The 56,426-nt window shown below is 69.5% G+C and carries 54 protein-coding genes, 1 tRNA gene and 3 pseudogenes; 35 read left to right on the top strand and 23 right to left on the bottom strand.

Annotation, left to right across the window (positions count from 1 at the left end; all coding sequences use genetic code 11):
- Positions 1-43: 43 nt before the first annotated feature.
- On the bottom strand, positions 44-499 hold the full coding sequence (locus KVT45_RS07300) for a hypothetical protein (RefSeq protein ID WP_217545657.1): 456 nt from the start codon (positions 497-499) through the stop codon (positions 44-46).
- 243 nt (positions 500-742) lie between these two features.
- Between KVT45_RS07300 and KVT45_RS07295 the strand changes: the two genes are divergently transcribed.
- On the top strand, positions 743-1,726 hold the full coding sequence (locus KVT45_RS07295) for a helix-turn-helix transcriptional regulator (RefSeq protein ID WP_217545656.1): 984 nt from the start codon (positions 743-745) through the stop codon (positions 1,724-1,726).
- Positions 1,727-1,733: 7 nt separating this feature from the next.
- Here KVT45_RS07295 and KVT45_RS07290 read toward each other — a convergent pair whose 3' ends face one another.
- From KVT45_RS07290 to KVT45_RS07280, 3 genes and pseudogenes are all read right to left on the bottom strand, one after another.
- Positions 1,734-3,431 carry a thiamine pyrophosphate-binding protein gene (locus KVT45_RS07290; protein WP_217545655.1) on the bottom strand — a complete coding sequence of 566 codons (1,698 nt, stop codon included), beginning with the start codon at positions 3,429-3,431 and terminating at the stop codon, positions 1,734-1,736.
- Positions 3,428-4,396, bottom strand: a complete 969-nt coding sequence (gene speB / locus KVT45_RS07285; protein ID WP_217545654.1) for an agmatinase — start codon at positions 4,394-4,396, stop codon at positions 3,428-3,430. The genes KVT45_RS07290 and speB overlap by 4 nt, the downstream gene beginning before the upstream one ends.
- A gap of 67 nt (positions 4,397-4,463) precedes the next feature.
- Positions 4,464-5,938: pseudogene (locus KVT45_RS07280) on the bottom strand (sodium:solute symporter).
- Positions 5,939-6,062: 124 nt separating this feature from the next.
- On the opposite strand from KVT45_RS07280, the gene KVT45_RS07275 reads away from it, so the two are divergent.
- Both KVT45_RS07275 and KVT45_RS07270 read left to right on the top strand, forming a co-directional pair.
- Entirely contained in the window at positions 6,063-7,592 is a 1,530-nt protein-coding gene (locus KVT45_RS07275; protein WP_217545653.1) for a PucR family transcriptional regulator, read from the top strand.
- Positions 7,593-7,657: 65 nt separating this feature from the next.
- Positions 7,658-8,446, top strand: coding sequence for a phosphatase (locus KVT45_RS07270; protein ID WP_089105210.1), 789 nt, complete (start codon positions 7,658-7,660; stop codon positions 8,444-8,446).
- A gap of 90 nt (positions 8,447-8,536) precedes the next feature.
- On the opposite strand, the gene KVT45_RS07265 is transcribed toward KVT45_RS07270, so the two are convergent.
- The 5 genes from KVT45_RS07265 to KVT45_RS07245 all read right to left on the bottom strand — a co-directional run bounded on the left by KVT45_RS07265 (position 8,537) and on the right by KVT45_RS07245 (position 13,039).
- Positions 8,537-8,860, bottom strand: coding sequence for a hypothetical protein (locus KVT45_RS07265; RefSeq protein ID WP_217545652.1), 324 nt, complete (start codon positions 8,858-8,860; stop codon positions 8,537-8,539).
- Between the two features lie 123 nt (positions 8,861-8,983).
- Entirely contained in the window at positions 8,984-9,991 is a 1,008-nt protein-coding gene (locus KVT45_RS07260) for a cation diffusion facilitator family transporter (protein ID WP_217545651.1), read from the bottom strand.
- Positions 9,992-10,000: 9 nt separating this feature from the next.
- Complete coding sequence (locus tag KVT45_RS07255) at positions 10,001-10,867, bottom strand: acyl-CoA thioesterase II (protein WP_217545650.1); 867 nt, start codon at positions 10,865-10,867, stop codon at positions 10,001-10,003.
- Between the two features lie 35 nt (positions 10,868-10,902).
- The gene (locus KVT45_RS07250; protein ID WP_217545795.1) at positions 10,903-12,060 is read right to left on the bottom strand and encodes an acyl-CoA dehydrogenase family protein; all 1,158 of its coding nucleotides are present in this window, start codon (positions 12,058-12,060) and stop codon (positions 10,903-10,905) included.
- A gap of 379 nt (positions 12,061-12,439) precedes the next feature.
- On the bottom strand, positions 12,440-13,039 hold the full coding sequence (locus KVT45_RS07245) for a TetR/AcrR family transcriptional regulator (RefSeq protein WP_217545649.1): 600 nt from the start codon (positions 13,037-13,039) through the stop codon (positions 12,440-12,442).
- Between the two features lie 86 nt (positions 13,040-13,125).
- On the opposite strand from KVT45_RS07245, the gene KVT45_RS07240 reads away from it, so the two are divergent.
- The 4 genes from KVT45_RS07240 to KVT45_RS07225 are packed head-to-tail and all read left to right on the top strand — an operon-like array spanning position 13,126 to position 18,786.
- The gene (locus KVT45_RS07240) at positions 13,126-14,742 is read left to right on the top strand and encodes a carboxyl transferase domain-containing protein (RefSeq protein WP_217545648.1); all 1,617 of its coding nucleotides are present in this window, start codon (positions 13,126-13,128) and stop codon (positions 14,740-14,742) included.
- An 11-nt stretch (positions 14,743-14,753) separates the two neighbouring features.
- Positions 14,754-16,676 (top strand): acetyl/propionyl/methylcrotonyl-CoA carboxylase subunit alpha, encoded by a 1,923-nt coding sequence (locus KVT45_RS07235; protein ID WP_217545647.1) that lies wholly within the window; start codon positions 14,754-14,756, stop codon positions 16,674-16,676.
- A complete protein-coding gene (locus KVT45_RS07230; protein ID WP_217545646.1) occupies positions 16,673-17,620 on the top strand; it encodes a hydroxymethylglutaryl-CoA lyase in 948 nt (315 codons plus the stop codon). The genes KVT45_RS07235 and KVT45_RS07230 overlap by 4 nt, the downstream gene beginning before the upstream one ends.
- A 5-nt stretch (positions 17,621-17,625) precedes the next feature.
- Positions 17,626-18,786, top strand: coding sequence for an acyl-CoA dehydrogenase family protein (locus KVT45_RS07225; protein WP_217545645.1), 1,161 nt, complete (start codon positions 17,626-17,628; stop codon positions 18,784-18,786).
- 75 nt (positions 18,787-18,861) lie between these two features.
- On the opposite strand, the gene KVT45_RS07220 is transcribed toward KVT45_RS07225, so the two are convergent.
- Positions 18,862-20,445: an MFS transporter gene (locus KVT45_RS07220; protein WP_217545644.1), complete on the bottom strand. Its 1,584-nt coding sequence runs from the start codon at positions 20,443-20,445 to the stop codon at positions 18,862-18,864.
- 137 nt (positions 20,446-20,582) lie between these two features.
- Between KVT45_RS07220 and KVT45_RS07215 the strand changes: the two genes are divergently transcribed.
- The 3 genes from KVT45_RS07215 (at position 20,583) to KVT45_RS07205 (ending at position 22,322) form a co-directional block, all read left to right on the top strand.
- A complete protein-coding gene (locus KVT45_RS07215; RefSeq protein ID WP_254646395.1) occupies positions 20,583-21,089 on the top strand; it encodes a helix-turn-helix domain-containing protein in 507 nt (168 codons plus the stop codon).
- A 97-nt stretch (positions 21,090-21,186) separates the two neighbouring features.
- A complete protein-coding gene (locus KVT45_RS07210; RefSeq protein ID WP_217545643.1) occupies positions 21,187-21,717 on the top strand; it encodes a PaaI family thioesterase in 531 nt (176 codons plus the stop codon).
- Between the two features lie 260 nt (positions 21,718-21,977).
- On the top strand, positions 21,978-22,322 hold the full coding sequence (locus KVT45_RS07205; protein WP_254646394.1) for a hypothetical protein: 345 nt from the start codon (positions 21,978-21,980) through the stop codon (positions 22,320-22,322).
- Here the strand turns inward: KVT45_RS07205 and KVT45_RS07200 are convergent.
- Positions 22,319-22,621 (bottom strand): hypothetical protein, encoded by a 303-nt coding sequence (locus KVT45_RS07200; protein ID WP_217545642.1) that lies wholly within the window; start codon positions 22,619-22,621, stop codon positions 22,319-22,321. The genes KVT45_RS07205 and KVT45_RS07200 overlap by 4 nt on opposite strands.
- Before the next feature lie 361 nt (positions 22,622-22,982).
- On the opposite strand from KVT45_RS07200, the gene KVT45_RS07195 reads away from it, so the two are divergent.
- Positions 22,983-23,741 carry a hypothetical protein gene (locus KVT45_RS07195; protein WP_217545641.1) on the top strand — a complete coding sequence of 253 codons (759 nt, stop codon included), beginning with the start codon at positions 22,983-22,985 and terminating at the stop codon, positions 23,739-23,741.
- A gap of 170 nt (positions 23,742-23,911) precedes the next feature.
- On the opposite strand, the gene KVT45_RS07190 is transcribed toward KVT45_RS07195, so the two are convergent.
- The 4 genes and pseudogenes from KVT45_RS07190 to KVT45_RS07175 all read right to left on the bottom strand — a co-directional run bounded on the left by KVT45_RS07190 (position 23,912) and on the right by KVT45_RS07175 (position 27,086).
- On the bottom strand, positions 23,912-24,643 hold the full coding sequence (locus KVT45_RS07190; protein WP_217545640.1) for a type II toxin-antitoxin system death-on-curing family toxin: 732 nt from the start codon (positions 24,641-24,643) through the stop codon (positions 23,912-23,914).
- 708 nt (positions 24,644-25,351) lie between these two features.
- Positions 25,352-26,203, bottom strand: a complete 852-nt coding sequence (locus KVT45_RS07185; protein ID WP_308310669.1) for a hypothetical protein — start codon at positions 26,201-26,203, stop codon at positions 25,352-25,354.
- A 76-nt stretch (positions 26,204-26,279) separates the two neighbouring features.
- On the bottom strand, positions 26,280-26,660 hold the full coding sequence (locus tag KVT45_RS07180) for a hypothetical protein (RefSeq protein ID WP_217545793.1): 381 nt from the start codon (positions 26,658-26,660) through the stop codon (positions 26,280-26,282).
- Positions 26,660-27,086, bottom strand: a pseudogene (locus KVT45_RS07175) (ATP-binding protein). Before KVT45_RS07175 ends, KVT45_RS07180 begins: the two are co-directional and overlap by 1 nt.
- Positions 27,087-27,331: 245 nt before the next feature.
- On the opposite strand from KVT45_RS07175, the gene KVT45_RS07170 reads away from it, so the two are divergent.
- Positions 27,332-28,288: an LD-carboxypeptidase gene (locus KVT45_RS07170; protein WP_217545638.1), complete on the top strand. Its 957-nt coding sequence runs from the start codon at positions 27,332-27,334 to the stop codon at positions 28,286-28,288.
- A gap of 25 nt (positions 28,289-28,313) precedes the next feature.
- Here KVT45_RS07170 and KVT45_RS07165 read toward each other — a convergent pair.
- A pseudogene (locus KVT45_RS07165) lies at positions 28,314-29,188 on the bottom strand (IS5 family transposase).
- A 44-nt stretch (positions 29,189-29,232) separates the two neighbouring features.
- Entirely contained in the window at positions 29,233-29,640 is a 408-nt protein-coding gene (locus KVT45_RS07160) for an NUDIX hydrolase (protein ID WP_217545792.1), read from the bottom strand.
- A gap of 109 nt (positions 29,641-29,749) precedes the next feature.
- Here KVT45_RS07160 and KVT45_RS07155 point away from each other — a divergent pair, with 109 nt between their 5' ends.
- Positions 29,750-30,556, top strand: a complete 807-nt coding sequence (locus KVT45_RS07155; RefSeq protein ID WP_217545637.1) for a GntR family transcriptional regulator — start codon at positions 29,750-29,752, stop codon at positions 30,554-30,556.
- Between the two features lie 25 nt (positions 30,557-30,581).
- On the opposite strand, the gene KVT45_RS07150 is transcribed toward KVT45_RS07155, so the two are convergent.
- Positions 30,582-30,947: a hypothetical protein gene (locus tag KVT45_RS07150; protein ID WP_254646392.1), complete on the bottom strand. Its 366-nt coding sequence runs from the start codon at positions 30,945-30,947 to the stop codon at positions 30,582-30,584.
- A 281-nt stretch (positions 30,948-31,228) separates the two neighbouring features.
- On the opposite strand from KVT45_RS07150, the gene KVT45_RS07145 reads away from it, so the two are divergent.
- The 8 genes from KVT45_RS07145 (at position 31,229) to KVT45_RS07110 (ending at position 39,200) form a co-directional block, all read left to right on the top strand.
- Positions 31,229-31,669, top strand: a complete 441-nt coding sequence (locus tag KVT45_RS07145) for a VOC family protein (RefSeq protein WP_217545636.1) — start codon at positions 31,229-31,231, stop codon at positions 31,667-31,669.
- Positions 31,670-31,803: 134 nt separating this feature from the next.
- The gene (locus KVT45_RS07140; protein ID WP_217545635.1) at positions 31,804-31,998 is read left to right on the top strand and encodes a hypothetical protein; all 195 of its coding nucleotides are present in this window, start codon (positions 31,804-31,806) and stop codon (positions 31,996-31,998) included.
- Between the two features lie 109 nt (positions 31,999-32,107).
- The gene (locus tag KVT45_RS07135; protein ID WP_217545634.1) at positions 32,108-33,154 is read left to right on the top strand and encodes an ABC transporter substrate-binding protein; all 1,047 of its coding nucleotides are present in this window, start codon (positions 32,108-32,110) and stop codon (positions 33,152-33,154) included.
- A 46-nt stretch (positions 33,155-33,200) separates the two neighbouring features.
- Positions 33,201-34,037 carry a siderophore-interacting protein gene (locus KVT45_RS07130; RefSeq protein WP_217545633.1) on the top strand — a complete coding sequence of 279 codons (837 nt, stop codon included), beginning with the start codon at positions 33,201-33,203 and terminating at the stop codon, positions 34,035-34,037.
- Positions 34,038-34,182: 145 nt separating this feature from the next.
- The gene (desA, locus tag KVT45_RS07125) at positions 34,183-35,625 is read left to right on the top strand and encodes a lysine decarboxylase DesA (RefSeq protein WP_217545632.1); all 1,443 of its coding nucleotides are present in this window, start codon (positions 34,183-34,185) and stop codon (positions 35,623-35,625) included.
- On the top strand, positions 35,609-36,892 hold the full coding sequence (locus tag KVT45_RS07120; RefSeq protein ID WP_217545631.1) for a lysine N(6)-hydroxylase/L-ornithine N(5)-oxygenase family protein: 1,284 nt from the start codon (positions 35,609-35,611) through the stop codon (positions 36,890-36,892). The genes desA and KVT45_RS07120 overlap by 17 nt, the downstream gene beginning before the upstream one ends.
- The gene (locus KVT45_RS07115; protein WP_217545630.1) at positions 36,889-37,434 is read left to right on the top strand and encodes a GNAT family N-acetyltransferase; all 546 of its coding nucleotides are present in this window, start codon (positions 36,889-36,891) and stop codon (positions 37,432-37,434) included. The genes KVT45_RS07120 and KVT45_RS07115 overlap by 4 nt, the downstream gene beginning before the upstream one ends.
- Complete coding sequence (locus tag KVT45_RS07110; RefSeq protein ID WP_217545629.1) at positions 37,431-39,200, top strand: IucA/IucC family siderophore biosynthesis protein; 1,770 nt, start codon at positions 37,431-37,433, stop codon at positions 39,198-39,200. The genes KVT45_RS07115 and KVT45_RS07110 overlap by 4 nt, the downstream gene beginning before the upstream one ends.
- A 70-nt stretch (positions 39,201-39,270) precedes the next feature.
- Here KVT45_RS07110 and KVT45_RS07105 read toward each other — a convergent pair whose 3' ends face one another.
- A complete protein-coding gene (locus tag KVT45_RS07105) occupies positions 39,271-40,842 on the bottom strand; it encodes a beta-N-acetylhexosaminidase (RefSeq protein WP_254646454.1) in 1,572 nt (523 codons plus the stop codon).
- A 140-nt stretch (positions 40,843-40,982) separates the two neighbouring features.
- Between KVT45_RS07105 and KVT45_RS07100 the strand changes: the two genes are divergently transcribed.
- Positions 40,983-41,843 carry a DUF4429 domain-containing protein gene (locus KVT45_RS07100; RefSeq protein WP_217545627.1) on the top strand — a complete coding sequence of 287 codons (861 nt, stop codon included), beginning with the start codon at positions 40,983-40,985 and terminating at the stop codon, positions 41,841-41,843.
- A gap of 86 nt (positions 41,844-41,929) precedes the next feature.
- Here the strand turns inward: KVT45_RS07100 and KVT45_RS07095 are convergent, their stop codons facing one another.
- Entirely contained in the window at positions 41,930-43,492 is a 1,563-nt protein-coding gene (locus tag KVT45_RS07095) for a metallophosphoesterase family protein (RefSeq protein WP_217545626.1), read from the bottom strand.
- 165 nt (positions 43,493-43,657) lie between these two features.
- On the opposite strand from KVT45_RS07095, the gene KVT45_RS07090 reads away from it, so the two are divergent.
- Together KVT45_RS07090 and glmS are read left to right on the top strand one after the other, a co-directional pair.
- Positions 43,658-43,915 carry a hypothetical protein gene (locus tag KVT45_RS07090; protein WP_089105178.1) on the top strand — a complete coding sequence of 86 codons (258 nt, stop codon included), beginning with the start codon at positions 43,658-43,660 and terminating at the stop codon, positions 43,913-43,915.
- 20 nt (positions 43,916-43,935) lie between these two features.
- Entirely contained in the window at positions 43,936-45,753 is a 1,818-nt protein-coding gene (gene glmS, locus KVT45_RS07085) for a glutamine--fructose-6-phosphate transaminase (isomerizing) (protein WP_217545625.1), read from the top strand.
- 125 nt (positions 45,754-45,878) lie between these two features.
- Here glmS and KVT45_RS07080 read toward each other — a convergent pair whose 3' ends face one another.
- Positions 45,879-46,445, bottom strand: a complete 567-nt coding sequence (locus KVT45_RS07080) for a GPR1/FUN34/YaaH family transporter (RefSeq protein ID WP_217545624.1) — start codon at positions 46,443-46,445, stop codon at positions 45,879-45,881.
- A gap of 154 nt (positions 46,446-46,599) precedes the next feature.
- Complete coding sequence (locus KVT45_RS07075; protein ID WP_217545623.1) at positions 46,600-47,127, bottom strand: universal stress protein; 528 nt, start codon at positions 47,125-47,127, stop codon at positions 46,600-46,602.
- Between the two features lie 352 nt (positions 47,128-47,479).
- Between KVT45_RS07075 and KVT45_RS07070 the strand changes: the two genes are divergently transcribed.
- The 5 genes from KVT45_RS07070 to KVT45_RS07050 all read left to right on the top strand — a co-directional run bounded on the left by KVT45_RS07070 (position 47,480) and on the right by KVT45_RS07050 (position 52,059).
- Complete coding sequence (locus KVT45_RS07070; protein ID WP_217545622.1) at positions 47,480-47,755, top strand: hypothetical protein; 276 nt, start codon at positions 47,480-47,482, stop codon at positions 47,753-47,755.
- 377 nt (positions 47,756-48,132) lie between these two features.
- Positions 48,133-49,305 (top strand): helix-turn-helix domain-containing protein, encoded by a 1,173-nt coding sequence (locus KVT45_RS07065; RefSeq protein WP_217545621.1) that lies wholly within the window; start codon positions 48,133-48,135, stop codon positions 49,303-49,305.
- A gap of 579 nt (positions 49,306-49,884) precedes the next feature.
- Entirely contained in the window at positions 49,885-50,487 is a 603-nt protein-coding gene (orn, locus tag KVT45_RS07060; protein ID WP_217545620.1) for an oligoribonuclease, read from the top strand.
- Between the two features lie 125 nt (positions 50,488-50,612).
- Positions 50,613-50,685, top strand: a tRNA-His gene (locus KVT45_RS07055).
- 120 nt (positions 50,686-50,805) lie between these two features.
- Positions 50,806-52,059 (top strand): site-specific integrase, encoded by a 1,254-nt coding sequence (locus tag KVT45_RS07050; protein ID WP_217545619.1) that lies wholly within the window; start codon positions 50,806-50,808, stop codon positions 52,057-52,059.
- Positions 52,060-52,827: 768 nt separating this feature from the next.
- Here the strand turns inward: KVT45_RS07050 and KVT45_RS07045 are convergent.
- Positions 52,828-53,241 (bottom strand): hypothetical protein, encoded by a 414-nt coding sequence (locus KVT45_RS07045; protein ID WP_217545618.1) that lies wholly within the window; start codon positions 53,239-53,241, stop codon positions 52,828-52,830.
- Between the two features lie 259 nt (positions 53,242-53,500).
- Between KVT45_RS07045 and KVT45_RS07040 the strand changes: the two genes are divergently transcribed.
- The 6 genes from KVT45_RS07040 (at position 53,501) to KVT45_RS07015 (ending at position 56,273) form a co-directional block, all read left to right on the top strand.
- Entirely contained in the window at positions 53,501-53,797 is a 297-nt protein-coding gene (locus KVT45_RS07040) for an XRE family transcriptional regulator (RefSeq protein WP_217545617.1), read from the top strand.
- Positions 53,794-54,075 carry a helix-turn-helix domain-containing protein gene (locus KVT45_RS07035; RefSeq protein ID WP_217545616.1) on the top strand — a complete coding sequence of 94 codons (282 nt, stop codon included), beginning with the start codon at positions 53,794-53,796 and terminating at the stop codon, positions 54,073-54,075. Before KVT45_RS07040 ends, KVT45_RS07035 begins: the two co-directional genes overlap by 4 nt.
- A gap of 86 nt (positions 54,076-54,161) precedes the next feature.
- Entirely contained in the window at positions 54,162-54,812 is a 651-nt protein-coding gene (locus KVT45_RS07030; protein WP_217545615.1) for a hypothetical protein, read from the top strand.
- Positions 54,809-55,402 (top strand): hypothetical protein, encoded by a 594-nt coding sequence (locus tag KVT45_RS07025; protein WP_217545614.1) that lies wholly within the window; start codon positions 54,809-54,811, stop codon positions 55,400-55,402. Before KVT45_RS07030 ends, KVT45_RS07025 begins: the two co-directional genes overlap by 4 nt.
- Positions 55,399-55,665 (top strand): hypothetical protein, encoded by a 267-nt coding sequence (locus KVT45_RS07020; protein ID WP_217545613.1) that lies wholly within the window; start codon positions 55,399-55,401, stop codon positions 55,663-55,665. Before KVT45_RS07025 ends, KVT45_RS07020 begins: the two co-directional genes overlap by 4 nt.
- Positions 55,665-56,273: a hypothetical protein gene (locus KVT45_RS07015; protein ID WP_217545612.1), complete on the top strand. Its 609-nt coding sequence runs from the start codon at positions 55,665-55,667 to the stop codon at positions 56,271-56,273. The genes KVT45_RS07020 and KVT45_RS07015 overlap by 1 nt, the downstream gene beginning before the upstream one ends.
- Positions 56,274-56,426: the final 153 nt, after the last annotated feature.

Below are 56,426 nucleotides of genomic sequence, written 5' to 3'. Positions count from 1 at the left end.
GCGGATCCGGCGGCACCCCGCCGGATCCACCACAGGGCGCGGGTCAGTCGTCCCAGCAGCCGCCCGGGTTCGAGGTCGTCAGCGAGAGAGAGCTGGCCGACCCCCCGACGATGGCATCCGCGTCCCCGCCGGGCGCGACGCAGAAGACCATGCCGCCGCCGTAGTTGATGTCCAGGTAGTACCGGGAGTAGTAGCTGCCGGTGCTTGAGTTGCTGGCGTACCCGACGTTGTCGTTGACGGTCGCACCGGAGCCGGCGGTGCCGTACGTCGTGCTGTTGAAGGTGTCGTTCGTGAAGTTGCTGTCGCTGTTGAAGTACGAGTGCCTGGCGCTGCTGAAGGTGGACCAGAACACGCAGTGGTAGCCAGAGGAACAGTGGGTGCCGGCCGATGCCGGGGAGGCCGTGACGACTCCGCCGACGGTGAGCGCGGCGGCCAGGCCGGCGGTCGCCGCCAACGCCCTGCGTGACCGGGCCCACCTGGGCCTTAGTGTCATAGACATGACATTCCTTCCTGTCGGTCTCGGGCTGACCCGCACCACACTGGCAGCGGTCCGCCCGATTTCCCATGCTTTGCGGCCACGGCCGAAAAGCCCAGGTCAGCGACATAAATCCGGCACATCATGTGATCCATGTACGCACGAGCACATGTCCGAATAACATCTGTGACGGGTGTTGTCAGCCGTGTCCGGCGGCGGCCATGATGACTCGCGCGGCCACAACGGGGGCCGGACGGGGGGGCCGTCATGCTGCGCATCCATTTCACCGAGGCCGATCTGGCCCGCACCCGGCTGGCGTCCGAGCCTGATCCGCTCTGGGAGATCACCCTGAGCCTGCACCGGTTCCAGACCCAGCAGGGGCGCAGCGCGCACGCGGAGTGGTACCGAACGACCCGCGCGCGACTGGCGGACCGGGGACTTGAGGGGGCCTTGCGGCACGTCCTGCTGCCGCTCTTCCCGAGAACCGCGTACTTCCCGGACTTCCTGACCCCGGCGGAGAGCACCCAGGGCCTCACGGCCGGGCTCGCGGCGATGGTGGACACCCCCGTCGACCGGGTACGCCGCGAGATCGTGCGCTTCTCAGCGGTCGGGGCACCGCCTTGGGCACCGCGGCTCCTGGAGCGCGAGTCACGTCAGGACCTGGCGGAGGCCATGCGGCGGTACTACGACGTCGCTGTGGCGCCCTTCCGGGAGCGCGTGCTGGCCAGGGTGGAGGCGGACCGGTCGGTCCGGGGGCGGACGCTCCTGGCCGACGGGACGGACGGGCTGCTCGACGGGCTGGGACCGCACCTGCGTTGGGAGGCGCCGGTGCTCCATGTGCGCTATCCGGTGGACCGCGACCTCAGGCTGGACGGGCGGGGACTGACCCTGGTGCCGTCGTACTTCTGCTGGGGCTGTCCGATCGCGCTGGCCGACTCGACGCTGCCACCCGTGCTGGTCTATCCCCTGCTGCGCGAGGCGCGGCCGCCCGCCGTCGACCGGCCGCTCGGCGCGCTGCTGGGCCGGACCCGGGCCCGGGTGCTGCGCGGCATCGCGCCGGGCGCGACCACCGGCGAACTGGCCCGGCTGGCCGGGGTGTCGGCGCCCACGGTGAGCCAGCACATCGCGGCCCTGCGGGACGCGGGGCTCATCAGCAGCCTCCGGTACGGCACCAGCGTCCTGCACACGCTCACCCCGCTCGGGGCGGCCCTGCTGCAGGGCACGAAGCGGCCGGCGGCCCCGGTTCCCTGAGCCGCGGTCAGCCCAGGTGCGTCGGCGCGAACATCCGCAGCAGGGCCGGGAGCACGACCACCGAGGGGCCCGGCGCGGCGAGGGCCTTCGCCAGGTCGGTCTCCAGGGTGTCTGGGGACGTCCGTACGGCCGGGACCCCGAAGGACTCGGCGAGCGCCACGTAGTCGGGGCGGGCCAGTTCCGTCGCCGTGGCCTCGCCGAAGGCGCCGGTCATGTACTCGCGCAGGATGCCGTAGCCGCCGTCGTCGACGATCAGCCAGGTGACCGGGAGGTCGTGCTGCCGTGCCGTCGCCAGTTCGGCGACGGAGTAGAGGGCGCCGCCGTCGCCCGACACCGCGAGCACCGGGCGGGTCGGGTCGGCGGCCGCCGCGCCCAGCGCCGCCGGGAAGCCGTAGCCGAGGCCGCCCGCGCCCTGGGCGGAGTGCATCAGGTTCGGGGCGTGGGCGTCGAACGCCGACCAGGCCCAGTACGCCAGGATCGTCATGTCCCAGAAGGACGGGGAGCCGGCGGGCAGGGCGCGCCGGACCGACGCCAGCACCTCCTGTTCCAGGGTGAGTTCCTGGGCGGCGATGCGGCCGGCGACCTGGTCGAGCACGGCCCGGACTCGGTCGGCCGCCCGGTCGGCCGCCCGGTCGTCCTCGCGCGGGGTCACCGTCTCCAGGAGCGCCTGGAGCGCGAGGCGGGCGTCCGCGTGGATGCCGAGGGCGGGGTGGTTGGACTCCAGTTTGCCGAGGTCGGCCTCGATCTGGACGACCCGGCCGCGCGGCTTGAACGTGTGGTAGTTCGAGGAGAGTTCGCCGAGGCCCGAGCCGACCACCAGCAGGACGTCCGCGTCCTCCAGGAAGTCCGTGGTGTGGCGGTCCTCCAGCCAGGACTGGAGGGAGAGGGGGTGGTGCCAGGGGAACGCGCCCTTGCCGCCGAAGGTGGTGACGACCGGGGCGTTCAGCTTCTCGGCCAGCTGCCGCAGCTTGCCGGAGGCGTCCGCCCGTACCACCCCGCCGCCCGCGATGACCGCCGGGCGGGCGGCGCGCGAGAGCAGATCGGCCGCCACCGCGGTCAGTTCGGGGCGCGGGGCGAGTTCGTCCGGGGTCGCGTCCACCGCCGTCACCACGGGCAGCGCGGTCTCCGCGAGGAGTACGTCCTGCGGGATCTCCACCCACACCGGGCCGTGCGGGGCGGTCAGCGCCGACTTCCAGGCAGCGGCGAGCGCGGACGGGATCTGCGACTGGGTGCGGACGGTGTGGACCGACTTCACCACGCCCCGGAAGGAGGCCGCCTGGTCCGGGAGTTCGTGCAGATAGCCGTGGCGGCCGCCGCCGAGGCCGGCGGTCGGGATCTGGCTGCTGATGGCCAGGACGGGGGCGGAGGCGGAGGCCGCCTCGTGCAGCGCGGCCAGCGAGGTCAGCGCGCCGGGGCCGGTGGAGAGGAGCAGCGGGGCCGCCTCGCCGGTGATCCTGCCGTAGGCGTCCGCCGCGAAGCCCGCGTTGTTCTCCACCCGCAGGCCGACATAGCGCAGCGAGGAGCGGCGCAGGGCGTCGAACATGCCGAGGGCGTGCTGGCCGGGCAGCCCGAAGACGGTGGTCGCGCCGAGCCCGGCCAGGGTCTCCACGACCAGGTCCCCGCCGTTGCGGCCGGCGGGCGGGTTCAGGGCTGCGGCCGTCTGCGCCTGAGTCGGGCGGAGCACCAGGTCGTGGTCGTGGGTCACTTCGAACGAGCCTCGGCAATCTGTCGGGTCATGATCGTGGTCAGTTCGTACGCCGTGTGCGAGGCCGCCACCGAGGTGATCTCGGCGTGGTCGTACGCGGGGGCCACCTCGACGACGTCCGCCGAGACGAGGTTGCATGCGGAGAGACCGCGCAGGATCTCCAGCAGTTCCCTGGACGTCATACCACCGGCCTCGGGCGTGCCGGTGCCCGGGGCGTGCGCGGGGTCCAGGCAGTCGATGTCGATCGATATGTAGAGGGGCCGGTCGCCGATGCGCTGACGCAGTTGGTCGGCCACCTCGTCGGCGCCGCGGCGGTAGATGTCCGCCGAGGTCACGATGCCGAAGCCCATCTTCTCGTCGTCGGTCAGGTCCTGCTTGCCGTACAGCGGCCCGCGGGTGCCCACGTGCGAGAGGGCGGAGGTGTCCAGGATCCCCTCCTCCACCGCCCGCCGGAACGGGGTGCCGTGCGTGTACTCGGCGCCGAAGTAGGTGTCCCAGGTGTCGAGGTGGGCGTCGAAGTGGAGGAGCGCGACCGGGCCGTGCTTCTTCGCGACCGAGCGCAGCAGCGGCAGGGCGATGGTGTGGTCGCCGCCCAGGGTCATCAGGCGGGCACCGGTGCCGAGCAGCTCGTCCGCCGCGGCCTCGATCGTCTCGACGGCCTCGTTGATGTTGAACGGGTTCACCGCGATGTCGCCGCCGTCCGCGACCTGGGCGAGGGCGAAGGGGGACGCGTCCTGCGCCGGGTTGTAGGGGCGCAGCAGCCGGGACGCCTCGCGGATGGCGTTGCCGCCGAAGCGGGCGCCCGGCCGGTACGAGACGCCCGAGTCGAACGGCACGCCCACCACCGCGACGTCGGCGCGGCCGACCTCGTCGAGGCGGGGCAGCCGGGCGAAGGTCGCGGGACCGGCGTACCGCGGGATGCGGGAGGAGTCGACGGGGCCGCGGGGCGTCTCGTTGCCGCTCATGGGGTGCTGCCTTCTTTCCTACGCTTCATCGCGTACGTACCGCTATGCACTGCTTCTGGCTACGACTCTACTGGTGGGCCGGGACCGGTTCGGACACGAGTTCGGAGGTGCCCCGGCCCGCGAGCCGCTCGCGCCAGTTCGCCAGCACGGTCGCGTCGGTCGGCTTCGTCGCCAGGGAGACGGTGGCATAGGCGACGAGAGAGGAGAGGAGGCCGTAGTAGACCGGCTCGTTGGCGAGGATGCCGTAGCCCGCCATCAGGCCGATCACCGCGAGGCCGCCGACGGTCACGGCGGCGAGGGCGCCCTGGACCGTGCCGCGCTTCCACAGCAGCCCGCCGAGGATCGGCACGAGGAGGCCGCCGACGAGCAGGTTGTACGCCACGGTCAGCGCCTCGACGACGTCGTTGAGGACGATGGCCGTGCCGATCACCCCGATCCCCATGACCAGGATGAAGACCCGGTTGCCCCGCACCTCGTCGTGGTCCCGTGCACCGGACCCGGCCCGCCCCCGCAGCCTCGACCAGATGTCGTTGTTGGCGACGGTCGCGCAGGCGATCAGCGCGCCGGAGGACGTCGACATCACCGCGGCCAGCGCGGCCGCCAGCACCAGCCCCCGCACACCGACCGGGAGTTCGTCCTTGACGATGGTCGCGAAGGCGTCGTCCGGGCTGCCCAGCTTCGGGTACAGCACCTTGGCCGCCGTACCGATCACCGCACCCGCAAGGGCGTAGACCAGGCAGTACGTGCCGGCCACCGTGCCGCCCCACTTCGCCGTCCGGTCGCCGCGCGCCGTGAAGACCCGCGTATGGGGAGGTATGGCTGGTCCTGCCCGATGAGCATGCCGAAGGTGTAGATCAGTACATACGTGAAGATCGTCTCGCCGCCGATGCCCAGCGGGTCGAAGTACGACGTCGGCAGCTTCGCCCTCATCTCGCCGAAGCCGCCCGCCTTCACCACGGCGACAGGGAGCAGGAGCAGCAGCACCCCGATGGTCTTCACCACGAACTGGACCATGTCCGTCAGCGTGATCGACCACATGCCGCCGAGCGTCGAGTACGCGACGACGATCGAGCCGCCGAGGATGATCGCGACGGTCCGGTTCATGTCGAAGAGGACGTCGAAGATCGTGGCGTACGCGATGGTCGAGGTGACGGCGAGCATGAGGGTGTACGCCCACATGACCACGCCGGAGATGACCCCGGCCCGGCCGCCGTACCTCAGATCGAGCATCTCGGAGACGGTGTACACCTTGAGGCGGGCGATCCGGGCCGAGAAGAAGACGGAGAGGGCCAGCAGGCCCAGGCCGATGGTGAAGACCATCCAGGCACCGGACAGCCCGTACTGGTACCCCAGCCCGACCCCGCCGATGGTGGACGCGCCGCCGAGGACGATCGCGGCCATGGTGCCGGAGTACATGACGGGCCCGAGCCGGCGCCCGGCCACCAGGAAGTCGTTCTTCGACCTGGCGCGGCGCATGCCCCACCAGCCCATGGCCAGCATGCCTGCCAGATAGATCACGATCACTGCGTAGTCGACGGCCACAGGGCCCTCCTTCACTGGGGGTCTCGCCGGCGGGTGACGGTCACCGACACTAGGTGGCCGGAAAGCGGCTGCGAAGTGTACGTTTCATCCATTCGAGCCGTACGGGATGAAGGAAACGCACACCATGCCGGACCCCACGGTTCCCACCGCGCCTCCCACGCCCGCCGTGCCCCTCGCCGCCCTCCTGGCCCGCGAGGACCTCGCCCTGCGCCAGATCGCCGGGCCGTCCGACCCGCCCCCGGTCGTCCACGCGGCGCACACCTCGGAGATGGCCGACCCGTACCCGTACCTGCTGGGCGGCGAGCTGCTGCTGACGGCCGGGGTGCACATCCCGGACGCGGCGGGCTCGGGGACCTACTTCGACGACTACGTCTCCCGGATCGTCGCGGCGGGCGGCGCCGCCCTCGGCTTCGGCGTGGCGCCCGTGCACGACACGGTCCCGCGTGCCCTGGTCGAGGCCTGCGACACCTACGGCCTCCCGCTCGTCGAGGTCCCGCCGCAGACCCCGTTCACCGCCGTCGCCCGCGCGGTCTGGCAGCTCCTGGCCCAGGCCCGCCTGGCCGAGCTGCGCCGCGTCACGGAGGCCCAGCAGAGCCTCGCCACCGCGGCGGCCCGCCCGGACCCGGTGCCGTCGGTCCTGCGGCAGCTGGCCCAGCGGGTCGGCGGCTGGACGGCCCTGTACGGCCCGGAGGGTGCGGAGATCGCGTCGGCGGGCCGGCGACCGGAGGCACCGCAGACCGCCTCCCTGGCCGAGCTCGCGGAGGTCGTACGCCCGTCCGGCCCCGGAACCCCCACCTCCGCCACCCACGCCGCCGCCGGCACCCACCTCGCGGCCTACACCCTCAGCACCGGCTTCGTACTCGGCGTGGCCACCCCGGCCCGCGAACCGGGCGACCACACCATCGCCTCGGTAGCCGCGGTCCTCCTCACCCTCCTCACCGGCGAACAGCAGAGCGGCTCAGGCGCGGCCCGCACGTCGGCACTCGTGAGACTGCTGCTGGGAAGCGGTCCAGAGGAAGTGGCCCCCCTACTGAGCAAGGGAACCAACTGGTTCGTCGTACATGCCTGCCCAAACAACCAACGCGACCGTCCCTCCCCAGGGGCGCGGGGAACTGCGCGACCAGCCACAACCCACCCGCAGCCGCCGGACCTCCTGGCCGCCACCGCACTGGGCGCCGCACTCGGCTCAACTCTCATCGACCCCGTAGGGGAAAACGTACGCATCCTCGTCCCAGCCGACCGAGCACCCCAGCCACAGCCCGGCTGGACCCTAGGCGTCAGCGCCCCCGTACCCGCACAGCAATTGTCGGCCGCAGCCGCGCAAGCGACCCGCGCACTGGCCCGCGCCCGAGCGACCCGCACCCCCCTCGTCCGGCACCGCACCCGTCCCGCTCTCGACGCCCTCGTCCCGAGGGAAGCGGCCCAGGCCCACGCACGTGAACTGCTCGAACCCCTCGCCGAACACCCCGCTCTCGTCGAGACGCTGCGCACCTGGCTCTCCCTGCACGGCAGTTGGGACCGTACGGCGGTCGCCCTGTCCGTCCACCGCAACACCGTGCGGCAGCGCATCGCCCGCTCCGCGGAGCTCCTCCGCGTCGAACTCGACGACCCGGACGTACGGATGGAGCTGTGGTTCGCCCTGCGGCAGGAGTGAGTGACGCACGTCCCAGCGGGCGATACGCAGGGAAATCGCACAGTGCGCTGCCCCACAATGAAGCTATGCCGATACCCGGGACGCCCAGCCGCGCCGAGCTCGTAGAGCACCTTGTGAAGACCCGTATCGCGGGCGATGTCGCCACACCCCGCGAGAACAACCTGCTCCACTACCGCAAGCTGGCCAACGGCGAGCGCAACTGGTGGCTGGGGCTGGAACTCGGCGACCGGTGGACCGACGAGCAGGACGTGCTGGCCGTGATGGCCGAGCGGGTCGGGGTGAACGACGACCCCGAGTACCGGTACGGCCAGGACACCATCGACCCCGAGCTGACCGTGGACGGCCTGAACCGGCTGGCGGCGCGGCTGCGCAAGGCGGCCGAGGGGCGGCAGCGGGTGCTGTTCGCGACCGGTCACCCGGGCGGTCTGCTGGATGTGCACCGGGCGACGGCGGCCGCGCTGCGCACCGCCGGCTGCGAGATCGTGGTCATCCCGGACGGGCTGCAGACGGACGAGGGATACGTCATGCAGTTCGCCGACGTGGCGGTCCTCGAACACGGCGCGACGCTGTGGCACACGCACTCCGGGGAGCCGATGAAGGCCATCCTGGGCGGTCTGGAGCGCGAGGGCAGGCCGCAGCCGGACCTGGTCGTCGCCGACCACGGCTGGGCGGGCTATGCGGCACAGGTGGGCCTGGACTCGGTCGGATACGCGGACTGCAACGACCCGGCGCTGTTCCTCGCCGAGTCGGAGGGCACCCTCCAGGTGGCCGTACCGCTGGACGACCATGTGCTCAGCCCGCGGTACTACGACCCGATGACCGCGTATCTGCTGGCCGAGGCGGGGCTGGCCTGACAGACCGATGTGCGGCCCCCGGAAGCGGGAGCCGCACATCGTGGCCTGGTCCTAGACCCTGGGTTCCTGGTCCGGTCACGCCCGGTCGGTTCAGCCGAAACCGAAACCGTTGAAGCCGCCGAAGCCGCCGAACCCACCGAAGCCGCCGAAGCCGCCGAACCCCACGGTGGGGACGACCACGACGGGGACTACGGGGATGACGGGGAGGAACCCGAAGTTGCTGAAGCGGCAGCCGTTGTTGAACCCGCCGCCGAACCGGGAGTTGTTGCAGCCGAAGCCGCCGGTGACCACGCTCTGGTGAGTGGAGGCGGGGGCCGCCGAGGCGGTACCCGCGGCGCCGACCGCGGCTCCACCGGCCAGCAGCAGGCCGGCGGCAGACATCGCGGCGAGACGCCTCGCGCGCTGTACTCGCATGGGAAATACCTTTCTGCCGGACTTACGTCCGCTACGCGGCACGTCCGCTATGCGGCACATGCACTGTGCGGCATTTCACTCATAGAGCTTAATTCCGGATAAGACGGACGGCACGTCGGAAGATCACCGCCCGTGATCTCCCGAGCTCACGGCCCCCGGAGCCAGCCCGGGAGTCGGGTCCGGAGCCGGCCCGGGAGTCGGGTCCAGGTACACCCGGCCGATCGCCGGGAACGCGGCCCGCAGCCGCTGTTCGGCCCGCTCGCAGGCCCACTCGATCTCGGCCGCCGTCGACACGTCCCGGAAGTCCACCTTGGCGGCGACCAGCGCCTCGTGCGGGCCCTGCACCAGCGTGGTCAGCTCCAGTACGGCCACGATGTGCTCGGACTCCAGCAGCTCCGCCCGGATCCGCTCCCGCACGGGCCTCGGCAGCGGCCGCCCGATGAGCAGCTCGGCGTTGGACCGGCCCAGCACCCAGGCGACGTACAGCAGGAGCAGGCCGATGAGGAGGGAGGCGAGGCCGTCCCAGACGCCGGAGCCGGTCAGCTGGCCGCCGAGCAGCCCGCCGGCCGCGAGCACCAGCCCGACGAGCGCGGCCGAGTCCTCCATCACCACGGCCTTCACGGCGGTGTCCGGGGTGTTCCGGAGGTACAGCTTGAACGGCGCCTTGAAGCGGGCCGCCTCCCCGCGCGCCTGCCGCAGCCCGGTGCGCAGCGAGAAGCCCTCCAGCACGAAGGCGACGGCGAGCACGATGTACGACACCAGGGGGTCGCCCGGCTTCTCCCCCACGGCCAGGGTGTGGATGCCGTCGTAGAGGGAGAACACGGCGCCGCCGACGAAGGTGGCGACGGCGGCGAGCATGGCCCAGATGTACCGCTCGGGGCCGTAGCCGAGGGGGTGCTCCTCGTCGGCGGGCTTCTCGCTGCGCTTGAGGGCGGTGAGCAGCAGCAGCTCGGTGACGGTGTCGGCGACCGAGTGCGCCGCCTCGGAGAGCATCGCGCTGGACCCGCTGATGACTCCGGCGACCGCCTTGGCGAGCGCGATCCCGAGATTGGCGACGGCGGCGACGATCACCGTGAAGGTGCTCTCGCCGCCGCCCTGTTGGGCTTGATCGAGGTGTTCGGCTTGGGCCATGCCCCAGTGTTACCTGGGGACGCGGACCACACCCTCCTGGATCACGGAAATGGCGAGTGAACCGTCCTGGGTGTAGATCCGGGCCTGGCCGAGCCCGCGGCCGCCGTGGGCCGACGGGGACTCCTGGTCGTACAGCAGCCACTCGTCGGCGCGGAAGGGCCGGTGGAACCACATGGCGTGGTCGAGGGAGGCGCCCACCACGTCCCCGACCGCCCAGCCGCCGCGGCCGTGCGCGAGCAGGACGGAGTCGAGGAGGGTCATGTCGGAGACGTACGTCGCGAGGACGACGTGCAGCAGGGGGTCGTCTTCGAGTTTGCCGTTGGTGCGGAACCACACCTGGCTGTGCGGCTCGCGCGGCTCGCCGTACTTGCCGAACGGCGGCTCTTCGACGTACCGCAGGTCGATGGCCTCGCGGGCCTCAAGAAACTTCTCCACGACAGCGGGGTCGAGGTGGTCGTAGCCGCGGAGGCGTTCCGCCGAGGTGGGCAGGGTCGCCGGGTCGGGCGCGGGCGGCATCGGGGCCTGGTGTTCGAGGCCCTCCTCGTCCAGCTGGAAGGAGGCCGACAGGGCGAAGATCGGCCGGCCGTGCTGGACGGCGACCGCTCGCCGGGTGGTGAAGGAGCGGCCGTCGCGGATGCGCTCGACCGTGTAGACGATGGGCGCGCCCGGGTCGCCGGGGCGCAGGAAGTACGCGTGCAGCGAGTGGGCGTGCCGGTCCGCCGGGACGGTGCGCCCGGCAGCGACCAGCGCCTGGGCCGCCACCTGCCCGCCGAAGACGCGCGGGACGACGGCGGACCGGGACTGGCCGCGGAAGATGTTCTCCTCGATCTGCTCCAGGTCGAGCAGGTCGAGGAGATCACTTAGTGCCTCGTTCATGGCACCTTTTCTACTGGCCGGTAATTGCAGGGACCTTACAGGCCCATGTCCTTCGCGATGATCGTCTTCATGATCTCGCTGGTGCCGCCGTAGATGCGGTTGACGCGGTTGTCCGCGTACAGGCGGGCGATCGGGTACTCGTTCATGAAACCGTAGCCGCCGTGCAGCTGGAGGCAGCGGTCGATCACGCGGTGGGCGACCTCGGTGGTGAACAGCTTGGCGCTGGCGGCCTCGGCGGGGGTCAGCTCACCGGCGTCCAGGGCCTCGGTGGCGCGGTCCACGACGGCCTCGGCGGCGTCCACCTCGGCCTGGCAGGCGGCCAGCTCGAACTTGGTGTTCTGGAAGGCGGCGACGGGCTGGCCGAAGACCACCCGCTCCTGCACGTACTGCTTGGCGAACCGGACGGCGGCCTTGGCCTGCGCGTAGGCGCCGAAGGCGATGCCCCAGCGCTCGGAGGCGAGGTTGTGGCCGAGGTAGTAGAAGCCCTTGTTCTCCTCGCCGAGGAGGTCCTCGACGGGGACCTTGACGTCGACGAACGCCAGCTCGGCGGTGTCGGAGGTCTTGAGGCCGAGCTTGTCGAGCTTGCGGCCGACCGAGTAGCCCTCCGCCTTGGTGTCCACCACGAAGAGGGAGATGCCGTGCCGGCGGTCCTCCTTGGTGGGCGCCGAGGTGCGGGCACAGACGATCATGCGGTCGGCGTGCACACCACCGGTGATGAAGGTCTTGGCGCCGTTGAGGACGTAGTGCGTGCCGTCCTCGCTGAGCTTGGCGGTGGTCTTCATGCCCGCGAGGTCGGAGCCGGTGCCCGGCTCGGTCATCGCGATCGCCCACATCTCCTCGCCGGAGACGAACTTCGGCAGGTACCGCTTCTTCTGCTCGTCGTCGGCGAGCAGCTTTATGTACGGCAGGCCGAGCAGCACGTGCACACCGGAGCCGCCGAAGGCGACGCCCGCACGGGCGGTCTCCTCGTACAGGACGGCCTCGAACTTGTAGGAGTCGATACCGGCGCCGCCGTACTCCTCGTCGACACGGATGCCGAAGACGCCGAGCTCGGCGAGCTTGTAGTAGAAGTCCCGGGGAGCCTGGCCCGCGGCGAACCACTCGTCGTACACCGGTACGACCTCGGCCTCGATGAAGGCGCGGATGGTCTCCCGGAACGCCTCGTGATCCTCGTTGAACAACGTACGGCGCACGGCCGCCACCTCCACGGACTCCGGCATGTCTAAGCGCTTGCTCAGACTCCAAGGTACCGGTGGGTAGCCGACGGGTCCAGGGCGGAAAGGGGAGCGACGGGGGTAACGCTCGTCACGCCGACGCACACGGACCGACCCGCCACACCCCTCGACTCACCACCCACCGACCGACCCTCCACACCCCTCGACTCACCGCCCGCCAAATGACCGCCGCCGCGACCTCCAGGCCCCGCCCACCAGAAATCCCGCCGCGACGGCGATCAGCCACGGCGGCGCAGTCCGGCGGTGCCGAACCGGCCCGAGGCGCTTCGGCACCGCCGAGCACCTTCGCCGTGGCCGATCGCCGTCGCGGTGGATCCAAGGGGGCGGATCTTCGCCCTCACTCCCCCGCCGCCGCCTCGAACGCCCCCCTCGCCATCCGGTGCAGCAGCACTGCCGTCGCCCCCCGCCCCGGCAGGGAACCCGGTCGGCCCAAGTGCGGGGTCGAGTTCAGGAGGCCGAAGACCGAGTGGACCGCCGAGCGGGCCGCGGGCTCCGCGAGCGCCGGGTAGACGCCACGGACCACCTCCACCCACAGCTCGACGTACTGCCGCTGCAGCTGCCGCACCAGTTTCCGGTCGCTGTCGCGCAAGCGGTCCAGCTCCCGGTCGTGCAGGGTGATCAGTGGACGGTCGTCGAGGGCGAAGTCGATGTGGCCCTCGATGAGGGAGTCCAGGACCGCCGAGGGCGCGGTGTCCCCGTCGGCCTCCGCCAGGCGGCGCTTGGCCCCCTTCAGCAGCTGCCCGCTGATCCCCACCAGCAGCTCCGCGAGCATCGCGTCCTTGCCCGCGAAGTGCCGGTAGAGACCGGGCCCGCTGATGCCGACCGCGGCCCCTATCTCGTCCACGCCCACGCCGTGGAAGCCGCGCTCGGCGAACAGCCGGGCAGCCTCCTTGAGGATCTGCTCGCGGCGGGTCGGGGCGTCGGTTCTCGTGACCATGAAGGCAATTCTAGACAGGGAGGTTAGCGGTCGTTAACCTGAAGGAAATGCGTTAACGCTCATTAACAAAGTGAGGGGATCGCGGCATGGACCAGGCACCGGAGCTGACGAGCGCGGCGGACCCCGCGTCGGAGGCCTTTCGGGCCAACGAGGAGGCGCACCGCGTCCTCGTGGAAGAGCTGCGCGCCAAGCTCGCCGCGGCCGCGCTGGGCGGCGGCGAGAAGGCGCGGGCCCGGCACACCGCGCGGGGCAAGCTGCTGCCCCGGGACCGGGTGGACACCCTCCTCGACCCCGGCTCCCCCTTCCTGGAGCTGGCCCCTCTGGCGGCCGACGGCATGTACGACGGGGCGGCCCCGGCTGCGGGCGTGATCGCCGGGATCGGTCGGGTCAGCGGGCGCGAGTGCGTGATCGTCGCCAACGACGCCACGGTCAAGGGCGGCACGTACTACCCGATGACCGTGAAGAAGCACCTGCGGGCGCAGGAGGTGGCCCTCGACAACCGCCTGCCGTGCGTGTACCTCGTCGACTCCGGCGGCGCCTTCCTGCCCATGCAGGACGAGGTCTTCCCGGACCGCGACCACTTCGGGCGGATCTTCTACAACCAGGCCCGGATGTCGGGGGCGGGCATCCCGCAGATCGCCGCCGTCCTCGGCTCCTGCACGGCCGGCGGCGCCTACGTCCCGGCCATGAGCGACGAGGCGGTCATCGTCCGCAACCAGGGCACGATCTTCCTCGGCGGCCCCCCGCTGGTGAAGGCGGCCACCGGCGAGGTCGTGACCGCCGAGGAGCTGGGCGGCGGCGAGGTCCACTCCCGCGTCTCCGGTGTCACCGACCACCTCGCCGAGAACGACGCGCACGCGCTCAGGATCGTCCGGAACATCGTCGCCACTCTGCCGGCCCGGCGCTCCCTGCCCTGGGAGGTCACCCCGGTCGTCGAGCCCAAGGCCGACCCCTACGGCCTCTACGGCGCCGTCCCCGTCGACCCCCGCACCCCCTACGACGTCCGCGAGATCATCGCCAGGGTCGTCGACGGCTCCCGGTTCGCCGAGTTCAAGGCCGAGTTCGGGCAGACCCTCGTCACCGGCTTCGCCCGCATCCACGGCCACCCGGTCGGCATCGTCGCCAACAACGGCATCCTGTTCTCCGAGTCCGCCCAGAAGGGCGCCCACTTCATCGAGCTGTGCGACCAGCGCGGCATCCCCCTGGTGTTCCTGCAGAACATCTCGGGCTTCATGGTCGGCAAGGACTACGAGGCCGGCGGCATCGCCAAGCACGGCGCGAAGATGGTGACTGCCGTGGCGTGCACGCGGGTGCCGAAGCTGACGGTGGTGGTCGGCGGTTCGTACGGCGCCGGCAACTACTCCATGTGCGGCAGGGCCTACTCCCCCCGCTTCCTGTGGATGTGGCCCAACGCCAAGATCTCGGTGATGGGCGGCGAGCAGGCCGCGTCGGTGCTGGCGACCGTCAAACGGGACCAGCTGGAAGCCCGCGGCGAGAGCTGGCCGGCCGACGAGGAAGAGGCCTTCAAGGCGCCCGTCCGCGCGCAGTACGAGCGCCAGGGCAACGCCTACTACGCGACCGCCCGCCTCTGGGACGACGGGGTCGTCGACCCCCTCGACACCCGGCAGGTGCTCGGTCTGGCTCTGACGGCCTGTGGCAACGCGCCCCTGGGTGAGCCCCAGTTCGGCGTCTTCCGGATGTGAGGAGGGGACTCGTGTTCGACACCGTACTCGTGGCCAACCGGGGCGAGATCGCCGTCCGGGTCATCCGTACGCTGCGCTCGCTGGGCGTCCGCTCGGTGGCCGTGTACTCCGACGCCGACGCGGACGCCCGGCATGTCCGGGAGGCCGACACGGCGGTCCGGATCGGCCCGGCGCCGGCGGGCGAGAGCTATCTGTCGGTGGAGCGGCTGCTGGAGGCGGCCGTGCGGACCGGCGCCCAGGCCGTCCACCCGGGCTACGGCTTCCTCGCCGAGAACGCCGCCTTCGCGCGGGCGTGCGAGGAGGCCGGGCTGGCCTTCATCGGCCCGCCGGCCGAGGCGATCGCGCTGATGGGCGACAAGATCCGCGCGAAGGAGACGGTGCAGGCGGCCGGGGTGCCGGTGGTCCCGGGTGGCCGCGATCCCGAACTTTCACTTGCAGCCCGCGAGTTGGGCGCCCCCGTACTCCTCAAGCCCTCCGCCGGTGGCGGTGGCAAGGGCATGCGGCTGGTGCGGGACCTGACCCTCCTGGACGAGGAGATCGCCGCCGCCCGCCGCGAGGCCCGCGCCTCCTTCGGCGACGACACCCTCCTCGTCGAGCGGTGGGTCGACCGGCCCCGGCACATCGAGATCCAGGTACTGGCCGACGGCCACGGGAACGTCGTCCACCTCGGCGAGCGGGAGTGCTCGCTCCAGCGCCGGCACCAGAAGGTGATCGAGGAGGCGCCCTCGGTCCTGCTCGACGAGGAGACGCGGGCGGCGATGGGCGAGGCCGCGGTGCAGGCGGCGCGCTCGTGCGGGTACGTCGGCGCGGGCACGGTGGAGTTCATCGTGCCGGGCGGCGACCCCTCGTCGTACTACTTCATGGAGATGAACACCCGCCTCCAGGTGGAGCACCCGGTCACCGAGCTGGTCACCGGCCTTGACCTGGTGGAGTGGCAGCTGCGGGTGGCGGCCGGCGAGCGACTGCCCTTCGCCCAGGCCGACATCACACTCACCGGGCACGCCGTCGAGGCCCGGATCTGCGCCGAGGACCCCGCGCGCGGCTTCCTGCCCACCGGCGGCACGGTGCTGCTGTTGCGGGAACCGCACGGCGACGGCGTCCGCACCGACTCCGGGCTCAGCGAGGGCACCGAGGTCGGCAGCCTGTACGACCCGATGCTGTCCAAGGTGATCGCGTACGGCCCGGACCGCGCGACCGCGCTCAGGAAGCTCCGCCGGGCCCTAGCGGAGACGGTCACGCTGGGCGTGCAGACCAATGCGGGTTTCCTGCGCCGTCTCCTTGCCCATCCGGCGGTGGTGGCGGGCGAGTTGGACACGGGTCTGGTCGAGCGGGTGGTGGACGACCTGGTCTCCACGGACGTACCGGACGAGGTGTACGAGGCGGCGGCGGCCGTACGGCTGGAGGCGCTGAAGCCGGTTGCGGCGGACGGGCGCTGGACGGACCCCTTCTCCGCGCCCAGCGGCTGGCGGCTCGGCGGTACGCCCAAGCCGGTCGGCTTCCACCTCCGGGTGCAGGACCCGGTGGAGTACGTCCCGCGCGGCACCCACACCGTCACCGCCGACCGCGTGTCGGTCACCCTGGACGGCGTCCGCCACACCTTCCTCCATACCTCCGACTGGATCGGCCGCGACGGCGACGCCTGGCAGGTCCGCGACCACGACCCGGTCGCCGCCTCGTTGAGCCGTACCGCCCACGCCGGCGCCGACTCCCTCACCGCGCCGATGCCCGGCACGGTGACCGTCGTGAAGGTCGCCGTCGGGGACGAGGTCGCCGCCGGGCAGAGCCTGCTGGTGGTGGAGGCGATGAAGATGGAGCACGTCATCTCCGCCCCGCACGCCGGCACGGTCGCCGAACTCGACGTGAAACCGGGTACCACGGTGGCCATGGACCAGGTGCTGGCCGTGATCACCCCGCACGAGGAGGAGACGGCATGACCACCCCGGAGAGCGCCCTTCCCATGGTCGTACCGGCCACCGATCTGCCCGCCCGGGTCCGGATCCACGAGGTCGGCGCCCGCGACGGCCTGCAGAACGAGAAGACGGCGGTACCGACGTCGGTGAAGGCCGAGTTCGTGCACCGCTTGGCCGACGCAGGGCTCACGACGATCGAGGCGACCAGCTTCGTCCACCCGAAGTGGGTGCCCCAACTGGCCGACGCGGAAGACTTGTTCCCCCAGCTCGCCGACCTCCGGGGCGTCGCCCTGCCCGTCCTCGTCCCCAACCAGCGGGGCCTGGACCGCGCCCTCGCCCTCGGCGCCCGCCGGGTCGCCGTCTTCGCCAGCGCCACCGAGTCGTTCGCCAAGGCCAACCTCAACCGCTCGCTGGACGAGTCCCTGGCCGTCTTCGACCCGGTCGTCCGGCAGGCGAAGGACGCGGACGTCCACGTCCGCGGCTACGTCTCGATGTGCTTCGGCGACCCCTGGGAGGGCGCGGTGCCGTTCCACCAGGTGGTCAGGGTCTGCAGGGCGCTGCGCGACATGGGCTGCGACGAGCTGAGCCTCGGCGACACGATCGGCGTGGCCACCCCCGGCCACGTCCTCGAACTGCTCTCCCTGCTCAACGAGGAGGGCGTGCCGACGAACGTCATCGGCGTGCACTTCCACGACACCTACGGCCAGGCGCTCGCGAACACCTACGCGGCCCTGGAACACGGCGTGACGACGGTCGACGCGTCCGCCGGCGGGCTCGGCGGCTGCCCGTACGCCAAGTCCGCCACCGGCAACCTCGCCACCGAGGACCTGGTCTGGATGCTCCAGGGCCTCGGCATCGAGACCGGAGTCGACCTCGGCAAACTCACCGCCACCAGCGTGTGGATGGCCGAACAACTGGGCCGACCCAGCCCGTCCCGTACTGTCCGCGCCCTCTCCCACCAGGAGTGACGACCATGGACCACCGCCTCTCCCCCGAACTGGAAGAACTCCGCCGCACGGTGGAGGAGTTCGCGCACGACGTCGTGGCGCCGAAGATCGGCGACTTCTACGAGCGGCACGAGTTCCCGTACGAGATCGTCCGCGAGATGGGCCGCATGGGCCTGTTCGGCCTGCCGTTCCCCGAGGAGTACGGCGGAATGGGCGGCGACTACCTGGCGCTCGGCATCGCCCTGGAGGAGCTGGCCCGCGTCGACTCGTCGGTGGCCATCACCCTGGAGGCCGGAGTCTCCCTCGGCGCGATGCCGATCCACCTCTTCGGCACGGACGACCAGAAGCGCGAATGGCTCCCACGCCTGTGCTCCGGCGAACTCCTGGGCGCCTTCGGCCTCACGGAGCCGGACGGCGGCAGCGACGCGGGCGCGACCCGCACCACGGCCCGCCTGGACCCCGCCACCGACGAGTGGGTGATCAACGGCAGCAAGTGCTTCATCACCAACTCGGGGACGGACATCACGGGGTTGGTGACGGTCACCGCGGTGACCGGCCGCAAACCGGACGGCAAGCCGCTGATCTCCTCGATCATCGTCCCCTCCGGCACCCCCGGCTTCACGGTCGCCGCCCCCTACTCCAAGGTCGGCTGGAACGCCTCCGACACCCGCGAGCTGTCCTTCGCCGACGTCCGGGTCCCCGCCGCCAACCTGCTCGGCGAGGAGGGCCGCGGCTACGCCCAGTTCCTCCGCATCCTCGACGAGGGCCGCATCGCCATCGCCGCCCTCGCCACCGGCCTGGCCCAGGGCTGTGTGGACGAGTCCGTCAAGTACGCGAAGGAACGGCACGCCTTCGGCCGACCGATCGGCGCCAACCAGGCCATCCAGTTCAAGATCGCGGACATGGAGATGAAGGCCCACACGGCCCGCCTGGCCTGGCGCGACGCGGCCTCCCGCCTGGTCGCCGGCGAACCCTTCAAGAAGGAGGCGGCCCTCGCCAAGCTGTACTCCTCCACCATCGCCGTCGACAACGCCCGCGACGCCACCCAGGTCCACGGCGGCTACGGCTTCATGAACGAGTACCCGGTGGCCCGCATGTGGCGCGACTCCAAGATCCTGGAGATCGGCGAGGGCACGAGCGAGGTGCAGCGGATGCTGATCGCACGGGAGCTGGGGCTGGTGAGCTGAGGCCGACCGGCGGCGGCATGGGCTCGGGCAGGCCTCGGTGCCGGAGCACGCCCGCAGGCGAATCCGCGTCGCGCGTCAGTTCGCCGTGGCGGTGGTGTGGTGCGGCCGGTTGCGCACCAGCAGGGCCGAGGCCAGGGCCGCGCACAGGAACACGGCGGCGACGACGGTCATGCCGGCGTGGACGCCGGAGGTGAAGGCGTCGCCGACGGCGGCGGTCACGTTCGGCGGGGTCGTCCCGTGACCGCCGGTGCCCGTGGAGACGGCGTGCTCGACGGCGGGCCAGGCCGCTCGGGGGACGTGGTGTGCGTCGAGCCGGTCGGGCAGCCGGGACTGGAGCCGGCTCGCGAGCAGTGCGCCGAGGAGGGCGGAGCCGGTGACGGACCCGATCTGGCGGAAGGCGTTGACGGCTCCGGAGGCCATGCCGGCGTGTTCGTGGGAGACGCTGACCAGGGCGGCGGCGGTGCTCGGCGCGGCCACCATCCCGGACGCGGCGCCGAAGAACACGTACAGCCACCACACCCGGGCATAGGGGGTGGTCGGCTCCAGCGTGGTGAATCCGGCCGCGGCGGCGGCTCCGACGAGGAAGCCCACGGTCAGCGGCAGCTTGAAGCCGGTACGGCGGATCACGCGTCCGGTCGCGTAGGCGACGACGACGTAGACGCCGAAGAAGGCCAGCAGCCGCCAGCCCACGTCCAGGGCGGAGAGCTGCTGGACACGCTCGTAGAAGAGCACCGAGAGGATGGCCACCCCGGTGAAGCCGAACAGGGAGACGGCCGCGACGAACATGACGGCGCTGAACGACGCCGACCGGAACAGGCCCATGTCCAGCATGGGGGTGCGGGCGGCCCGCTCGACGAGGACGAAGCCGCTCAGGGCCGCGGCCGCGACGAACCAGGCGATGAGGATCCGGGGGCTGGTGTAGCCGTCGTGTCCGCCTTCGATGAGGGCGTAGACGAGGGCGGCGATGCCCAGGGCGGCCAGGATCTGGCCGGGGATGTCGAGCCTGCCGGCGGGGCCGCGTGACTCGGCGACGAAGACGGCGGCGGCCATGGTGACGACCGCGAGGGCGGCGGTCGACAGGAAGACCGTGTTCCAGTGGAAGTGGTCCAGCAGGGTGCCCGCTATCAGCGGGCCGGCGGCGAGTCCGATGCCGGAGGCGGCCGCCCAGGCGGTGACGACCTCGGTGCGCCGGTGGGGGTCCGGGAAGGCGGCCCCCAGGATGGCCAGGCTGTTGGGCAGGATGAGGGCGCCGCCGAGGCCGGAGACGAGCTGGCCGGCGATGACGCCTCCCGTCGACCCCGAGGCGTAGACGGTGAGGGACCCGACGATCATGACCGCGGCGCCGGCGAGGAAGGCCCGCTTTCGGCCGTAGAGGTTGCCGATGGTGCCCGCGGACATCACCAGACTGGCCACGAGCAGGGTGTACGCGGAGGGGATCCAGACGAGGCCGGTCGGGGAGACGTGCAGGTCGTCCTGGATGGCCGACAGCGCCGACACCGATGCGGTGATCAGTAGAAAGGTCGTCATGGCGCCCAGGCACATCGCGACGAGGGTGACGGCCGCCGCGCGCCGGGAGGGCTGGTGGGAGGGAAGCGGGTCGCCGGGCGGCCGGTCGGTCGGCTTGAGCCGGCCAGGGGCGGGGGAAGGGGTGGAAGCCATCGTGTCCTCGTCTCGGCCGAGCTGCGGGCAGCGGGCGGCAGCGCCCTCGACGACCCGAGCTGACTTACGATTGCAGAAGTCAGCAGTGACGCTATAGGCTGGCTTCGCACGAGGCAAGTCAGGCGGAGGGTGAAGAGATGACGGACCTGCTGCAGGAGCGCGACGCCTGGTCCATGGCCAACTGCTCCGTCGCCCGCACGCTGGAGATCGCGGGCACCAGGACGGCGCTGCTGATCATGCGCGAGGCGTTCCTGGGCACCCGCCGGTTCGACGACTTCGCCAGGCGCGTGGGCATCGGCGAACCCGCCGCCTCGGCGCGCCTGAAGGAACTGACCGCCGCCGGGCTCCTGGAGCGCGTGCCGTACCAGGAACCCGGCCAGCGGACCCGGTACGCCTACCAACTGACCGAGAAGGGCCGGGACTTCCTGCCCGTCCTGACGGCGTTGCGGCAGTGGGGCGACACCTGGGCCGCGGACGAACAGGGACCCCCGCTGGTCGTACGCCACCGGGACTGCGGCGCCGCGGTGCACGCGGTGCTGCGCTGCGACGACGGCCACGACGTACGGCTCAGGGAATCGTTCGTCGACGCCGGCCCGGGCCTCATCCGCGTCGGCCCGGACAGCCCCGAACCCGACGGCGACTGAGCCGCCCTGCACAACGACCACGGCGGGACGCCCACGGCGCAACGACCACGGCGGGACGCCCACGGCGGACGCGGATCACCCACTACGAGGAGTTGTCTTGACGCTCGACTTCCACCCCGGGCAGGGGTCCAGGTCACGTACGTTCGGCTGGGAGGACCCCGCGGTTTCCGCCGGTGCCGTCCCGCACCACAGCGGTCTCGGTTTCCTCCGCGAGATCCTGGCCGGGCGCCTGCCCGCACCGCCGATCACCGCCGCCCTGGGTATCACCCTGGAGGAGGCCGAGTACGGCCGGGCGGTCTTCGCACTGGTACCGGGCGAGGAGCACTACAACCCGATAGGCAGCGTCCACGGCGGCGTCTACGCCACGCTCCTCGACTCGGCGGCCGGCTGCGCGGTGCAGTCCGTGCTGCCCCAGGGCACCGGGTACACCTCGATCGACCTCACCCTGAAGTTCCTGCGCCCGATCACCGTCGACACCGGCAAGGTCCGCGCCATAGGCACCGTCCTCAACAGCGGCCGCCGCACCGCACTCGCCCAGGCGGAACTCCGCGACTCCGAGGACCGGCTGCTGGCCCATGCCACCAGCAGCTGCATGCTCTTCCCGGTGCGGGGCAGCCAGGACACGTGAGCCCGGGAAACGGTGTTGGCCCGCAGGAACCACCGAGTGGACTTCCCGCAGCTCAACGCAGCGCACACCGCAAACCCCCACGTCAGCCGACCTGGCCTGACCCCGCAGGGTCTGCCGCGGCTATGGGGCAACTTGGCAGCACAGGGTTTTGACTCCGTCCCCTCACCGCGGGGTCATGACCGCTCTCCATCCCTGCAGTCACGCAGTTGGACACGCACCGGCTGTGGGGCGGTGTCGTAGGGCACGGCTAAATTGCCCGCATGACTCACAGGGATCCGCTCGTGCCGGCACTCGCCGACCTGCTCGTTGACCTCGTGTGGTGGCTGGAGAGCTGCGGGGACGAGGAAGTGGATCCCGATTCCGCGGTGAAGATGATGGAGAGCGTTGGCTGGGCGCTCGTGCAACTGCCCTCAGATCAACGCCAACGGCTCTCGCAGGTGCTCGCGGACTTGGCCGAAGCGGAGCAAGACCCTGCGCGGCGGAAGTTCCTGGAGTCATTCCCCTTCGCCATCGGAATGCCCGAGGACAACGAGAGCCTGCCGAGCGACCTCGGAGGGCCCAGGGGTCCCGTCCGACAAGCCACATCGGGGACCCGTACCGACTAACGGCTGAGGAAGCAGACACCGACAGCGGCCACACCGGTGCCGCCGAGGATCTGGAAGAGCCCGATCACTCTGAGGGACGACGGCCCCGCCGGAGGGCCCCCGTAGATACGAGCCGGCTCGTTCCGCTGCGTACTCATCGCCTTCGTATAGAGGCGGGACGCCACCTTCTTGTAGTCGGCGGCGATGACAGTCCCTCCGCACAGCAGGCCGACTCCCACCAGGACGAGGAAGACGGCGCCGGCCGTGCCGGGAGGAGCACTTGCCGGAGCTGAGCCGGCAAGATCGACGGTGTACGTCACGCGGATCATCGTGAGGCGACGCGACGGACCGGTCAATGCCATGAGCGGGGCTGGGATCGCCGTCAACACGATCTTCACTCACGGCTTGCGGCCATCAGCTTGGGAAGCTGCGATCATTCGAGGTTGGATTGGCCGCTGACCAGGGCGAACGGTTGGACTGAGGCCTTATAGGCGGCACCTGCTTTCACCGTGGTTCGCCGCTGTTCCCCGCTCAATCTGGTGCGGTTGTGGTGCGACCACGAGGTGCGGATGTCGGAGGACTCCGGGGCAGGCTGGCAGGGCGAAGGCTGTGACACCCCTGTTGTCAGCGTGTGCGGCTAAGGTGCTTCCGCCATCAAGGGCAACGCTCTGGGGAGGGGCTTTGGGAGCCAAGACGGGACTGTTGGTGTACGCCGACGGCGACATACCGGGGCTGCTGCGAGGAGTAGGGGCGGCGGACCGCGATCGGACGGCCGCCATGATGCGGCGGCTGTACCCGGATTGGGAGATCGAGGAGCGCGACGGCTCGACTCTCTGGGACGGCGTATACCCCCCGAAGGGGACGGCGTACGCAGCCAGCTGGCCCGGTGCGGAAGTCATCTGCGACCAGAGGGTGATGATCGACCTTCCCTCCCAACTCCCAAAGCACCTCGTGGCGGCAAGCGCCGGCCGACGACTCGTCCTGCACGCCATGCACAGCGTCGTCGACTGGCTGGCGTTCGCCGTGTGGGAGCACGGGCGCCTCGTCCGCTCCCTGAGCCTGTCCCCTGACAGCGGGGTCATCGAGAACATCGGCCAACCGCTCCCCTTCGAACTGCCCTACTGGGCCGGAGACCGCCCGGCTGACACCGTGCCCTGGCCCGACGAAGATGAAGAGCCGTACCCCCTGCCCTTCCACCCTTTGGAACTGGGCGAAGACGCGCTGAGGGCGCTTTGCGGTTTCATCCAGGAGGGGCGCCCCGAGCCCGATGACATCGACGCAGACGCCATTGAGCTTTACGGATTCCGTGCGCGGGACCCCCACGGATCTGATCTCGCAAGGCAAGAAGCCGAGATGCGCAGAGCCGTGGGAGCCATGGCTTCGCCCCGCTTCTACACACTGGGCCCTGATGGCTCACTGATCAAGCGCGAAGTCCTTTAGCGCACGACCTCTTCGTCCCGAAAAAACATGTAAGGGCCCGCCTTGAGATGGGGCGACTCTCACCTACGCCGACGGAGGGGAGAGGGGTCGCGATTGTTCGCCGTTGTCCGTCGGCGTTGACACGCAGTTACACACTCACTCCTGTGTTCCTCCTCCGAGACAGCACACAGTTAAGCATCCGCCAGACGCTGAAGGAGGTAGCGGTATTCATCTACGAAGTTATCGACCGCATTGTCAATGTCATAAAAGTCGCGACTGCTCCCCAGGTCGTGCAGACCCAATTGCTTGCGGATTCGCTTGATCTCCGAGACTGAGATATCGAAATTATCTTTGGGATAACCCGTCTTGACGGCCAAATTACCGCGCCTGATTTTGATGAAATTCTTGTCTGGAGCGTCGAATTCGCATCCATGAGCGGCGAGCACCTTCTTCAGATCTCGAAAGCTCATGGAATGATCGCCGAATTCTTGCCGCTGGAGGCGCGAGCGAAACCAGCTACCCAGTGCACGTACCTCTGCATCGGGATCACGTACCTCGTTCTTGGCGATTGGGAAAGTTCCAGCCACGACCGAAGTTGCCATTTCGTAAAGATCTTCCTCTGTCGTGTTACAAAGGTCGTAGCCATTCCGTTCGAGTGAGACAAGGCTGCACACCAGGGCAGTCCGCTTGTTGCCGTTCTCGAAAGCGTGATTCTTCGCGATCCCGTAAAAGAGCGTTGCCACCTTCTCGTGTGGTCGCTCGTACTTTTGCCGAAATACCCCATTCCCGTCGGACATTCCGGTATTCTGTCGCTCTACCGCGGAAGCAAGCTTGTTCTCGTCGATCGGTCGATGTCCACCAAAGTCCTGAGCACCTAGGGTGCTTTTCGAAAGACGCTTTCGGACATTCAGCACCTCCTCCACGGTCAAGGCGTAGTAGGAGCCCGAGTAGGCAGTCCTTGCCATATTAATTTCCTCCGAAATTGATAGTGGAAGGTGTGTGTCCGGATTGTTTCACGTTCTGTGAACATTGTGGAGCTGTTTTACTGCCCGCCGCGGTTGACGGAGCCTCAACGGCGAAGTCAAGGTCCTGCTCGTTACTGGGTCTTAGGGATCTTGGCGGCTTGAGTCTCCCCTGTTCAGGTGTGTGGAGCCCTGCGCCTGATGATCGTCGTCAGTCGTCCTGAGCCACTATTGAGGGCCTCGCGCGGCCCAGGGGCGGGCCCAGCTTTGCCGCGCTCAGCTGCCGTCTGGTACCTGCGATGCGAGCCGTCTGAACCTCAGCCACCGACAGTCAGCCACGATGGCGGGCGCGGCGACCGGTCAGGCGCGCGTGTGCCTCGCTGCACCCGCACCGGCACTGCTGGTCGATTGGCTCCCATGGCTGCACCCTAGCGACGAGCGCTGACACCGTGCAGGTTCACCGTCTGACTCATGGCTGAGCTGTAGTAGGCCGTGGAGCCGCCGCCCCGGCCACGGCGGACTTCTTCTCTGACTGCAAGTGTTCATTGCTCAGTGCGCGGTACGGGCGTCGGCCGGACCGCGCGCGGTGAGCGGAGCGAGCCGCCTTGAACCAGTAGAGAAAGTTGCAACTCACCGGCTGACGACCTTGTGGATCTTGGGTGAGTGAGTTCAGAACGGCGGGTCTTCGCTGTACCCCTCGGCGGGGTTGGGGTCAACGAGCCGGGCCCATGGATCGTTGGCCGCCGGATCGGAGTCGCAGAACGGGGACGGATTCCGCCGGCCTTCCAAGCCCGAGGAGTCCTCGCCCCATGCGTCAAGGGCGTCGATGGCCCGTTCGCGGTGCTGCCAAAGTCCACTTGTGCCCAAGACCTCTCGGACCAAGGGCACCAGGGGCCGCTGGTGGCGCACCAGCCGGGGATCGTCAAGAAGTGGGATGCAAGCTGTCAGGGCCGCTTCGCGCACGTGCCGGTCGGGGTCATCGGTGTAAGGGAGAGACGCCGAGAACAGGAGCGGTCGAATCCTCTGGATACCGACGGCCGGTGGGTAGTCGTCAAGGGCGTATCCGTGGCGTTGGCTGAGGGCTTTGGCCTCGTCTGTGACTTCATTCGCCACCGAAGCAATCCAGCTGAGCAGCTCAGCGCGCATGCAACCAGGGAAGGCGTGGCGGCTCTTGTCCACCGTGCGGGTCGTTCGCGGATCCGAGAGGATCGCGGCCACGTACAGCGCCGCGGGCACTGTCGCCTCGTAGAGCGTGTTTTGGTGGTTCAAGGGGTCGTGTAGATAGCTGAGCGCCTCGGTTCTCGTGCTCTGGTCTGGGTCGAGTAGCGCGGCCAGCATTTGGGGCGCATCGATGGCCGACCCGCATGCGTGCCCGAGCGCAGCCCAGTCAGCTCCTGTCAGCAAGCCCTTGTAGGCCTCGACCTCGTCCAGGGTGGCGATCGTCCCGGCTGCGTCCACCTCGACACAGTTCTCAGTGGAGTCAGTGACGTTCAATGGCTGATCGCTGCTGTCGGTGTTCACGGAGCTGAGCATGCCTGAGGCCCGGCCTAGAAGGCAGATGATCGCCGGTTTGAATGTCCAGGCCGGGCGCCAGGCGTCAATCGTGCTTTTGCGGTTTGAAGTCGTAGGCACAGTGGGGTAGTTCCATAACCTGCCTGTGCGCGAGCGGCACGAAGAGCACTGGTCGGATGGTCCACGTGATGCGTGTGCTGGCCTGGGTGACTGGCACCGTGCAGGGTTCTAAGCGCAGCAGGGCTCGTCGGGTTTCGGCGCGGCCGTCGTGGAGCCAGGCCCAGACTTCGTCCGAGGCGTCCGGGTCGAGTGCCGGTGAGATGGTGCGGAGTGCGATGGCGACCCATCTGTCTGCCTGGGGTGCGGAGTAGGCGTCGAAGGATGCTCGGAGTGCCGGCCATTGCATTTCGTCGGTGAGGTCCTCGGTCCAGCACTCGCACCAGAAGCCTCGCCGGGGCTTGTCCATCAGCACGGGTGGCCTCCCCGCTGGTCGTTCACGAAGAGCTCCGCGGTGACCGTGTGGCCGCCATCGGTGCCCTGGACGACGACTCTGTGGGCGAGGGCGCTGACCATGCCCAGGCCCCGGCCGTGCTCAGCCTCCTGGTCCTGGTGCTCGACCTTCGGAGCCCCGCCCCCTCCTCCGCCGTCCGTCACCGACAACGCGATCACCTGTGGCGCCACCGCCAGGGCCAGGTGGAAGCTCCCGCGCTCCCCTCCGCTGCTCGTGTGCAGGAGCGCGTTCGTGCTCAGCTCGCTCACGATCAGGGCCGCGTCGTCCGCCAGGGCGACCCGCGCAGGATGTCTCTCGTCCAGCGGCGGGCCCGGCTGACCTCTTCCGGAAATCCTGGGCAAGTCAGTCCCAGACTCGGACTCGACTCATATACTCGTGCATACAAGTTCCTTCGTGCTGGTAGGCCGCATGTGCAGCGGGTTCGGGCTAGGGCCTGTTGCGAAAGTAGATCTTGGCTGTGGATGATCACACCCTGGGCGGCATGTTGATCTGACGAATGGCCAGCATGCGCGGCTGGAGCCGTCGGTGCCGGAGGGCATCAATCTGGCCGCCGGCCGGTGTGCACGCGGTCGTCCCTCGGTGAAACCGTTGCTCGGTTGTGGGCCCAGCCCATGCAGAATCGTCGGATGGATGACTACCAGAATCCGCAGTCGTTAAGGTCGCCGCGTTTGCGGCCCGGAGACCGGGTGCGGATCGTTGCTCCTGCCTGTCCGCCGAGTCGGGAAGAAGTCGCCCGGGGCGTCGAACTGCTCAACTCCTGGGGCCTTGAGGTTGAGCTGGGTGAACATGTCTTCGACCAGTGGGGCTACATGGCCGGCCGCGACGAAGACCGCGTCTTCGACCTGAACGCGGCGTTCTGCGATCCGGGCGTCCGCGCCGTGATCGCCGCCATGGGAGGCAAGGGCACTTACCGCATCGTCGACGATCTCGACACCGACGCCCTCAGACGCGACCCGAAGCCGGTCGTCGGCTTCAGCGACATCACCCACCTCCACCTCGCCCTGTGGTCACGCTGCCGCCTGGCCTCACTCCACGGCCCCTTCGCCAAGTGCAACGACAGCTACACCGGGCCCGCCTCCGCCGAGGCCCTGCGCCGCGCACTGATGACCACCGACCCGGTTACCCTCCACCGCGACCCGTCCGAGGCCACTGCGGAAGTCACCGTGGACGGCACGGCGACGGGCATCCTGATGGGCGGCAACCTCAGCGCGATCCGCACGGAGACCGGAGCTGGCCTGCCCAGCCTGCAGGGAACCATCCTCTTTCTTGAACACCAGAGAGGAACCGGGCTGGGCGAGGTCGACCGCGCACTGACCCAGCTCATCCGCTCCCGGGCGCTCGATGGTCTGCGCGGCATCGCCCTGGGCCAGTTCCTCGGCTTCGACCGCGATGCCGGCGATCCAGCGCTGGGCGGATGGGGCATCCGCGACATCCTGCACGACCGACTCGCTGGGCTCGGTGTTCCAGTCCTGGGCGGGCTCCCCGCCGGGCACGGCACCAACCCCCCGACGATCCCCCTTGGCACCCAGGCAACGATCGACACAGCCACCGGAACGCTGACCGTCCTGCCAGCGGTCGTCTAAGGTCTGTCTGCTGTGAAAGTGCTGGTTACAGCCACTCGTTGAGGACTGCGACCAGCACGGTCGCCTCGTATCGGACGGCCAGCTTGTCGTATCTCGTGGCCACGGCCCGGTGGCACTTGAGCCGGTTGATCCCGCATTCGACCGCGTGCCGCTGCTTGTAGTCGGTCTTGTCGAACGTCGGTGGCCGGCCGCCTCGGGAGCCGAGTTTCTGGCGGTTGCGGACGCGGTCCGCAGGGACCGGGATGGTTGCCTTGATGTCGCGTCTTCGCAGGTAGGACCGGTTAGTGCGGGAGTCGTACGCCTTGTCGGCCCGCACCCGATCCGGGCGCTTGCGGGGCCGGCCCCGACCGGTCCGGGGCACCCGGATCGCTTCCAGGACCGGTTCGAACTGTGGTGAGTCACGCGCTGACCAGCCGTGATCACGACGGACAGCGGCTTCTGCCTCTGCTCTACGGCGAGATGGATTTTGGTGGTCAGCCCGCCCCGGGAGCGTCCGAGACTGTGGTCGGCTGGCTCGATGGCAATGCCGCCGGGCGGCTCCTTTTGAAGGTCCCCTTTTTCGCCGCCCCGGTGGCATGCTGCTGGGCCCTGCAGACGGTGGAGTCGACGTTCACGTCCCGGGTGATCAGCCCCTTAGCGTCGGCTTCGGTTTGGAGCGGGGTGACGATGCTGGTCCAGGTGCCATCGCGCTGCCATCGGCGGAAGAGGTCATAGACCCGGTCCCAGGGGCCGTAGCGTTCTGGTACGTCGCGCCAGGGGGCACCAGTCCGGGTCCGCCACCGTATGCCGTCTACGAGCTGCCGCCGCGTCCACACCGGGGGACGACCCGGTTTGATGCCCTGCGGCAACAACGGCTCCAGCCGAGCCCCACTGGCCGTGCGTCAGATCACCACGTCCCACAGACCGTGATCATCCACAGCCAAGATCTACTTTCGCAACAGGCCCTAGACGAGTTTCACGCCGTCGTGGGCGCGGACGGCCGGCGGGGTCATCGCGTCGAGCGCGTCGGTGACGCGGATCGCGTATGCCTCGTCGGCCAGGTCGGTGACTTCTTCGCGGGTCGCCCAGCGCAGGGCGCGGGTCTCGTCGCCGGTCGTGGGCATGCCGTCGGCGGCCTCGCAGCGGAAGACCAGGGAGACGATCAGGCCCGTCATGTTCTTGTAGACGCCGGTCAGGGTCGCCGGAAGGGCGATCTTGATGCCGGTCTCTTCGAGGACTTCGCGTTGCAGAGCCTCGGAGATGGTCTCCTCGCGTTCGAGGACACCGCCCGGCGGCTCCCACTTGCCGTTGTCACGGCGCTGGATCAGGAGGGCCCGGCCCTGGGCGTCGACGACGACCCCGGCCACGCTCACGGAGTGCGGGCACTGCGTGCTCACGTTCCTCGGCCCTCCCGGATGGCTAGGCTCTCCACCGTAGCAACTTCACTCGCCCACTCGTCTAGATACCTAAAGGAGTACACACGTGAGCCCTCTTTCTACGGGCCTCCTCGGAGATCTCGACCCCACGAGCGATCGTGCGGTCTTTAGGCAGATCGCCGACCAACTGCGCGAAGCCATCGACCGGGGGCAATTCCGCGAGGGCGAGAAACTGCCCTCCGAGGCAGAGCTGGTCGAGCACTACGGGGTCTCCCGGATGACCGTCCGCAACTCCTTCTCCGTCCTCACCGGCGAGGGCCTGGTCCACGCCGAGCACGGCAAGGGCGTCTTCGTCCGCCCCCGCCCGCCCGTGCGCCGCCTCGCCTCCGACCGCTTCGCACGCCGTCACCGCGAGCAGGGCAAGTCCGCGTTCATCGTGGAAGCCGATGCGGCCGGCAGCCACCCGCAGGTCGACAGCCTTGAGGTCAAGGAAGAGAAGGCAAGTCAGGACGTCTCCACCCGGCTTGGCTCCGTGCGGCGCGTACTGGCTCGCCGTCGGCGCTATCTGCTGGACGGACGGCCCGTAGAGTTCGCCACCTCCTACCTCCCCCTCGACATCGTCCGCGGCACCCAGATCGCCGAACCCAACCCCGGCCCCGGCCCCGGCCCCGGCCCCGGCGGCATCTACGCCTGCCTCGAAGAGCTGGGCCACCGCCTTGACCACTTCGAAGAGGAGATCCGCGCCCGGATGCCCTCGCCCTCCGAGGTCAAGACGCTCCACCTCGCGGCCGGCGTGCCCGTGATCCACCTCATCCGGACCGCCTTCGACACCGACGGGCGGGCGGTCGAGGTGTGCGACACGGTCATGGCGGCGGACGCCTACGTGCTGTCGTACCAGCTCCCGGCGACCTGATCGCATGATGGGCGGGAGTGCGGTGCTAGGGGGTCGGCTGATCCGTGGCCTTGACGATCGGGGCGGCAAACATGGCGCCGAGGTTGTTCCACGTGAAGCCGCCCTGCCAGTCAGGCGTTCCGGCCGCCCAGTCGAGGAGAGCCTGACAGGCCTTCTCCTGGGAGGCGGTCAGGGTTTGGTAGTGCTCTGCGGCGACGCCGTCCCGGTACTCCAGTTGGTAGGTGTTGTTGTCGCGGAACAGCACCTGGATGTACCAGTCACCCTCAAGACCCTCGTCCTGCCGCTCAAGGACCATGTGATCGCCCTGTCCCAGGTTCGCGAGCATCGTGCCTATCGCCGGCTTGGAGGGGCGCTTCACCACGTGGCCCCGGTTGTTCGTCGCAATCAGCATGGGCAGAGCATGACGCAAGGGTCTGACGATGGTGGCTCTCAGGAACTCTCCCTGGCCTCCAGTCTGATCCGTGTAGCCGTTCGTAGCCGTTCGTCTGAACTCGTACACCCCAACACACTTAGTCGTATAGACGATTGTGCAAGTTGTGTGGCAGGTGATCGTCATGAGCCCAGGAGATCGGGTTCACAGATCGCTATTTGATGTCGAGAACGTGCCACCGGCTCCGTCCCAGGAACATCAGCGGCCACCACCGGCCGCACGGGGAAGAAGGAGAGACCAGCATGGCGATTCAGCGGATGGACAACGTCGGCATCGTCGTCGAGGACATGGACGCCGCCGTCGCGTTCTTCGTGGAACTCGGTATGGAGCTGGAGGGCAGGGCGGAGGTCGAGGGCCTCTTCGCCGACCGGTGCACCGGACTCGACGGCGTCCGCTGTGACATCGCGATGGTCCGGACCCCGGACGGTCACAGCCGGATCGAGCTGGCGAAGTACCGCAGCCCCGCGGCGATCGGCGCCGGGCCGCGCAACCGGCCGCACAACATTCTGGGCACGCACCGCGTCATGTTCGCCGTCGATGACATCGAGGGCACCGTTGCCCGCCTGCGCCCTCACGGCGCCGAACTCGTCGGCGAGATCGCCCGGTTCGAGGACAGCTATCTGCTCTGCTACCTCCGCGGCCCCGAGGGCATCATCGTCGGACTGGCCGAGCAACTGCGCTGAGGAAGCGACGATACGGACGTCGGGTACTGCCTCCGGGGTGCTAACGAGCGGCTGCCTGCGACGGCGGCGATCGACCCGGCCAAGGAGCGGCGCCTGCACCGGGCGTTGGACCACTTCGGCGCCTGCACCGGACGTTGGACCCCTTCTTCGCTGTCGCCGCCACCGAACAAGTGGAGTTCGGCGCGACCCTGGCTCCGGAGAAAGCCCTGGATCTGCTCGAAATGACGCCGAGCGCAGGCCACTTGAGCCGTGCGGAGCTGAGCGATGACGGCCCCCTGCCCGACCGGATCACCGTCTCGGTGCCGGCCACCGCCTACCGGCCGCGGTGACCGCGAACGGGCGCGGCAGGGCCCGGACCTGGACAAGATCTGAGGTTAGGCTAACCTAAGCTTCATCCCGTCCGGCGGTGTTTCCGCACGTCCGAAAGCAGCCACACCTATGTCCAACGTCAGAGCAGCCCACCTCACCCGCCGTGGCATCCTCGCCGCCGGTGGCGCCATCGGTCTCGGCGCCGCGCTCGCGGCCTGCGGTGACGACGACGCGAAAAGCGGCTCCTCCGGCAAGGAGACGACGGCCGCCGAGTCCGGTCCCTGGACGTTCAAGGACGACCGCGGGACCACGGTGAAGCTGGACAAGGTCCCGGCGAACATCGTCGCGTTCGTCGGGGTCGCCGCCGCGCTCTACGACTACGGCGTCAGCGTGAAGGGCGTCTTCGGGCCGACCAGGACGAAGGCCGGCAAGGCCGACGTCCAGGCCGGCGACATGGACATCAGCAAGCTGACCGTCCTCGGCAACGAGTGGGGGCAGTTCAACGTCGAGAAGTACGCGGCCCTGGCGCCGGACGTACTGATCACCACGTTGTTCGACGCCGCCGGCACCCTCTGGTACGTCCCGGACGAGTCCAAGGACAAGATCGCCAAGCTCGCCCCGAGCGTCGGCATCTCGGCCTACGACCGCCAGCTCACCGTCCCGCTCCAGCGCGTCTGGGCCCTCGCCGAGTCGCTCGGGGCGGACATGACGGCGAGCAAGGTGACCGACGCGAAGAAGCGGTTCGAGGACGCGTCCTCCCGGCTGCGCGCCGCCGCCAAGGCGCACCCCGACATCACGGTGATGGCCGGTTCCGCCGCCCAGGACCTGTTCTACGTCTCCGGCTCCAACCTCTCCGTGGACCTGGAGTACTTCAAGGCCCTCGGCGTGAACTTCGTCGAGCCGTCGGCGTCCGTGCTGAAGGCGAGCGGCGGCTGGTACGAGAGCCTGAGCTGGGAGAACGTCGACAAGTACAAGGCCGACATCATCATGATGGACGACCGTACGGCGACCATCCAGCCCGCCGACATCACGCAGGCCACCTGGAAGAAGCTCCCCGCGGTCAAGGCCGGCCAGGTCATCTCCCGCTCCCCCGAGCCGATCTTCTCCTACGACAAGTGCGTCGCGATGGTGGAGAACCTCGCCAAGGCGCTGGAGACGGCGAAGAAGGTCAGCTGACCCCACCCAGGCAACCCACACAACTTCCTGAGTCTCAGGAGCACATATGACGACGGCCGTGGCCGCCCCGTTCCGTTTCTTCTCCCTCCAGGTCGCACGGACGAGGCGGCTCGGTCCGTCTCTGGTCCGGGTCACCTTCGCCGGCGCCGACCTGGCGCACTTCCACTCCGACGGACGCGACCAGTCCCTCTCCCTGTTCATCCCGGCCGAGGGGCACACCGAGCCGGCCGTCCCCATCGAGCTGGGCGACGGGTGGTGGCAGGGCTGGCGCGAACTCCCGGACGACGTACGGGCCGTGATGCGGTCGTACACCCTGCGGGAACTGCGCCGGGACCCGGACGAGATCGACATCGACTTCGTGCTGCACGGGGTCGAGCCGGGCGCGGCCCTCGCGGCCGGGCCCGCCTCCCGGTGGGCCTCCCGGGCCGCCGCCGGTGACCGGGTGATCCTGCTCGGGCCGGCGATCGCCGACAACCGGGCGATCCGTTTCCGGCCGCCCGAGGACACCGATCTGATGCTGGTGTGGGGCGACGAGACCGCCGTACCCGCCGCGACCGCCATCCTCGAATCGCTCCCCGCCGGCACGCGCGTCCGCGCCTGGCTGGAGGTGCCGTGCGCCAGGGACGTCCAGGACGTGGCCACCGAGGCGGACGCGGAGATCACCTGGCTGGTGGGCGGCCGCGACGCCGCAGAGGAGATCCGCGCCGCACAACTCCCCTCCCACGCACACCCGTACGCCTGGATCGCCGGGGAATCGGGGCGGGTGAAGGAACTGCGCCGGCACCTCGTCGGCGAGCGCGGGATCGACCGGCGGCGGGTCACCTTCGTCGGGTACTGGCGGCAGGGTCTGACGGAGGAACAACTCCGGGCGGCCGGCGAGTAGTCCGAGGCGGGCGAGTAGTTACGGCCGCCGACGTGACGGCTGTCACGGGAGGGGCAGCGTTTCACTCGTGTTACTTAGGTTAGGCTAACCTAAGTGGAGCCGATCGCTCCCCTCCCCCGCACGGATCGTCCCGGAGGACCCCCTCATGCGCTCGCACCTGCTCAATGACCTCACCGCGGAGCACTACCGCCGCTCCGTGACCGAAGGAGTAGAGCGGGTGGCGGCCAAACTCGCCACCACCGACCGTCCGTTCACGGGTGTCACCGTCGACGCCCTCTCCCCCCTCATCGAGGGCATCGACCTCGACCGGCCGCTGCACGACACCACCGCGGCCCTGGACGAGCTGGAGGACGTCTACCTCCGGGACGCCGTCTACTTCCACCACCCCCGCTACCTCGCCCACCTCAACTGCCCGGTGGTCATCCCGGCGGTGCTCGGCGAGGCGGTGCTCTCCGCCGTCAACTCCTCCCTGGACACCTGGGACCAGTCGGCCGGCGGCACCCTCATCGAGCGGAAACTGATCGACTGGACGGCCGAGCGGATCGGCCTCGGCCCGGCCGCCGACGGGGTGTTCACCTCCGGCGGCACCCAGTCCAACCTCCAGGCGCTGCTGCTGGCGCGGGAGGAGTCGAAGACCGACTCGCTCGCCAAACTGCGCGTCTTCGCCTCCGAGGTCAGCCACTTCAGCGTGAAGAAGTCGGCGAAACTGCTCGGCCTGGGCCAGGACGCGGTGGTCTCCGTCCCCGTCGGCCAGGACAAGCGGATGCAGACCGTCGCCCTCGCCCACGAGCTGGAGCGCTGCAAGCAGGACGGTCTTGTGCCCATGGCGGTCGTCGCCACCGCCGGCACCACCGACTTCGGCTCCATCGACCCGCTGCCGGAGATCGCCGAGCTGTGCGAGCAGTACGGCGTGTGGATGCACGTCGACGCGGCCTACGGCTGCGGGCTGCTCGCCTCCCTGAAGCACCGGGACCGGATTGCCGGCATCGAGCGCGCCGACTCGGTCACCGTCGACTACCACAAGTCCTTCTTCCAGCCGGTGAGTTCGTCCGCCGTGCTGGTCCGGGACGCCGCGACCCTGTGCCATGTCACATACCACGCGGACTACCTCAACCCCCGCCGCATGGTCACCGAACGCATCCCCAACCAGGTCGACAAGTCCCTCCAGACCACCCGCCGCTTCGACGCCCTCAAGCTGTGGCTGACCCTGCGCACCATGGGCGCCGACGGTATCGGCGAACTCTTCGACGAGGTCTGCGAGCTGGCCGAAGAGGGCTGGAAGCTCCTGGCGGCCGACCCGCGCTACGACGTCGTCGTCGAGCCGTCCCTGTCCACCCTCGTCTTCCGTTACATCCCGGCGGCCGTCACCGACCCGGCCGAGATCGACCGCGCCAACCTGTACGCCCGCAAGGCCCTGTTCGCCTCCGGCGACGCCGTGGTCGCGGGCACCAAGGTCGGCGGCCGCCACTACCTCAAGTTCACCCTGCTCAACCCCGAGACCACGACGGCCGACATCGCCGCCGTCCTCGATCTGATCGCCGGCCACGCCGAGCAGTACCTGGGAGAGTCCCTTGACCGCGCGTCCTGAAGCCCCGAGCAAGACCTACGACTTCGTGGGGATCGGGCTCGGCCCGTTCAACCTCGGCCTCGCCTGCCTCACCGAGCCGATCGCCGAACTGGACGGCGTCTTCCTCGACTCGAAGCCCGACTTCGAGTGGCACGCCGGCATGTTCCTGGACGGCGCCCACCTTCAGACCCCGTTCATGTCGGACCTGGTCACCCTCGCCGACCCCACCTCGCCGTACTCCTTCCTCAACTACCTGAAGGAGAAGGGCCGGCTGTACTCCTTCTACATCCGCGAGAACTTCTACCCGCTGCGGGTCGAGTACGACGACTACTGCCGCTGGGCGGCGCACCAGCTGACCAACGTCCGCTTCAGCACGGCGGTGGCGGAGGTCCGGTACGACGACACGGACGAGGCCTACGTCGTCACGACGGCCGTCGGCGAGACGTACCGCGCCCGTCGCCTGGTCCTCGGCACCGGCACCCCGCCCCACATCCCCGAGGCCTGCCGGGACCTGGGCGGCGACTTCATCCACAACTCGCGCTACCTGCGGCACAAGCAGGAACTCCAGTCCAAGGAGTCGATCACGCTGGTCGGCAGCGGCCAGTCCGCCGCCGAGATCTACTACGACCTGCTCGGCGAGATCGACGTCCACGGCTACCGGCTGAACTGGGTGACCCGCTCCCCGCGCTTCTTCCCCCTCGAATACACCAAGCTCACGCTGGAGATGACCAGCCCCGAGTACATCGACTACTACCACGCCCTGCCCGAGGCGACCCGCTACCGGCTCACCGCCGAGCAGAAGGGCCTCTTCAAGGGCATCGACGGCGACCTGATCAACGAGATCTTCGACCTGCTCTACCAGAAGAACCTCGCCGGCCCGGTGCCTACCCGGCTACTCACCAACTCCAGCCTTGACGCGGCCGCGTACGACAACGGCACGTACACGCTGAAGCTCCGCCAGGAGGAGCAGGGCAAGGAGTACGAGATCGAGACCCAGGGCCTGGTCCTGGCCACCGGCTACAAGTACACCGAGCCCGAGTTCCTGAAGCCCGTCCGCGACCGGCTGCGCTACGACACGCACGGCAACTTCGACGTGGCCCGCAACTACGCGATCGACGTCACCGGCCGGGGCGTCTTCCTGCAGAACGCCGGCGTCCACACCCACAGCATCACCAGCCCCGACCTGGGCATGGGCCCGTACCGGAACGCGTACATCATCCGCGAGCTGCTCGGCTCCGAGTACTACCCGGTGGAGAAGACGATCGCCTTCCAGGAGTTCGCGGTATGACCACGATGACGATGACGTTCACCTTCCGCCCGTTGGACCCGCTGAAGGACGCCGAACTCCTCCACTCCTGGGTCACCCACCCCAAGGCGGCCTACTGGATGATGCAGGACGCCCGGCTGGAGGACGTCGAGCGGGCCTACATGGACATCGCGGCCGACGAGCACCACCACGCGCTCCTCGGCCTCGGCGAGGACGGCCGGCCGGCCTTTCTCATGGAGTACTACGACCCGGCCCACCGCGAACTGGTCGGGTTGTACGAGCCCGAGCCCGGCGACGTCGGGATGCACTTCCTCACCCCCGCCACGGACACCCCCGTGCACGGCTTCACGAAGGCCGTCATCACGGCCGTGGTGGCCCGCCTCTTCGAGGACCCGGCGGTCCGCCGGATCGTCGTCGAGCCGGACGTCGGCAACACGGCCGTGCACGCACTGAACGAGGCCGTCGGGTTCGTGCCCGTACGGGAGATCCAGAAGCCGGAGAAGAAGGCGTTGCTGAGCTACTGCACCCGGGAGCGGTTCGAGAGGGCGGTGGCCGCCGTATGACCCTCGCCGACTCCGTGGCCCACCTCTCCCCCGAGCGCTGGGAGAAGGCCAACCGGCTCCTGATACGCAAGGCGCTGGCCGAGTTCGCCCACGAGCGCCTGATCACCCCGGAGGAGGAGGGGGCCGGCTATGTCGTCCGCAGCGACGACGGGCTCACCCGATACCGCTTCACCGCCGTCCGCCGCGCCCTCGACCACTGGCAGGTGGACGCCGACTCGATCACCCGCACCCGGGACGGCGCCGAACTCCCCCTCGCCGCCCTGGACTTCTTCATCGAGCTGAAGAACGCCCTGGGGCTCAGTGACGAGATCCTGCCGGTCTACCTGGAGGAGATCTCCTCCACCCTCTCCGGCACCTGCTACAAGCTCACCAAGCCGCAGATCCCCGTCGCCGAGCTCGTCCGCGCCGGCTTCCAGGCGATCGAGACCGGGATGACCGAGGGCCACCCCTGCTTCGTCGCCAACAACGGGCGGCTCGGCTTCGGCGTCCACGAGTACCTGTCGTACGCTCCGGAGACCGCGAGCCCGGTCCGGCTGGTGTGGCTGGCGGCGCACAGGTCGCGGGCCGCGTTCACGGCGGGGGTGGGGATCGAGTACGAGACCTTCGTGCGGGACGAGTTGGGCGCGGGGACCGTCGAGCGCTTCGACGGCGTGCTGCGCGACCGGGGCCTGGACCCCGCCGATTACCTCCTCATCCCGGTCCACCCCTGGCAGTGGTGGAACAAGCTCACCGTCACCTTCGCCGCCGAGGTCGCCCGCGGGTACCTCGTCTGCCTGGGCGAGGGCGACGACGAGTACCTGGCCCAGCAGTCCATCCGGACCTTCTTCAACAGCTCCAGCCCCGGGAAGCATTACGTCAAGACCGCTCTCTCGGTCCTCAACATGGGCTTCATGCGCGGCCTTTCGGCCGCTTACATGGAGGCGACCCCGGCGATCAACGACTGGCTGGCCCAGCTCATCGACAACGACCCGGTGCTCAAGTCCACCGGCCTGTCGATCATCCGGGAGCGGGCGGCCGTCGGCTACCGGCACCTGGAGTACGAGAAGGCGACCGACCGCTACTCGCCGTACCGGAAGATGCTGGCCGCGCTCTGGCGGGAGAGCCCGGTGCCGTCCCTTGAGGAGGGCGAGTCGCTCGCGACCATGGCCTCCCTGCTGCACGTGGACCACGAGGGCGCCTCCTTCGCGGCCGCGCTGGTCGAGCGGAGCGGGCTGCCGGCGCGGGAGTGGCTGCGCGCCTACCTCCGGGCCTACTTCACGCCCCTCCTGCACAGCTTCTACGCCTACGACCTGGTGTTCATGCCGCACGGCGAGAACGTCATCCTGGTCCTGAAGGACGGGGTCGTGCGGCGGGCGGTCTACAAGGACATCGCCGAGGAGATCGCGGTCATGGACCCGGACGCGGTGCTGCCGCCGACGGTCGAGCGGCTGCGCGTGGAGGTTCCCGAGGACAAGAAGCTCCTTTCCGTCTTCACGGACGTCTTCGACTGCTTCTTCCGCTTCCTCGCCGCGAACCTCGCGACCGAGGGGGTCCTGACGGAGGACGACTTCTGGCGGACGGTCGCCGAGGTCACCCGGGAGTACCAGGAGTCGGCGCCCGAACTCGCCGGCAAGTTCGCGCAGTACGACATGTTCGCGCCCGAGTTCGCGCTGTCCTGCCTCAACCGGCTCCAGCTGCGCGACAACAGGCAGATGGTGGACCTGGCGGACCCGTCGGGCGCCCTCCAGCTGGTCGGAACCCTGAAAAATCCCGTCGCGGGGTTCTGATCCAGACAGGCGGGCTCCCCCGAGTACGGTCCTCGGGGGAGCCTGTCGGCCGTTTCACCCTGGTTTCACCCTAGTGCGCGGGCCAGGGCACCTGCGGCGAGCGGTAGTAGGCGATGCCGAGGGCGTCCCAGCGCGGGGCCTGGGCGGCGAGCCGCACCTTGTAGGCGTCCCAGGAGTGGGTGGCGGCCGGGGACCAGCCGAGCTCGGCCACGCCCGGCAGCCGCGGGAAGGCCATGTAGTCGAGGTCGGCGCCGGTCACGATCGTCTCGGTCCACAGCGGCGCCTCGACGCCCTTGACCGCCGAACTCGGGGCTCCGGCGAGGTAGTCGCCCGGATCCCAGTCGTACGACCGCTTCACCTCCACCAGGCCCGCCCAGTCCTGGCCCAGCGGGGTGCCCTCGGTGTACTTCATGTCCAGGTACACCCGGTCGGCGGGCGAGAGGATCAGCCCGGTGCCGTTCCGGGCGGCCTTGACCACCTGGGCCTTCTCGTCGGCGCTCGTGTCGTCCAGGCCCCAGTACTGGGCGATCGCCCCGGGTGCCGGGTGGGCGCCGGTCAGCTGGTGCCAGCCGATCACCGTCTTGCCGTACTTCGCGACGATCGGCTGTACCCGGTCCATGAACGTGACGTAGTCCTCGTGGCTGGTGGAGTGCGCCTCGTCGCCGCCGATGTGGAGGTAGCGGCCGGGGGTGAGGGCGGCCAGTTCGCGGATGACGTCGGCGGCGAAGTCGTACGTCACCTGCTTGCCGGCGCACAGCGAGCTGAAGCCGACCTCCGTGCCCGTGTACAGCGGTGGTGCGGTGCCGTCGCAGTTGAGGTCGGCGTAGGAGGCGAGGGCGGCGTTGGTGTGGCCTGGCATGTCGATCTCGGGGACGACCTCCAGGTAGCGGGAGGCGGCGTACCGGACGATCTCCTTGTACTGGGCCTTGGTGTAGAAGCCGCCCCGGCCGCCGCCGACCTGGGTCGAGCCGCCGTAGGCCGCAAGCCGCGGCCAGGAGTCGACCGCGATGCGCCAGCCCTGGTCGTCGCTGAGGTGCAGATGCAGCTCGTTGATCTTGTAGAGGGCAAGCTGGTCGATGTAGCGCTCGACCTGGGCCACGGTGAAGAAGTGCCGGGAGACGTCGAGCATCGCGCCGCGGTAGGCGTAGCGGGGGCGGTCGGTGACGGTGCCGCCGGCGACCAGCCAGGGGCCGGGCTGCACGGTGTCCTTCTCGACGGCCGCGGGGAGCAGCTGGCGCAGGGTCTGGACGCCGTGGAAGAGGCCGGCGGGCTCGGCGGCGGTGAGGGTGACGCCGTCGCGGCCGCTGTCGAGGCGGTAGCCCTCGGCGCCGAACGGGCCGGGGGCCAGGCGCAGCCGGATGCCCGCCGTGCCGTGGGTGGTCAGGGGCAGCCGGTAGCCGGTCGACGGGCGCAGCAGGCCGGCGAGGTACTCGGCGACCCGGCGGGCCTCCCCGGAGCCGTCGACGCGGATGGCGGTGTCCCGGGTGATGCGGTACGGCGTTCCGCCGGGCGTGACCGAGGCGGGCGCCGGGACGACCCGTCCGAGCGGGACCGGCGCGGGCGCGGGTGCCGTCGGGGTGGCGCCGACCGTGAAGGCACCGGCCGCCGCGACGAGCAGCAGGGCCCCGAGGACGCGGGCCAGGCGGGGGGTTCGGGAAGTTCGGAGAGTTCGGGGAGTCGTTCTGTGGTGCGTTCGCACATGCGCTCCCTTCAGCGGGGGGTGAGACCGAACCAGGATTGGTCGAGACCACTCTCCCGCACTTCCGGTGGAACAATCCCCGCATGGCGGAAATCATCCAGAAGGACGGCATCTGGGTCTTCGACGGAGACGCCCTGCGGCTGACTCCCGGCCGGGACCGGAACGTCGGTGTGCTGCGCCGGGCGCTGGGTGAACTGGTCGTGCCGCTGGGCGCGTTGGCGGGTATCTCGTTCGAGCAGGGCCGCAGGCAGGGGCGGCTGAGGCTGCGGCTGCGGGACGGCGCCGATCCGCTGCTGCACGCCACCGGGGGCCGCCTGGCCGAACCCCACGACCCCTATCGGCTGACCGTCGAGTCGGACCGGTACGGGGTCGCCGAGTACTTCACGGACGAGGTGCGCGACGCGCTGCTGCTCGCGCAGGTGCCGGGCACGCCGGTGAGCGGGTACCTGCTGCCGGGGCCGCCGCTGCCGCTGTCGGTCTCCGCCGGGGACGGCACGGCGTCGTTCGACGGGGAGCGGGTGCGCCTGGAGTGGAACTGGAAGACGGAGGACGTCAAGGCCGCCGCGGGTCCGCGCACGCTGGCCCTGGCGGACATCCTCGGCGTGGAGTGGCTGCCGTCCGCCGGTCTTGAGAACGGCCACCTGCGGTTCCGGATGACCGGCGCGCCGGCCCGGGAACGGGCCAAGTACGACCCGAACGCGGTGGAGTTGTGGGGGTTCAAACGGGATCCGCTGATGGCGCTGGTCGCGGCGGCGGTCCAGGCGCGGCTGCCGCATCCGTCGGCGGCCGACGTACCGGAGCTGTCCCGGGCGCCGGAGGCGGCCGAGGCCGATCACGACGCGTTGCTGCGCAGGCTGCGCGAGCTGGGTGAGCTGCACCGCGAGGGGGTGCTCACGGACGAGGAGTTCACGATGGCCAAACAGGCGGTCCTCAAACGCATGTGAGGACCGCCTGCGGGTGCCTTGCGCCCTGCCTTCGGGGCGTACGGACTTGCGTGGGCCTGCCGGGCCCTACGCGGGCCTGCCGGGCCTTACTTGGCCTTGCGGGCCACCGTGAAGTGGTCGATGCGGTCGCCGGTCTCGGCGATGCCCGACACCTTCAGCTTGGCGTACTGGCCGCGCGGGGCGGGCTCGACGTCCACGCGCAGGAAGGAGTAGTTGAGGTAGCGCACCCGGGACCAGGCGACGGTCTCGTTGACCTTGCCGTCCTTGGTGTTGATGAAGGAGGCGACGGAGTCGACCTCGTTCAGGTGGCCCTCGTAGGAGTCCGGGGCGGTGAACGCGTAGAGGCTGCGGCCGGCCGCGCCCGCGGTGACGTAGACGACACCCTCGGTCTCGGAGTAGGCCGTCTCGCCGATCGGGAGCTTCTTGACGACCGTGTTGCCCTTGATGACGTCGGTGCGCTCGTACTGGTGGTTGTGGCCGTTGATGACCAGGTCCACCGTGTACTTCTCGAACAGCGGCACCCACTCCTGTCGCACGCCCCCCTCCGAGGCGTGCGCCGTGGAGGTGCAGTAGGCGCAGTGGTGGAAGAACACGACGATGAAGTCGATGTCCTTCGAGGCGCGGAACTTCTTCAGCTGCGCCTCGAACCACGTGGTCTGGGTGCCGCCCGAGATGCCGAGGTTGGCCGGGATCTCGAAGGAGACGTCGTTCGGGTCGAGCGAGATGATCGCCGTGTTGCCGTGGACGAAGGAGTAGACGCCCGGCAGGTTCTTCTTGTCCGGCCCGTTGTCGGGCAGGGAGAAGCGGGCCTCCTCGCCGCCGTAGCCGTTGGGCGAGTACCAGGCCTCCATGTCGTGGTTGCCGTACGACACCATCCACGGCACGGACTTGGCGACGGTCTCGGTCTGGGCGAGGAACTGGTCCCAGGTGCGCGAGTCGAAGGTGTCGGCGGTCTTGCCGGCGCCGGACGGGTCGGCGTAGGCGATGTCGCCGGCGTGCAGGTGGAAGCTGGGGTTCTGGCCGAGGATCAGGGCGTCGTTGGCCAGGCCGTGGTAGCTGACGCCCTGGTCGCCGAAGGCCGTGAAGGTGAACGGCTCCTTGTGCGCGGGCGCGGTGGTGAAGGTGCCGATGGTGCTGGCGAACTTCGGCGAGGCCGGGTCGAAGCCGTCGTGGCCGACGCCGTAGAAGTAGGTGCGGCCCGGCTTGAGGTTGGCCAGCTTGGCGTGCACGTAGTACTGGGTGTGGTCGCCGCTGGCGCCGATGCCGGCCGGGGTGTAGAGGGCGCGTATCTCGGCGTCGATCTTGACCGAGAGGTGCGAGGCGTGGGTGCCGATGCGGACGAAGGGCTTCTTCACCGCGACCGGGACCTGCCAGGAGATCGTCATCTCCGTGCTGGCGTCGTTGCCGAAGGCCAGGTGGCGGCCGAACGGGGCGACGAAGGCGCCGTCGACGTACTGGGTGGCGGGAGCGGAGGACTGGGTGGGAACGGCCGCCTGGGCGGTGCCGCCCATGACGAGGGTGCCGCCCGTGACGGCGCCGAGCGTGACAGCGCCGCCTCTGATCATGGAGCGCCGGGAGAACTTGGCGCGGAGGTACTCGTGCTGCTCGGCCATGCTCATGCGCTCGGCGAGCTCATCGGGTACGCCCATACGAGGAATGTCCATGGCGTCTGAAAATCGTCTCCACAAGCGACGTGGCGCAAGACACAGGATGGACAGCTTACGAACAGAGCCCCATAAGCGATTGAACAGTCTGCTGCCCGGAATCGGGCAGGATTCTTGCGAAACCGACTTCGGTACTCCAGGATCAACCGGGTGCACGATGAACTTGTTGATCACCTGACGCGATCCACACCCCTCAGCCGGGGCGAGGCGCTGCGGGTGATCCAGGACGTGCTCGCCTACTTCGACGAGACGGCCGGGGACTACGTCCGGCGCCGCCACCGCGAACTCCAGGCGGAAGGCCTGGTGAACGCGGAGATCTTCGAACGGATCGCGGCGGATCTGAAGTACAGGGCGGTCGCCCCGCCGGAGCTCACCCTCCGGCAGCTGCGCCGCATGGTCTACGGCTGAGGGATACGGAACACCTATACATGTGCGGAATTGTCGGATACATCGGTAGGCGCGACGTCGCCCCCCTCCTCCTCGAAGGTCTACAGCGGCTGGAATACCGCGGTTACGACTCGGCGGGCATCGTCGTCTCCGCCCCGAAGACGGCCAGCCTGAAGATGGTGAAGGCCAAGGGCCGGGTCCGGGACCTGGAGGCCAAGGTACCGGCGCGCTTCAAGGGCACCACCGGCATCGCGCACACCCGCTGGGCCACCCACGGCGCCCCCTCCGACGTGAACGCCCACCCGCACATGTCGGCCGACCAGAAGGTCGCCGTCGTGCACAACGGCATCATCGACAACGCCTCCGAACTGCGCCGCAAGCTGGAGGCGGACGGCGTCGTCTTCCTCTCCGAGACCGACACCGAGGTCCTCACCCACCTGATCGCCCGCTCCCAGGCGGAGACCCTGGAGGAGAAGGTCCGTCAGGCGCTGCGCCTGATCGAGGGCACCTACGGCATCGCGGTGATGCACGCCGACTTCCCCGAGCGGATCGTGGTGGCCCGCAACGGCTCCCCGGTGGTCCTCGGCATCGGCGACAAGGAGATGTTCGTAGCCTCGGACATCGCGGCCCTCGTGACCCACACCCGCCAGATAGTGACCCTCGACGACGGCGAGATGGCCACCCTCAAGGCCGACGACTTCCGCACCTACACCACCGAGGGCACCCGCACGACGGCCGAGCCGACCACCGTGGAGTGGGAGGCCGAGTCGTACGACATGGGCGGCCACGACACCTACATGCACAAGGAGATCTTCGAGCAGCCCGACGCGGTCGACCGCGTGCTGCGCGGCCGGATCGACGACCGCTTCTCCACCGTGCACCTCGGCGGCCTCAACCTGGACGCCCGCGACGCGCGTGCCGTGCGCCGGGTGAAGATCCTCGGCTGCGGCACCTCGTACCACGCCGGCATGATCGGCGCCCAGATGATCGAGGAGCTGGCCCGCATCCCCGCGGACGCCGAGCCGGCCTCCGAGTTCCGCTACCGCAACCCGGTGGTCGACCCCGACACGCTGTACATCGCGGTCTCCCAGTCCGGTGAGACATACGACGTCCTCGCCGCCGTCCAGGAGCTGAAGCGCAAGGGCGCGCGGGTGCTGGGCGTGGTGAACGTGGTGGGCTCGGCGATCGCGCGGGAGGCGGACGGCGGCACGTACGTGCACGCGGGCCCGGAGGTCTGCGTGGTCTCGACGAAGTGCTTCACGAACACGACGGTCGCGTTCGCGTTGCTGGCGCTGCACCTGGGCCGCATCCGCGACCTCTCGGTCCGCGACGGCAAGCGGATCATCGACGGTCTGCGCAAGCTGCCGGCCCAGATCTCGGAGATCCTCGCCCAGGAGGCGGAGATCGAGAAGATGGCCGCGGAGTACGCCGAGGCCCGCTCGATGCTCTTCATCGGCCGCGTGCGGGGCTACCCGGTGGCCCGTGAGGCCTCCCTGAAGCTCAAGGAGGTCTCCTACATCCACGCGGAGGCCTACCCCGCCTCCGAGCTCAAGCACGGCCCCCTGGCCCTCATCGAGCCGGCCCTCCCCACGGTGGCGATCGTCCCCGACGACGACCTCCTGGAGAAGAACCGCGCGGCCCTGGAGGAGATCAAGGCCCGCAGCGGCAAGATCCTGGCGGTGGCCCACCAGCCCCAGGAGAAGGCGGACCGCACGATCGTCGTCCCGAAGAACGAGGACGAACTGGACCCGATCCTGATGGGCATCCCCCTCCAACTCCTCGCGTACCACACGGCGAAGGCGTTGGGCCGGGACATCGACAAGCCGAGGAACCTGGCGAAGTCGGTGACGGTGGAGTAGGGCCGGGTTGCGTCGGCCCGTGCGGGCCGGACAACCGAACGGACCCCCACGTGTGCCACCAAGCCACGGGGGGTCCGCTCTATTTGTCGCCGGGGACGCCCAACTCCCCGGCGTCGGCTGCCATATCAGCCGTGGGCCGTCACCCCCCGACCGGCAGCCCGTCCCGGAAGCACCGTCGGCCAGTGCGCCAGCGCGGCCGTCGCGGCGTACCAGGCCACCGCCCCCGCCGCCACCGCAACCCAGCCGCCGACCTTGGTCAGTGACGAGCTGTCGGCAAACTGCGCGACGGCGAGCACGAGCATCGCCAGGAACAGCAGCCCGTGCATGGCCTGTCCGAGCTGGTCTCCGCCCGCGAGGGTCAGCGACAGGGCCACGAGGGCGAAGAGGAGCAGGAAGAGCCCGGCCCCGTTGGCCGAGGAGTGGCCGCCGGAGGAGACGGCCCAGGTGAACCAGAGGGCACCGAGGGCCACATAGCCCGTGCCGTTCGCGGTGTCACGGTCACGGAAGGCCAGCAGGCCGACCAGGAAGAGGGCGACTCCGCCCACGTAGTGGGCGATTGACACGGCGTCGGACGTGGTCACGTCGTCGATGACACCGGTGGTGCCGAGGCCGAACGCCAACAGGGTGATCCCCAGGGCGAGTCGGCCGGCCACGGTAGTGGTTCCGCTTCCCGCAGAGACGTCATTGTCCACGGCGGGCTCCCTTCATGCCTTGTGCAGTTGTGCGCGGTGACCGATATATGCCCTTCACAAGGACACAAACACCTCTACGCACGAGTAGATTTACGCACGGCACAAAGGGAGCCGGACCGTTCCCACGGCGCATCTCACCTGGGAGAACGGGGAGTTACGGAATGACAACGACGGGCCGCTTGGCCCGCTTGGCGAGTCTGCCCGCGACGGAGCCGAAGAGCCGCCCGACGATCCCGTGGGTCGACCCCACGACGATCGCGTCGGCCTCGTACTCCCGCCCCACCTCTTCGAGTTCGTGGCAGATGTCGCCGCCGCGCTCGACGAGGATCCAGGGCACCTCGGCCAGATACTCCGCACAGGCGAGTTCGAGCCCGAGCACCTCGGTCCGGTGGTCCGGCACGTCGACGAAGACGGGTGGCTCGCAGCCGGCCCACACGGTGGTCGGCAGTCGGTTGGCGACGTGGACGATGATCAGCCCTGCGCGGGAGCGGTGTGCCATCCCGATCGCATAGGCGAGGGCGCGTTCACTGGAGGTGGAGCCGTCGAAGCCGACGACCACCCCGTGTTTGAAGGCGGGATCGCAGGAAGGGCGTGACTCTTCCGCCGCCAGCGCATCGGCCGCCGTGGGGTCGGCGACCGGCCGCTTGCGGTCCGCTGGATCGAAGAATTCGTGACCGGCCATGGCTGTCTCGGCGTTGTGATCCTTGTGTGGAGGGGACGACAGTGTGCGGCGGAGCTGTGTCCGGGAAACATCTTCCCAACCCCATACCCCCAAGGGTACGGCGGCACGCCTCCTCAGCCCAGATCCCGCGCACTCTCCGTAGGGGACCTTCCCCGGAGTCGGTTAGGGGTTCCAGGGAGCATGCACGAGCCGCGCCCGTAACGCAATGGTTGCTGCCCCGTACAGGCGGTTTGCACAGGATTCGGACAGGACCGGAGCTCCACGCACGGTGACCGACCGCCCGAACGCGCGTTGATCCCGGTACGAGTGCGTCACAAGGGAGCACAAGGGAGTACGTCGAGGGAGTACGACCATGTCCGGACCGCGCCCCACCACCCCCGCCCCACGCCCCTCCCCACGCCCGGCCCCGGACACCGCCGGCGACGTGGTCCGCTGGGCCGCGTTCTCCTGCGTCCTCGTCCCCGTGGTGCTCCTCTGGTACGGCACCGCGCCGGCCGGCGCGGCCGGCACCGCCCTCGGCCTCGCCGCCGTCACCGCCGCCTGCCGCTTCCTGCTGCGCCGCTCGCAGCGCGGGACGGGGGCCCGGGGAGGCGGACGTCACACCAGGGGCACTACACCGGTCGACTGACCGGTTTCCGCGCACGCGAACGCTTCTTTTCAGCCAACTTCCCGGACCCGTGCAAGAGGGGCACCAACTACCCCCCAACCCCCGTTCCACCTGCACGGAAAGGGTCCGCAGGACCCTCCGCACCCTACGCGGTTTGGCCACTGCCACGAGGCGCACTTCCCTGCACGGCCCGTGAGTGCAACCCTTCGTGATCGAATGCTTCACGCCAAGTTGTCATGTCGACAATCGACGGCGTGTCGAACTGGTCAACGCGACACTGCGGAAACCAGTAGATTCGATCTTGACGTCTTACGGCGGGGGACTCGTGCAGGACCGAGGGGAAACGTGCAGGAGCGACACAACCGAGGAGCCGCGACCACCGAGGGGGGCTTAGCAGGATGAGCCACGACTCCACTGCCGCGCCGGAAGCCGCGGCCCGGAAACTCTCCGGGCGACGCCGCAAGGAGATTGTCGCGGTGCTGCTGTTCAGCGGCGGCCCCATCTTCGAGAGTTCCATACCACTGTCGGTGTTCGGGATAGACCGCCAGGACGCCGGCGTACCGCGCTACCGACTGCTGGTGTGCGGTGGCGAGGAAGGCCCGCTGCGGACCACAGGGGGCCTGGAACTCACCGCGCCGCATGGCCTGGAAGCGATCTCACGCGCCGGCACGGTCGTTGTACCGGCCTGGCGCTCGATCACCGCGCCGCCACCGGAAGAGGCGCTGGACGCGCTGCGCCGCGCCCACGAAGAAGGGGCCCGCATAGTCGGGCTGTGCACGGGCGCGTTCGTGCTGGCCGCCGCAGGCCTGCTGGACGGCCGCCCGGCCACCACCCACTGGATGTACGCACCGACGCTGGCCAAGCGCTACCCGTCGGTACACGTCGACCCGCGAGAGCTCTTCGTGGACGACGGCGACGTCCTCACTTCGGCCGGTACGGCGGCCGGAATCGATCTCTGTCTCCACATCGTGCGGACGGACCACGGCAACGAGGCGGCCGGTGCGCTCGCCCGCCGCCTGGTGGTCCCGCCGCGCCGCTCGGGCGGTCAGGAGCGCTACCTCGATCGATCTTTACCAGAGGAGATCGGCGCCGACCCGCTCGCCGAGGTCGTCGCCTGGGCGCTGGAGCACCTCCACGAGCAGTTCGACGTGGAGACGCTGGCGGCTCGCGCGTACATGAGCCGCCGCACCTTCGACCGCCGCTTCCGCTCACTGACGGGGTCGGCCCCGCTCCAGTGGCTGATCACGCAACGGGTCCTGCAGGCGCAGCGTCTCCTCGAAACGTCGGACTACTCGGTGGACGAGGTGGCGGGCCGCTGCGGCTTCCGCTCCCCCGTCGCGCTGCGCGGCCACTTCCGCCGCCAGCTGGGGTCGTCCCCGGCGGCGTACCGGGCCGCGTACCGGGCGAGGCGGCCGCAGGCCGAACGGGCCGACGCGCCGGAACCGGCACCGCTGCCGCCGACGGGCCCGCTCGCGGTCCCGTACCCCGAGGGCGTACTGCCGATGCAGACCCGCAGGACAGCGGCGGTAGGCCTCTCGGCCAGCCTCCCGGGTCCCCGCACAGGCAGCTGACCCACCCCTGCCCACCCGACACCCTCGGGTGGGCAGGCCCCAGCCCCTCCGCCCACCCACCACCCGACTCGGTGGGACAAGCGATGAGGCCAAGAACGACGCCACCCGCCCGGTAGGGCAAGCGGCGAGGCCAAGGACGACGGCGCCCGGCCGCACCCTCTTCCCGACCCGACAGGGCAAGCGGTGACGCCGAGGACAGCGGTACCCAACCGCACCCTCTTCCCGCCTCAGTAAGACAAGTGGTGAGGTCGACGGCGGCTATCAGCCACCCTTTCCGGCCGCCCAGCGCCCGAAGACGACGGCCCTCAACCACCACCCATCAGCCATCCAACGCCTGAAGACGGCGGCGCCGGGCCACCCTCTCAGCCCGTCCAGCGACCGAAAACGACGGCGCCCAGCCACCACCCACCAGCCGCCCAACGCCCGAAAGCGACGGCGCCAGCCACCCTCTCAGCCCGTCCGGCGTTTGAGGACGAGGCCGTAGGCCGATGATGCGGGGGTACGGGGGCGGCAGCCCACGGAGACGTCGGCGGCATACCGGGGGCACCCAAACGGCGACGCCAGCTTTAGGGTGGTCGCATGAACGATCGCATGGTGTGGATCGACTGCGAGATGACCGGCCTCTCGCTGTCCGACGACGCGCTCATCGAGGTGGCCGCACTGGTCACCGACTCCGAGCTGAACGTGCTCGGCGAGGGCGTGGACATCGTCATCCGTCCGCCGGCCAAGGCACTGGAGACGATGCCGGAGGTGGTGCGGCAGATGCACACCACGTCCGGCCTGCTCGACGAGCTGGCCGGCGGCACGACGCTCGCCGAGGCCGAGGAGCAGGTCCTGGCCTATGTACGGCAACACGTGAAGGAACCCGGCAAGGCCCCGCTGTGCGGCAACTCCGTCGGCACCGACCGCGGCTTCCTCGCCAGGGACATGGCGGGCCTGGAGGGTTACCTCCACTACCGGATCGTCGACGTGTCCAGCGTCAAGGAGCTGGCCAGGCGCTGGTACCCGCGGGCCTACTTCAACAGCCCGGAGAAGAACGGCAACCACCGCGCCCTCGCCGACATCCGCGAGTCGATCGCCGAACTGCGCTACTACCGCGAGGCCATCTTCGTACCGCAGCCCGGCCCCGACTCGGACACCGCGCGGACGATCGCGGCCAAGCACGTCCTGCCTGCGGAATAGGCGTCCAGGGGGCGTCCAGGAGGTCTCCGGAGGGGCGCCGGGAAAGCCGTGCGCGAGCACCCCTTCGGACCCTGTACACTTTTTCTCGGCCGGTCGGAGAAACCACAAAGTCACCGCCGGTCGTGGTGGGTGTAGCTCAGCTGGTAGAGCACCTGGTTGTGGTCCAGGATGTCGCGGGTTCGAGTCCCGTCACTCACCCTGAATGATCAAGGGCTGACCTGTGAAAACAGGTCAGCCCTTCGTCATTCCCCGAGTGTTGGGAACATCACGGGAACAACAGGGCCCCCGGGGCCACCCTTTCGCCCTTATCGTCCCTGCATGGCATCCGTTGTGGAACGACCCAAGAAGCAGGGGCCGCCCACCTACCAGGTGAAGTGGCGCGAGTCTGGCGAGTGGCAGACCGAGAACTTCGGCGGGGACGAGGGCAAGGACCAGGCCGCGCAGTTCCGGAAGCTGGTCGAGGCGCACGGGAACCAGTGGCCTCACGGTTGGGTGCGCGGCGAGGGGTTCGTGGAGACGCCGGCCGTCCCAGGGGACGTCGTCCTGACCGAGTACGCGTACCGGTACGTCGACCGCCTGAACAACATCGACGAGCGCACCAAGGACGACTACCGGCGAGACATCCGAATACACCTCTCCCTGATCCAGCACACGGACGTCCGCGGGCAGACGGTGCCGGCCACCATCTGCAACCTCGTCCAGGAGGACGTCGACATCTGGGTCGGCGTCGAGAAGACCGGCCTGCAGGACGCGGACGATCCGGAGAAGTGGCTCCGTCGCCCGGCCGACCCGAAGAGCGTCCGGAACCGGCACGGCCTGCTGTACTGCATCGTCCAGGCCGCGGTGGACGCGACCCCGCAGCTGCGCACCAAGAACTGCTGCACCAAGACCCGACTCCCCCGGGTCGACGACGACACCGACGAGGAGATGACGTTCCTCGAGCACGCGGAGTACGGGCGCATCGCTCAGGAGATCAAGGACCCGGATGCGCGCGACCTTGCCGACTGGCTCGTGGGTACGGGGATGCGCTGGGGCGAGGCCACGGCGCTCATGGTGAAGGATCTGGCGCTGGACTCGGCGACGCCCACCGCGAACGTCCAGAGGGCCTGGAAGCGGTCCACGAAGGGCAGTGCCGAGGCTTTCTACATGGGGCCGCCCAAGACCAAGAAGGCCAGGCGCATGGTAGCTCTGACGGCCGACCAGGTGGTCATGCTCCGGCGGCAGACCGCCGGGTGCCGGCCGGAGGACTTCGTGTTCCGTACGGCCACGGGGAAGCACTGGCGGCACGCGAACTTCTACAACCGGAAGTGGAAGCCCGCGGTGGAGGAGGCGATCAAGAAGGGACTCCCGAAGCGGGCGCGGATCCACGATCTTCGGCACAGCCACGTGGCGTGGCTGATCGGCGCGAAGATCCCTCTGCCTGCGATCCAGATCAGGCTGGGACACGAGTCGATTCAGACGACGGTGGACCGGTACGGGCACTTGGTGCGCGGACTGGACGACGAGATCACCTCAGCCATCCAGGCCGCCATGGGAGCGCCAGCGCCGGTCGCCCGGCTGACGGTGGTGTAGCGATCAGGAAGCGCCGTGGATGCGGGGCCGCATGAGCGGCCCCGCATCCACGATCTGCGCCATACCCACAGACCATGTCTGATCGCTAGGCGGTCTAGTTTCCAGCCTGCGACTGCCGCCCCGGGGCAGAGTGCGGCCACAGGCCGAGGCTGGCGAGGTTCTGTATCTCCTCAGCGGCCTGGGCTTGGGCTTCCGGGGTGAAGCGCTCTTGCACTGCAAAGCAGGCCGCCGTTTGGCGGCCGGCCAGTAAAAGGTAAGCGCGACCGCCGGGCAGCTGGTCGACGTACTCGATTTCAAGGTCGCTGTAACCCTGGGTAGTGCTGCCCGGTAGCGCGCCTCTGTTTGGCATGTAGACCCCCTGCATGACCGTACCCGCATCATCGCTCGCGTGTTCGAGACGCGATGCAGTCGTTCGCTAGCGCCCCCCCAGGCGGACCACCGACGATGCCATACCGCTTACCCTGTGACCAGTGTGAAACGTTTGGTAGTTGAAAATCGCCGGTTCTGATACCACTGCTGGTCACAGCGCCGGAGCCCTGCGTTCACCCATGGCCAACGATTCTGAGGTGGGGTCAGAAGCAGCCGCAAACGGCACGCTCGGTCTGTTTCCTTGGGGTATATGACCGTGCCACGCAACGGCACAACCAGGCCTTCTGAGTGCCGAAGGGGCAGGCTGCGGGAACAAAGCGGAGGTCGACCTTCACCCCTCGGCATGGCATATGCAACTACTGTGCGCAGTTGCCACTCGGGCTTACGGTCGGTTTCCGGTCAGGATTGATCGATATTTCGACGAGTCTGGACCATCGCCCGCACCCATGCCTGATCGTCCGCACTGAGCCCCTGGAAGTCGTGCATGAAGGCCACCGTTTCGGGGTCCTCCTCGTCACGCACGGCGTCGAGGCCGAAGAACTGAGCAGCTGCCGCATCCTGGAGCAGCTGCAGCGGAAGCCTGAAGGCGGCCTCGAGGGCGTGAAGCTGGGAGTAGGTGGGCGCCTTGGTGCCAGGGACGGCTTTGACCAAGTTCTCCAGGGTGCCGCGCCTGTATTGAATGCCGGCCTTCGGGTGGGCCGGGTCGATGCATGCCGCCTCGAGCTCGCGGTAGCTGAGACCCAGCTCCTCCTTACGGGTGCGTAGAAGGTCGGACAGATCCGTCCGACCCGTCGCAGCGTCGCCGCCCGTCATCGACCCAACCTCGTCTCCCGGTCACCTGTGCCCATGTGGCCAGAGGTACGCACGGGGCGTACGCCCTGTTCAGCGGACCGCAGTCTCGGTCGCGTTGGTCACAGTGTCCAGGTTTTTGGACACTCCGCGCCAGTCCACGCGGCGGCTTTGACCAAATCCCCACGTTCGGACTGCCCAAAAATCTGGACACCGTGCCCAAACCCATGCACTATGAGTTCCGTGCCCAAAAATTTGGTCAGAGCGCCCAAGAGGTGTGCCCATGGTTCGTGAACCCCGATACCGCCTGGTCAAGCCTGACCTGCTGCGTGAGCTGATGGGGAGGACCGGAACCGGATCCGACATCAGCGGTCGCGAGCTGGCGACGCAGGTCGGCATCCCGCACGGAACCGTGGACGCCCTGCTGCGCGGAGCCACGAAGACCCAGCCCGCCGGCGTTGCTCACGACATCTCCCGGGTCATTGGCGTTGACCTGCTCATCCTCTGGGCCCCGACCGGCAGGGCCGTTCCTGACGAGGACTCAGTTTCGGACATCCCTGCTGCGGCGGCCCGGGTATGACCCGCCGACGGCTCCAGTACGCCGAGGCCGCCAGCGAGCTGGGTGTCGAGGAGAGCTGGCTGCGTCGGCACATCAAGCGACTCCCGCACTCGAAGGTCGGCCGGGTCGTGTACTTCACGGACGCCGATCTCGCGCGCATCGACGAACTGCACCATCACGAGCCGTCCGTGAGGCCCCTGGCCGCCACCTCCGCGCCCTCCGCGAGCACCAGCACTCACCCGCTCGCCCACCTGCGCCCGCTGCCCTCGCGCCGCGGGTCGCTGAAGACCGCGTCCTGACGCGGCGCGGGGCCCGCCCGGGTCGCATCCGAACAAGCCCCGCAAGCCGATCACCTCGCATCAACCAACCTGACGAGAGGTTCAACGTGGACCAGGTTACCGAGACCGCCACGGCCACCGCACCCCCGAGAGACTCCTTCGCGCACGCCGCTGCTGTTGCCGCCGAGATCGTCGCGCCGCTCTCGCCGCCGCCGTTCTCCGTGCACATCGACCAGGACTTCCCGCAGGGGTGGCGCATCGTCGCCACCTTCCGCAGCCACGAGGCGGCGGGCCTGCACGAGCTGGCCGCTCACCTCGACGTGCCGATCACCGAGGCCACCGTCACCGACGGGATCCGGCTCGAGGTCATCACGCGGCTCAAGGACATCGAGATCTGCGGAGGGGCCGTCGTCACTCGCGAGCAGGCCGCCCTCCTCGCCGGCGACCCCGCGCGCGTCGACGAGACGACCGCGCCGGAAGCGCCAGCCGCAGCCGACACACAGCCGGTGCCGCTCGGGGCCAGCGTCCTGGCCGCGGTCCCCGCCGTCATCCCCGTCCAGCCCCTGAACACGGACGGCCTGTACACCGAGGACGTCGCCCGCTGCGTGCGGTGCGGCTGCACCGAGGACGCGGCCTGCGGCGGCGGCTGCTACTGGGTGCCCAACCAGCAGATGGTCGACCTGTGCTCCGCCTGCGCAACCCCCGCAGAGCTCCAGGCCATGTCCTACACGGCCGAGATCTCGGACGGTGGCGAGTGAGCCAGGACCCGCGGCACGTCCCGCACAAGCTGCACGCCGCCCTCCATATGGCCACGGCCCTCCTCGACCTGCCGCTCACCGCGGCTCATCTCGAGGTGCTGGCGCTGGAGTTGACCGGCCCGGTCCGCGCGCTCATCGCCGAGGCCGTCGCCGGTACCAGCGACGACAGCCCCGTGCAGTACGCCATCGCCGACCCGAGCATCACCGGCGATGGCGAGTTCGAGGTGACGGAGTACGCGGGATGCGTCACGCGCATCGGCCTGGACGTCGACCTCGACTCCCCCGCAGGCACGGTCAAGGACAAGGTGCAGCGCCAGCCGGACACAACCGGGATCGAGATCCGCGATGCCCACACGATCGCCGTGACGGTCGAACCGGGAAGCCTGGACGCCTGGCGGTGGTGGCTGCACCAGTTCGGCATCGACCCCGCCACGGTCAAGGTCGACGGCACGGCGATGACCGCCACCGGCCACAAGGACGGCGCGGACGTGCACTTGCGCGGCGACGGCGTCACGGCTCTGTACGCCGACCGTGACGCCGCCGAGCTCATGTGCCTGATCGCACCGGCCACGTCGCGATCGCGCCCGTGACCACCGCCCAGTGGCTCGCCGCAGCGGGCATCGGCACGGGCACCGGCACCGTCCTCCTGGTCCTGCTCAAGGTGGCCCTCGACGAAGGGCCGCTGACGGACTACTGGGCCACCCGCAAGGCCCCGGCCGAGCCCTCTCCGGCACTTCCTTCCCGTGCGCCGAGCCGCCGCCGACACGCCGCACCGGCCGTCCCCCAGCACACCGAGACCCTTCCGCTCCGCGTGCAGGAACTCCGCGCACGCCACAGCAAGGACGCAGCCTGATGGAACTGATCGAAACGACCTACTTCGGATGGAACCCCCTGGCGCACGCAGTCGGTTGCGCACAGCCCGTGTGGGACGAGGCCGAGGTCATCCACGAGGACGGCGCGCGCCCTCTCGCGAGCAGCACCGAGCCGCACACCTGCGCCAACGGCGACTGCTCCCACGCGGGCACGTTCGACCGCGTACGGCTGCGGCTGCTGTGCCGGACCTGCGGCACGGTCCACACGATCTCCGCCGAGAGCCTCGGGCGAGCCATGTCCCACGCGTCGGTGACGGGCTGGGGACAGCCCCCGCGCCAGATCGGCGAGGTGTGGCTGTGGCCCGGCCGCCCCGTCGTCCCGGGCGGTGACCCGCACCAGTACCTCGTCACCCGCCAGGCCGCCACGGTCACCGAGGCGACCCTGTACGGGATCATCACCAGTTACCGCGACGCCGACCACACCCCGCTCTGGATCGCCGGCGCCGTCCCCGACGCGGGAGGCGCCCACCAGGTGTCCAGCATCCGCTGGCGCTACTCCTCGAACGGTCTGCCGACGATCGAGGACGCCGCCGCGTGGATCGCCAGCGCCGAGCTGGCCGCCGTCCGCCCGCTGGTGGTGAAGGTCTGATGTCCCAGTCCCTCAACGCCGCGGCCAAGGACGCCTACATCAACCAGGCCGCCGACACCGACGCCCAGAGCGCCGAGAACGAGGCCAAGGCCGCCGCGGTGTTCCTAGCCGCCGCCCGCCGCTGCGCCCGCGACGTCCTGGGCGAGGCCGCCG

The organism is Streptomyces sp. GbtcB6 (assembly GCF_019091475.1).
Lineage (GTDB): Bacteria > Actinomycetota > Actinomycetes > Streptomycetales > Streptomycetaceae > Streptomyces > Streptomyces hyaluromycini.
This window is presented reverse-complemented; position numbering and strand designations above follow the sequence as displayed.

Bases quoted from the DNA above. Each gene is read 5' to 3' on its own strand.
- KVT45_RS07300 (WP_217545657.1), bottom strand. From the start codon at position 499: ATGTCTATGACACTAAGGCCCAGGTGGGCCCGGTCACGCAGGGCGTTG.
- KVT45_RS07295 (WP_217545656.1), top strand. From the start codon at position 743: ATGCTGCGCATCCATTTCACCGAGGCCGATCTGGCCCGCACCCGGCTG.
- speB (WP_217545654.1), bottom strand. From the start codon at position 4,396: ATGAGCGGCAACGAGACGCCCCGCGGCCCCGTCGACTCCTCCCGCATC.
- KVT45_RS07275 (WP_217545653.1), top strand. From the start codon at position 6,063: ATGCCGGACCCCACGGTTCCCACCGCGCCTCCCACGCCCGCCGTGCCC.
- KVT45_RS07270 (WP_089105210.1), top strand. From the start codon at position 7,658: ATGCCGATACCCGGGACGCCCAGCCGCGCCGAGCTCGTAGAGCACCTT.
- KVT45_RS07265 (WP_217545652.1), bottom strand. From the start codon at position 8,860: ATGCGAGTACAGCGCGCGAGGCGTCTCGCCGCGATGTCTGCCGCCGGC.
- KVT45_RS07260 (WP_217545651.1), bottom strand. From the start codon at position 9,991: ATGGCCCAAGCCGAACACCTCGATCAAGCCCAACAGGGCGGCGGCGAG.
- KVT45_RS07255 (WP_217545650.1), bottom strand. From the start codon at position 10,867: ATGAACGAGGCACTAAGTGATCTCCTCGACCTGCTCGACCTGGAGCAG.
- KVT45_RS07245 (WP_217545649.1), bottom strand. From the start codon at position 13,039: ATGGTCACGAGAACCGACGCCCCGACCCGCCGCGAGCAGATCCTCAAG.
- KVT45_RS07240 (WP_217545648.1), top strand. From the start codon at position 13,126: ATGGACCAGGCACCGGAGCTGACGAGCGCGGCGGACCCCGCGTCGGAG.
- KVT45_RS07230 (WP_217545646.1), top strand. From the start codon at position 16,673: ATGACCACCCCGGAGAGCGCCCTTCCCATGGTCGTACCGGCCACCGAT.
- KVT45_RS07225 (WP_217545645.1), top strand. From the start codon at position 17,626: ATGGACCACCGCCTCTCCCCCGAACTGGAAGAACTCCGCCGCACGGTG.
- KVT45_RS07220 (WP_217545644.1), bottom strand. From the start codon at position 20,445: ATGGCTTCCACCCCTTCCCCCGCCCCTGGCCGGCTCAAGCCGACCGAC.
- KVT45_RS07215 (WP_254646395.1), top strand. From the start codon at position 20,583: ATGACGGACCTGCTGCAGGAGCGCGACGCCTGGTCCATGGCCAACTGC.
- KVT45_RS07205 (WP_254646394.1), top strand. From the start codon at position 21,978: ATGACTCACAGGGATCCGCTCGTGCCGGCACTCGCCGACCTGCTCGTT.
- KVT45_RS07180 (WP_217545793.1), bottom strand. From the start codon at position 26,660: ATGGACAAGCCCCGGCGAGGCTTCTGGTGCGAGTGCTGGACCGAGGAC.
- KVT45_RS07170 (WP_217545638.1), top strand. From the start codon at position 27,332: ATGGATGACTACCAGAATCCGCAGTCGTTAAGGTCGCCGCGTTTGCGG.
- KVT45_RS07150 (WP_254646392.1), bottom strand. From the start codon at position 30,947: ATGCTGATTGCGACGAACAACCGGGGCCACGTGGTGAAGCGCCCCTCC.
- KVT45_RS07145 (WP_217545636.1), top strand. From the start codon at position 31,229: ATGGCGATTCAGCGGATGGACAACGTCGGCATCGTCGTCGAGGACATG.
- KVT45_RS07135 (WP_217545634.1), top strand. From the start codon at position 32,108: ATGTCCAACGTCAGAGCAGCCCACCTCACCCGCCGTGGCATCCTCGCC.
- KVT45_RS07130 (WP_217545633.1), top strand. From the start codon at position 33,201: ATGACGACGGCCGTGGCCGCCCCGTTCCGTTTCTTCTCCCTCCAGGTC.
- desA (WP_217545632.1), top strand. From the start codon at position 34,183: ATGCGCTCGCACCTGCTCAATGACCTCACCGCGGAGCACTACCGCCGC.
- KVT45_RS07115 (WP_217545630.1), top strand. From the start codon at position 36,889: ATGACCACGATGACGATGACGTTCACCTTCCGCCCGTTGGACCCGCTG.
- KVT45_RS07110 (WP_217545629.1), top strand. From the start codon at position 37,431: ATGACCCTCGCCGACTCCGTGGCCCACCTCTCCCCCGAGCGCTGGGAG.
- KVT45_RS07100 (WP_217545627.1), top strand. From the start codon at position 40,983: ATGGCGGAAATCATCCAGAAGGACGGCATCTGGGTCTTCGACGGAGAC.
- KVT45_RS07095 (WP_217545626.1), bottom strand. From the start codon at position 43,492: ATGGGCGTACCCGATGAGCTCGCCGAGCGCATGAGCATGGCCGAGCAG.
- glmS (WP_217545625.1), top strand. From the start codon at position 43,936: ATGTGCGGAATTGTCGGATACATCGGTAGGCGCGACGTCGCCCCCCTC.
- KVT45_RS07075 (WP_217545623.1), bottom strand. From the start codon at position 47,127: ATGGCCGGTCACGAATTCTTCGATCCAGCGGACCGCAAGCGGCCGGTC.
- KVT45_RS07070 (WP_217545622.1), top strand. From the start codon at position 47,480: ATGTCCGGACCGCGCCCCACCACCCCCGCCCCACGCCCCTCCCCACGC.
- KVT45_RS07065 (WP_217545621.1), top strand. From the start codon at position 48,133: ATGAGCCACGACTCCACTGCCGCGCCGGAAGCCGCGGCCCGGAAACTC.
- orn (WP_217545620.1), top strand. From the start codon at position 49,885: ATGAACGATCGCATGGTGTGGATCGACTGCGAGATGACCGGCCTCTCG.
- KVT45_RS07050 (WP_217545619.1), top strand. From the start codon at position 50,806: ATGGCATCCGTTGTGGAACGACCCAAGAAGCAGGGGCCGCCCACCTAC.
- KVT45_RS07045 (WP_217545618.1), bottom strand. From the start codon at position 53,241: ATGACGGGCGGCGACGCTGCGACGGGTCGGACGGATCTGTCCGACCTT.
- KVT45_RS07040 (WP_217545617.1), top strand. From the start codon at position 53,501: ATGGTTCGTGAACCCCGATACCGCCTGGTCAAGCCTGACCTGCTGCGT.
- KVT45_RS07035 (WP_217545616.1), top strand. From the start codon at position 53,794: ATGACCCGCCGACGGCTCCAGTACGCCGAGGCCGCCAGCGAGCTGGGT.
- KVT45_RS07015 (WP_217545612.1), top strand. From the start codon at position 55,665: ATGGAACTGATCGAAACGACCTACTTCGGATGGAACCCCCTGGCGCAC.